General features: G+C 53.7%; 47 protein-coding genes and 1 pseudogene (2 of these 48 cut by a window edge). 12 read left to right on the top strand and 36 right to left on the bottom strand.

All coding sequences use genetic code 11. The features are described 5' to 3' along the window. The 8 genes from CJP46_RS16555 to nirB all read right to left on the bottom strand — a co-directional run. Nucleotides 1-1,356, bottom strand: the 5' portion of a protein-coding gene (locus CJP46_RS16555; RefSeq protein ID WP_094596684.1) for an extracellular solute-binding protein. It extends 69 nt beyond the left edge of the window; only the first 1,356 of its 1,425 coding nucleotides appear in the window; it begins with the start codon at nucleotides 1,354-1,356; its stop codon lies off the left edge, out of view. Nucleotides 1,357-1,521: 165 nt separating this feature from the next. Then, the gene (locus CJP46_RS16550; RefSeq protein ID WP_094596683.1) at nucleotides 1,522-2,544 is read right to left on the bottom strand and encodes a LacI family DNA-binding transcriptional regulator; all 1,023 of its coding nucleotides are present in this window, start codon (nucleotides 2,542-2,544) and stop codon (nucleotides 1,522-1,524) included. A 260-nt stretch (nucleotides 2,545-2,804) separates the two neighbouring features. Further along, nucleotides 2,805-3,119, bottom strand: coding sequence for a DMT family transporter (locus tag CJP46_RS16545; protein ID WP_094596682.1), 315 nt, complete (start codon nucleotides 3,117-3,119; stop codon nucleotides 2,805-2,807). Then, complete coding sequence (locus CJP46_RS16540; RefSeq protein WP_256992378.1) at nucleotides 3,119-3,499, bottom strand: DMT family transporter; 381 nt, start codon at nucleotides 3,497-3,499, stop codon at nucleotides 3,119-3,121. Before CJP46_RS16540 ends, CJP46_RS16545 begins: the two co-directional genes overlap by 1 nt. Then, nucleotides 3,492-4,310, bottom strand: a complete 819-nt coding sequence (locus CJP46_RS16535) for a MerR family transcriptional regulator (protein ID WP_179281186.1) — start codon at nucleotides 4,308-4,310, stop codon at nucleotides 3,492-3,494. Before CJP46_RS16535 ends, CJP46_RS16540 begins: the two co-directional genes overlap by 8 nt. A gap of 162 nt (nucleotides 4,311-4,472) precedes the next feature. Further along, nucleotides 4,473-5,327, bottom strand: a complete 855-nt coding sequence (locus tag CJP46_RS16530) for an NAD-dependent epimerase/dehydratase family protein (protein ID WP_094596679.1) — start codon at nucleotides 5,325-5,327, stop codon at nucleotides 4,473-4,475. A 141-nt stretch (nucleotides 5,328-5,468) separates the two neighbouring features. Beyond that, on the bottom strand, nucleotides 5,469-7,598 hold the full coding sequence (nasC, locus tag CJP46_RS16525; protein ID WP_256992377.1) for an assimilatory nitrate reductase catalytic subunit NasC: 2,130 nt from the start codon (nucleotides 7,596-7,598) through the stop codon (nucleotides 5,469-5,471). Then, nucleotides 7,595-9,721, bottom strand: coding sequence for a nitrite reductase large subunit NirB (gene nirB / locus CJP46_RS16520; protein WP_094596678.1), 2,127 nt, complete (start codon nucleotides 9,719-9,721; stop codon nucleotides 7,595-7,597). Before nirB ends, nasC begins: the two co-directional genes overlap by 4 nt. 409 nt (nucleotides 9,722-10,130) lie before the next feature. Between nirB and CJP46_RS16515 the strand changes: the two genes are divergently transcribed. Continuing rightward, entirely contained in the window at nucleotides 10,131-11,375 is a 1,245-nt protein-coding gene (locus CJP46_RS16515) for a nitrate/nitrite transporter (protein WP_094596677.1), read from the top strand. Between the two features lie 188 nt (nucleotides 11,376-11,563). Here the strand turns inward: CJP46_RS16515 and CJP46_RS16510 are convergent, their stop codons facing one another. Further along, the gene (locus tag CJP46_RS16510) at nucleotides 11,564-12,097 is read right to left on the bottom strand and encodes a dihydrofolate reductase family protein (protein ID WP_094596676.1); all 534 of its coding nucleotides are present in this window, start codon (nucleotides 12,095-12,097) and stop codon (nucleotides 11,564-11,566) included. Nucleotides 12,098-12,170: 73 nt separating this feature from the next. On the opposite strand from CJP46_RS16510, the gene CJP46_RS16505 reads away from it, so the two are divergent. Continuing rightward, nucleotides 12,171-13,076, top strand: coding sequence for a helix-turn-helix transcriptional regulator (locus CJP46_RS16505; RefSeq protein WP_094596675.1), 906 nt, complete (start codon nucleotides 12,171-12,173; stop codon nucleotides 13,074-13,076). 29 nt (nucleotides 13,077-13,105) lie between these two features. On the opposite strand, the gene CJP46_RS16500 is transcribed toward CJP46_RS16505, so the two are convergent. The 5 genes from CJP46_RS16500 to CJP46_RS16480 form a co-directional block, all read right to left on the bottom strand. After that, nucleotides 13,106-13,900: a GNAT family N-acetyltransferase gene (locus CJP46_RS16500; RefSeq protein ID WP_143812984.1), complete on the bottom strand. Its 795-nt coding sequence runs from the start codon at nucleotides 13,898-13,900 to the stop codon at nucleotides 13,106-13,108. Nucleotides 13,901-13,915: 15 nt separating this feature from the next. Further along, nucleotides 13,916-14,440, bottom strand: a complete 525-nt coding sequence (locus tag CJP46_RS16495) for a helix-hairpin-helix domain-containing protein (RefSeq protein ID WP_256992376.1) — start codon at nucleotides 14,438-14,440, stop codon at nucleotides 13,916-13,918. A 142-nt stretch (nucleotides 14,441-14,582) separates the two neighbouring features. Continuing rightward, nucleotides 14,583-15,998 carry a DHA2 family efflux MFS transporter permease subunit gene (locus CJP46_RS16490; protein ID WP_094596911.1) on the bottom strand — a complete coding sequence of 472 codons (1,416 nt, stop codon included), beginning with the start codon at nucleotides 15,996-15,998 and terminating at the stop codon, nucleotides 14,583-14,585. Between the two features lie 133 nt (nucleotides 15,999-16,131). Then, nucleotides 16,132-16,746 (bottom strand): TetR/AcrR family transcriptional regulator, encoded by a 615-nt coding sequence (locus tag CJP46_RS16485; protein WP_094596673.1) that lies wholly within the window; start codon nucleotides 16,744-16,746, stop codon nucleotides 16,132-16,134. Nucleotides 16,747-16,926: 180 nt separating this feature from the next. Further along, nucleotides 16,927-17,550, bottom strand: a complete 624-nt coding sequence (locus CJP46_RS16480) for an FMN-dependent NADH-azoreductase (protein WP_094596672.1) — start codon at nucleotides 17,548-17,550, stop codon at nucleotides 16,927-16,929. Nucleotides 17,551-18,004: 454 nt separating this feature from the next. On the opposite strand from CJP46_RS16480, the pseudogene CJP46_RS16475 reads away from it, so the two are divergent. After that, nucleotides 18,005-19,367 (top strand): annotated as a pseudogene (locus tag CJP46_RS16475) (lytic polysaccharide monooxygenase). Nucleotides 19,368-19,444: 77 nt separating this feature from the next. Here the strand turns inward: CJP46_RS16475 and CJP46_RS16470 are convergent. The 7 genes from CJP46_RS16470 to CJP46_RS16440 form a co-directional block, all read right to left on the bottom strand. Next, nucleotides 19,445-19,768 (bottom strand): 2Fe-2S iron-sulfur cluster-binding protein, encoded by a 324-nt coding sequence (locus CJP46_RS16470; RefSeq protein WP_094596671.1) that lies wholly within the window; start codon nucleotides 19,766-19,768, stop codon nucleotides 19,445-19,447. A gap of 51 nt (nucleotides 19,769-19,819) precedes the next feature. Then, nucleotides 19,820-21,112: a sulfatase-like hydrolase/transferase gene (locus CJP46_RS16465; RefSeq protein WP_256992375.1), complete on the bottom strand. Its 1,293-nt coding sequence runs from the start codon at nucleotides 21,110-21,112 to the stop codon at nucleotides 19,820-19,822. Between the two features lie 22 nt (nucleotides 21,113-21,134). Further along, nucleotides 21,135-22,733: an extracellular solute-binding protein gene (locus CJP46_RS16460; RefSeq protein ID WP_094596669.1), complete on the bottom strand. Its 1,599-nt coding sequence runs from the start codon at nucleotides 22,731-22,733 to the stop codon at nucleotides 21,135-21,137. Between the two features lie 58 nt (nucleotides 22,734-22,791). Beyond that, complete coding sequence (locus CJP46_RS16455; RefSeq protein WP_094596668.1) at nucleotides 22,792-23,685, bottom strand: carbohydrate ABC transporter permease; 894 nt, start codon at nucleotides 23,683-23,685, stop codon at nucleotides 22,792-22,794. A gap of 19 nt (nucleotides 23,686-23,704) precedes the next feature. Beyond that, complete coding sequence (locus tag CJP46_RS16450; RefSeq protein ID WP_094596667.1) at nucleotides 23,705-24,673, bottom strand: ABC transporter permease; 969 nt, start codon at nucleotides 24,671-24,673, stop codon at nucleotides 23,705-23,707. A gap of 345 nt (nucleotides 24,674-25,018) precedes the next feature. After that, nucleotides 25,019-27,271, bottom strand: a complete 2,253-nt coding sequence (locus CJP46_RS16445) for a helix-turn-helix domain-containing protein (protein WP_094596666.1) — start codon at nucleotides 27,269-27,271, stop codon at nucleotides 25,019-25,021. A 296-nt stretch (nucleotides 27,272-27,567) separates the two neighbouring features. Further along, a complete protein-coding gene (locus CJP46_RS16440; protein WP_094596665.1) occupies nucleotides 27,568-30,132 on the bottom strand; it encodes an Ig-like domain-containing protein in 2,565 nt (854 codons plus the stop codon). Between the two features lie 417 nt (nucleotides 30,133-30,549). Here CJP46_RS16440 and CJP46_RS16435 point away from each other — a divergent pair, with 417 nt between their 5' ends. After that, nucleotides 30,550-31,404 (top strand): SDR family oxidoreductase, encoded by an 855-nt coding sequence (locus CJP46_RS16435; RefSeq protein WP_094596664.1) that lies wholly within the window; start codon nucleotides 30,550-30,552, stop codon nucleotides 31,402-31,404. A 71-nt stretch (nucleotides 31,405-31,475) separates the two neighbouring features. On the opposite strand, the gene CJP46_RS16430 is transcribed toward CJP46_RS16435, so the two are convergent. From CJP46_RS16430 to CJP46_RS16400, 7 genes are all read right to left on the bottom strand, one after another. Beyond that, complete coding sequence (locus tag CJP46_RS16430; RefSeq protein WP_094596663.1) at nucleotides 31,476-31,805, bottom strand: SCP2 sterol-binding domain-containing protein; 330 nt, start codon at nucleotides 31,803-31,805, stop codon at nucleotides 31,476-31,478. Continuing rightward, complete coding sequence (locus CJP46_RS16425; RefSeq protein ID WP_256992374.1) at nucleotides 31,783-32,280, bottom strand: PaaI family thioesterase; 498 nt, start codon at nucleotides 32,278-32,280, stop codon at nucleotides 31,783-31,785. The genes CJP46_RS16430 and CJP46_RS16425 overlap by 23 nt, the downstream gene beginning before the upstream one ends. Before the next feature lie 44 nt (nucleotides 32,281-32,324). After that, on the bottom strand, nucleotides 32,325-34,019 hold the full coding sequence (locus CJP46_RS16420) for an AMP-binding protein (RefSeq protein ID WP_094596662.1): 1,695 nt from the start codon (nucleotides 34,017-34,019) through the stop codon (nucleotides 32,325-32,327). 25 nt (nucleotides 34,020-34,044) lie between these two features. Then, nucleotides 34,045-35,826, bottom strand: a complete 1,782-nt coding sequence (locus CJP46_RS16415) for an acyl-CoA dehydrogenase family protein (RefSeq protein ID WP_094596661.1) — start codon at nucleotides 35,824-35,826, stop codon at nucleotides 34,045-34,047. 76 nt (nucleotides 35,827-35,902) lie between these two features. Continuing rightward, nucleotides 35,903-37,084, bottom strand: coding sequence for an acetyl-CoA C-acetyltransferase (locus CJP46_RS16410; RefSeq protein ID WP_094596660.1), 1,182 nt, complete (start codon nucleotides 37,082-37,084; stop codon nucleotides 35,903-35,905). A gap of 22 nt (nucleotides 37,085-37,106) precedes the next feature. Further along, a complete protein-coding gene (locus CJP46_RS16405) occupies nucleotides 37,107-39,509 on the bottom strand; it encodes a 3-hydroxyacyl-CoA dehydrogenase/enoyl-CoA hydratase family protein (protein WP_094596659.1) in 2,403 nt (800 codons plus the stop codon). Next, a complete protein-coding gene (locus tag CJP46_RS16400; RefSeq protein WP_179281185.1) occupies nucleotides 39,506-41,686 on the bottom strand; it encodes a (Fe-S)-binding protein in 2,181 nt (726 codons plus the stop codon). The genes CJP46_RS16405 and CJP46_RS16400 overlap by 4 nt, the downstream gene beginning before the upstream one ends. Before the next feature lie 189 nt (nucleotides 41,687-41,875). On the opposite strand from CJP46_RS16400, the gene CJP46_RS16395 reads away from it, so the two are divergent. From CJP46_RS16395 to CJP46_RS16385, 3 genes are all read left to right on the top strand, one after another. Next, nucleotides 41,876-42,457 (top strand): fatty acid metabolism transcriptional regulator FadR, encoded by a 582-nt coding sequence (locus tag CJP46_RS16395; protein ID WP_094596658.1) that lies wholly within the window; start codon nucleotides 41,876-41,878, stop codon nucleotides 42,455-42,457. Between the two features lie 26 nt (nucleotides 42,458-42,483). Next, a complete protein-coding gene (locus tag CJP46_RS16390) occupies nucleotides 42,484-43,251 on the top strand; it encodes an electron transfer flavoprotein subunit beta/FixA family protein (RefSeq protein ID WP_094596657.1) in 768 nt (255 codons plus the stop codon). A 311-nt stretch (nucleotides 43,252-43,562) separates the two neighbouring features. Then, entirely contained in the window at nucleotides 43,563-44,537 is a 975-nt protein-coding gene (locus CJP46_RS16385; protein ID WP_094596656.1) for an electron transfer flavoprotein subunit alpha/FixB family protein, read from the top strand. 214 nt (nucleotides 44,538-44,751) lie between these two features. Here CJP46_RS16385 and CJP46_RS16380 read toward each other — a convergent pair whose 3' ends face one another. Both CJP46_RS16380 and CJP46_RS16375 read right to left on the bottom strand, forming a co-directional pair. Beyond that, nucleotides 44,752-46,425 carry a DUF4091 domain-containing protein gene (locus CJP46_RS16380; protein ID WP_094596655.1) on the bottom strand — a complete coding sequence of 558 codons (1,674 nt, stop codon included), beginning with the start codon at nucleotides 46,423-46,425 and terminating at the stop codon, nucleotides 44,752-44,754. Nucleotides 46,426-46,519: 94 nt separating this feature from the next. Next, nucleotides 46,520-47,272 carry an MBL fold metallo-hydrolase gene (locus tag CJP46_RS16375; RefSeq protein WP_094596654.1) on the bottom strand — a complete coding sequence of 251 codons (753 nt, stop codon included), beginning with the start codon at nucleotides 47,270-47,272 and terminating at the stop codon, nucleotides 46,520-46,522. A gap of 136 nt (nucleotides 47,273-47,408) precedes the next feature. Here CJP46_RS16375 and CJP46_RS16370 point away from each other — a divergent pair, with 136 nt between their 5' ends. Beyond that, entirely contained in the window at nucleotides 47,409-47,837 is a 429-nt protein-coding gene (locus CJP46_RS16370) for an Lrp/AsnC family transcriptional regulator (RefSeq protein WP_094596908.1), read from the top strand. A 114-nt stretch (nucleotides 47,838-47,951) separates the two neighbouring features. On the opposite strand, the gene CJP46_RS16365 is transcribed toward CJP46_RS16370, so the two are convergent. The 3 genes from CJP46_RS16365 to CJP46_RS16355 form a co-directional block, all read right to left on the bottom strand. Beyond that, nucleotides 47,952-48,494 (bottom strand): HXXEE domain-containing protein, encoded by a 543-nt coding sequence (locus CJP46_RS16365; RefSeq protein ID WP_094596653.1) that lies wholly within the window; start codon nucleotides 48,492-48,494, stop codon nucleotides 47,952-47,954. Between the two features lie 229 nt (nucleotides 48,495-48,723). Continuing rightward, nucleotides 48,724-50,118, bottom strand: a complete 1,395-nt coding sequence (locus CJP46_RS16360) for a protoporphyrinogen oxidase (protein WP_094596652.1) — start codon at nucleotides 50,116-50,118, stop codon at nucleotides 48,724-48,726. Nucleotides 50,119-50,267: 149 nt separating this feature from the next. Continuing rightward, nucleotides 50,268-50,651 carry a potassium channel family protein gene (locus CJP46_RS16355; RefSeq protein WP_094596651.1) on the bottom strand — a complete coding sequence of 128 codons (384 nt, stop codon included), beginning with the start codon at nucleotides 50,649-50,651 and terminating at the stop codon, nucleotides 50,268-50,270. 234 nt (nucleotides 50,652-50,885) lie between these two features. Here CJP46_RS16355 and CJP46_RS16350 point away from each other — a divergent pair, with 234 nt between their 5' ends. Beyond that, nucleotides 50,886-51,455, top strand: coding sequence for an LOG family protein (locus CJP46_RS16350; RefSeq protein WP_094596650.1), 570 nt, complete (start codon nucleotides 50,886-50,888; stop codon nucleotides 51,453-51,455). A 102-nt stretch (nucleotides 51,456-51,557) separates the two neighbouring features. Here the strand turns inward: CJP46_RS16350 and CJP46_RS16345 are convergent, their stop codons facing one another. Further along, entirely contained in the window at nucleotides 51,558-53,954 is a 2,397-nt protein-coding gene (locus CJP46_RS16345; RefSeq protein ID WP_094596649.1) for a YcdB/YcdC domain-containing protein, read from the bottom strand. 224 nt (nucleotides 53,955-54,178) lie between these two features. Here CJP46_RS16345 and CJP46_RS16340 point away from each other — a divergent pair, with 224 nt between their 5' ends. Next, on the top strand, nucleotides 54,179-54,379 hold the full coding sequence (locus CJP46_RS16340) for a hypothetical protein (protein ID WP_094596648.1): 201 nt from the start codon (nucleotides 54,179-54,181) through the stop codon (nucleotides 54,377-54,379). A gap of 33 nt (nucleotides 54,380-54,412) precedes the next feature. Here the strand turns inward: CJP46_RS16340 and CJP46_RS16335 are convergent, their stop codons facing one another. After that, complete coding sequence (locus CJP46_RS16335; RefSeq protein WP_094596647.1) at nucleotides 54,413-55,177, bottom strand: SDR family oxidoreductase; 765 nt, start codon at nucleotides 55,175-55,177, stop codon at nucleotides 54,413-54,415. Between the two features lie 146 nt (nucleotides 55,178-55,323). On the opposite strand from CJP46_RS16335, the gene CJP46_RS16330 reads away from it, so the two are divergent. Then, a complete protein-coding gene (locus CJP46_RS16330; RefSeq protein ID WP_094596646.1) occupies nucleotides 55,324-55,872 on the top strand; it encodes a TetR/AcrR family transcriptional regulator in 549 nt (182 codons plus the stop codon). A gap of 368 nt (nucleotides 55,873-56,240) precedes the next feature. Continuing rightward, complete coding sequence (locus CJP46_RS16325; protein WP_094596645.1) at nucleotides 56,241-57,422, top strand: MGDG synthase family glycosyltransferase; 1,182 nt, start codon at nucleotides 56,241-56,243, stop codon at nucleotides 57,420-57,422. Nucleotides 57,423-57,537: 115 nt separating this feature from the next. Here the strand turns inward: CJP46_RS16325 and mnmH are convergent, their stop codons facing one another. Then, nucleotides 57,538-57,671 carry the end of a tRNA 2-selenouridine(34) synthase MnmH gene (mnmH, locus tag CJP46_RS16320; protein WP_094596644.1) on the bottom strand. 955 nt of this gene lie beyond the right edge of the window, so the window shows 134 of its 1,089 coding nt (coding positions 956-1,089); its start codon lies beyond the right edge, outside the window; it ends in the stop codon at nucleotides 57,538-57,540.

Here is a 57,671-nt window from a genome sequence, read left to right as displayed (position 1 = left end):
TTCTCCGGACATCGCCTTCAGCGCATAATTTTGCACGATTTTTTCCGCATCCGGCCAGCCTGGAAGGGCAAGTTCCAGCGTCGCATTCTGTTTGACCAGTTCTTGGGCTGCCTCGACGCCAGGCAATTTGTCAAACGGGGATTTGACGTTTTCGTTGTACCAGAACGGCACGCCATGGTCCATATTGTGCTCCTTACCCTCCGCCGTCAGCGTGTACTGGCCATTGCTCTCGGAGTAATCGATGTCCTTGATACCGAGGCTGCCGAGGGTGATACCCTCCTGGGAGTTCCAGAACTCCAGGAATTTCTCAGCGGCATCCACATGCGGCGCGTTTTGCGGCACGATCCAGAAGTCGGGATCGCCCCGGCGCATCAGCATTTTGCCGTCCGGACCGGCGGCGCTGGCAATGCCTTCAGCCTGGAACGTGGTATTCGGATCCTGCTCTTTACGCAGGTTGTTGAACATGCCGACCCAGGCATCCCAGTACGTCACCATACCAACCCGGTCGGTCAGGAACAAATTGCGCATTTTACCCGTATCGTTCGTTACAAAGTTCGGATCCATGATGCCTTCCTTCACCAGCTTGGCAAACCATTCGTACATCGGGATCGCTTCGTCGGAAGCATACGGGATCGTCCGTTTACCGTCCTTCATCACGTAGCGATACTTTAATCCGGCCGCGCTCATAAATCCCTGGATGTCATACAATCCCGATGTGCTCAAGCCGTAGGTGTCGTTTTTGCCGTTGCCATCCGGATCCTGCTCTTTAAAAGCTTTCAGCACCTGATAGTATTCGTCCAGCGTTTTTGGCTCCTGCAGGTGCAGCTTATCGAGCCAGTCCTTGCGGACGATCGGCATCGTGCCACCCTGGAATTTCGTGAAGACGGCATGGATTTTGCCATCCTTGTCTTTCAGCTGATCCCATTCGGCGGAAGGAATCACCTTCGGATCAGAGAGCGCGCTCGATCCCTTAACAAAATCGCTTAGGTCCGTCACCGCTCCCTGGCCGACAAATTGATCCAGCTTGCCCAGGTCGCTGAGCTCGATCAGATCGTATTTCTCGCCCGACCCCAGCACGGTCAGCACTTTCTGATCGTAATCGCTTGCCGGTTTTTCGATCGTCACGTCGATGCCGGTTAACCGCTTAATCTCAGCCTCGAACTGTTTCATCTCATCCGGCGTTTTCCCGCCGACGTTGGCGGATAGAATGCGAAGCTTCATTTCCGGCTGTTTCCCGGAATCCGTTCCCCCATCCGCCGTCTTACCCGTGTCACTCCCGCCGCTGCTGCTGCACGCCGAGAGGAGGAGTGAACCTGCCAGCATGGTTACCATCAAAATGCCTGATTTTCTTTTCATTCAGAAAACCTCCAATAATGATTTTTTAGATTATAGAATGATAAATTTTCAGCGGAGCTGAACGATTCTATAATCGCAAGAAAAACTTCCACTGGACGCGGTCTGTCTTCTTTGTAGGTACGTCGATAGACGTTTTTCTTATATGGTTAGCAATGTGTAAACGGTTTAATGGGTGCTTGCGCAGGAACCGCGCTCCACCAATTCGGATGGAATGAGTATCCGCTTAACCCCAGCCGCTCCGGCTGTCACCTGCTCGATCAGCAGGCGGGCGGCTTCCATACCGATCGTTCTTGCATCCAGCCTCATCCCGGTTAACGGCGGATGCATCGTGGGCGGGAAGTGCCCGCCGCCGCTGAACGCGATGACCGAAAGATCACCGGGAACGTTGAGTCCAATCTCTTCCGCCGCTTGGTAAACGCCCATGGCCATGGAATCGTTGTCCGCCAGGACGGCGGTCAAGCCGGAGTGCTCGCGTAGCATTTGCAGGGTCGTCTCGTATCCGAAGCGGATCGAAGTTCCGTCGTCGTCCGGCTTATTCAGGATCAGACCTGCCGCCGGATCCAAACCGGCTTCGCGGTGGGCCAAATAGTAACCCAGCTCCCGATCCTCCGCCACGGTCCGGTCCTTTGCCGAGTTGAGAAACAAAATCCGCCGGTGCCCTTGCGACAGGAGAAGCCTGACCGCTTTGGCGGACGCCGCGATGTTGTCGTTATCAACGGAGCATACCTGCCCGGCACTTTCTCCCGAAGGGCGTCCAACCACCACGACCGGTACGTCCCGCTTCAACCGATCTTCAATCCTGGGATCATCGTGAATCGGATCGAGCAAAATTTCTCCGTCCACCGGATCCGAGGCGATACGTTCCACCTGCTTCAGCAGAGAAGGCTGCAAAATGTTGATTAATATCCGGTATCCGTGTTCATAACAAACTTCCATCATGCCGTCGAGCAGGTCGTGCTGAAATGCGTCAAGCGGAAGCTTCTCGCTTCGCATGTTCAACCCGATAATATTGGTCTTCCGGTTAACGAGGCTTCTTGCCCAGTAATTCGGCCTGTAATTCAATTCCTCCGCCGCCTTAAGCACACGCTCCGTGACCTCTTTGCTGATGGGACGTTTCTTGCTGAACACGCTGGATACCGTCCCTTTCGAAACCCCCGCAGCTTTTGCTACATCAGCAATCGTAACCACGTTCGCATAATCCTCTCCTTCATGTCTTGGCTTGGAATTTTCCCTTAAGTACAAGTCCTACATTAAACCGGTTTTGTTAAAAACATTCCATGTTCATGAAATATGTATGTAAAACCTGAACATTCGATGATCAATTCCGTCATTAAACCGTTTTTTCTTGTCCAGCGGTCTGGCACATCCCGCCCCGCGCATCGGATTTCAGCACAAAAAACCCCACAAAGCGGGGTTTTCATCGATGCCTTATTCAGATATGTTGCGGTTTACTCGACAAGCCGAAGCCCAATCACACATCCGATGACGCCCATGATGCAAAACAGGCGAACCGGCGTTTTCGATTCCTTGAAAAACATCATGCCTACAACGGCCGCTCCAACCGAACCGATCCCGGTCCAGACCGCGTATGCCGTCGACAGAGGGATCGACTCGACCGCTCTGACCAGCAATGAAAAGCTTGCGAGGAAACCGCCGATAAGTATGAGGTTATTGGTCCAGTTATTATGTACCGATACCCTTTTGATTCCGACAACTCCAACGATTTCGAGCAATCCGGCAACGACAAGCAGCATCCAGGCCATTAGCCGTGTTCCTCCCCGCTGGTTCGTTTTAAACCGATGATAAACAGCAGTAAGAGCAAAATAATGCCGACTTTCAGCAGGCCGATACCTCCGGAATAAACAGCCTCCACGACGACGGTTCCGATCGTGCCGATCCCGGCAAAAACGGCGTAGGTTGTCCCGACCGGCAGAACCTTTGCTGCACGGATCACCAGTTCAAAGCTCGTCAGCAGGGCGATCAGCACGATGATGGAGGGAATCTCCACATATTTGAAGCCTGAAGCCCAGACGATTTCGAGGAGCCCCCCGATCGCCACATAAGCCCACGCCTGGTTTTTGCTTAACGGTTTGCGCGGTTTCACTGGTTTCGCGGGTGTCGCGGTTTTTGCCTGCTCATTCAATTCGATCCCTTCCTTTCGTATCATCCGTTTGCAGCTCTTGCTCGTGGCGTAGATATTCATCGACGATGCGGTCGATGTAGTCCACTGTATCCTCATCCAAGCCGAGGACTTTTTCGCTCCCCCCGTCTTCCGGACGAATCCACTCCCAATACTTCTCCAGCACGTCCTCCCGGCCATCAAACCAACCCTCTCCGAGGGTCAGCAATCGCTCCGCCAAGCGTCTGGATGCCGGTGAATCCGGCGGCTCATCGAGGTGACGATGAATGTCGCGCAGCAGGCCGATCCATTCATCCGACCGCGGATCGTCCTCATCAATCTTCGGCAGCTTTTCGATAATCGGGAGCTCGTCGGGAGCAAACTTCCTGACTCTGTTGCTCCGCTGGATGAATTTCGCTGCCGAGTCGGCTTCTCTTGAATGGAGCATTTGAATGAACAGGACCAGCTCTTCTACCGGCACGTCATCCCGGAGCTCTATCGTTCGCAGCGTCGTCAGCAGCCTGCGTTCGAGCAGCTCGAGGCGATGCTTTTCATCCTGGAGCAAATCGAGCTGCATCCGAATCGCGTCCGTCCATCTTTCGGCATGAGATCCTCCGGCTTCCGTCTCCAATACGTCTCGAATTTGTCCCAGCGTAAACCCGAGCTGCTTCAATGTCGTAATATGGTGCAGCTTCATGATGTCGTCTTCGTTGTAGTACCGGTATCCGGCATCTGACACGAAGGAGGGGATTAGGATACCCATTTCATCGTAATATCGCAGCGTGCGGATGGAGATACCGGCCTCCTTGGCCAATTGTCCGATTTTATACATCATCTTGAGCACCTCCCATATCCATACTAAACCCTCACGCATAGGTGAGAGTCAAGAAGAAATAACGCGGGTTTCCCGGCAAAAAAAGCACCCCTTAACAAGCATCGGATCAACCCAGGGCTGTCCAATGTTTAATAAGGGGTGCTTTCGTATATTCATTTAACTTTAATATTTCCCTCCAAAACCGGTCCTCCACGTCGGATATAGCGGTTTCCATCCCAGCCCGCGCGCTTTGGCATTCGTTGCGCCCCGCTCCCACGGCTGCCCCTCTCCTGCAGCCGTTTGCGGCGTCGTGGCACCGACCGACTCCGCAAAGCCCGGAAGCCATTCCGTTCCACGAGCCGGTTCGTCGTCCACAATATTATAAGCACCGGACGGCCAATCCAGCGCCTGGCATGCCGCAAGGGCGGCGTCTTCAACATGAACAAATGAGGAAAATCCATCGTTTCCGGACAATCGTCCCTCCAGCGCCTCTTCAGCCATGTACCCACCGCTCGTATACCACGTCCCGGGACCATAAAACAAGCCATAGCGAAGAATGACATGCTCCGGAATTTCCGCCGCCGTATTCTCAAGCGCAGCAACAGCATCCACGGTACGCTTACGGGAAGGGTTCGCCGATTCGACATCCAGAGGTACATTCTCGGTCGCCGGACCATCCCCCGGCTGATAGGCCCAAGCAATGCTCTGAACAATGATCCGTTTCACGCCGGCTTCGCGAGCGGCATCGACCAAATGACGGGTGCCTTCCACCCGAATCCGGGAATTTTCCGAGAACGCCCGACTACCCAGGGACGTCAACTGGTGGATAACGACTTCCGGCCTGGATTCGCGGACTGCCGCAAAAGTAGCTTCCCGGTCGAACACATCCGCGATGAGGGCTTTAGCTCCCATCGATTCAATGATTTGCTTGTTTTCCGGACGATGAGTCGTACCTTTCACCGTATGGCCGCCTTGGACCAGCCGCGGCACCAGCAAGCGACCGACAGCTCCCGATGCGCCTGCGATCATAATATTCATGCGCCCTCTCCCCTTTCATACATCGTTAATTCCATGACACGGCTATTGTAGCATGTGTCATTGGCGGGGATAAGGGCCAATCCGAAGTGATTTGGAGCAGTCCAATTTGAAGATGTAATCCAAAGCTCGCTGCAGGCTTGCTCATGTATTTTTTTGAAAGAAATCCCCCTCATCCTCCAGCCATTCTTCGGCAAGCGGCCGAACCCGGACGGCACTGACCTTGAAATCCGGCATTTTGCAGTACGGGTCAAGCTCGGGGTTGGTAGCCAAATTCACGTTCTGAACGTCTCCCCAGTGCATCGGAATAAACACGGTATCCTCACGTATTTTGTCAGAATAGCGGCTGCGTACCGTAACCGTCCCCCGTTTGGAGCTGACGCGAACGAGGGCACCGTCTTCAATCCGGTACTTGCGGGCTGTCAGCGGGTGAATTTCCATGAAGCTCTCCACAAACTTTGCGGCGAGCACGGGACTGCGCCGGGTTTGAACGCCTGTCAAATAATGCGGCAGCACCCTTCCGTTGGTCATGATCAGCGGATAATCGCCATCCGTTTCTTCGCCACGGGATGCAACAGGTACCGTCTGAAACCGGGCGAGCCCGTCCGCGTGCGCGAAGGAGCGTTCGAACAGCCGCCCTGTCCCCGGGTGATCTGTTGACGGGCACGGCCAGTATATGCCTTCTTCCCGCCGCAGGCGCTCGTAAGTGATTCCGTAGTAGTCGGCAATTCCGCCCCGGCTGGCTTTTCGCAGCTCGTCAAAGATTGCTTCCGCATCTGTAAACGGAAAATAAGCCCCTCTTCCGAGCTTTCCCGCAACCGAGCACAGAATCTGCCAATCATGGCGCGTTTCGCCCGGCGCCGGTCTGGCTGCTTCCCGCAAGAGCACACGGCCTTCCAGATTCGTCATGGTCCCATCGTTTTCCATATATGAAGTGACAGGCAGGACTACGTCCGCGTATCTTGCAGTTTCCGACAGGAACATATCGGCGACGACCAGAAAATCGAGCTTCCGGATGCCCTCCTCCACCAGCGAAGCATGGGGATTCGAAACGACCGGATTCGAGCCCATGACGAATAACGCCTTGATCTGTTCCTCATTAACGAGCTCCATCATTTCATAGGCGGATACCCCTTTTCCCGGAAGCTCTTCAGGCTGAATTCCCCATACCTCCGCCACAAACGCGCGGTCGTTTTCGTTTTCAATCGAACGGTAGCCGGGCAGCTGATCGGCCTTCTGTCCATGCTCTCTGCCGCCCTGCCCGTTTCCCTGACCGGTAACGGCACCGTATCCGCAGCCTTCCTTGCCAATTTTCCCGGTTGCCAGAACCATATTCAGAAAATTCCGGACCGCCATATGCCCGTCGGCATGCTGTTCCACGCCGCGCGCAGTAAACACCATGCCGGTGCCCGCCTTGGCGTAAGTCACGGCAGCGGTTCTTATCTGCTGGAGGGGTACGCCTGTAAGCTCGACGATCTTTTCCAAGTCAACCTGAAGCAAATCAGCCTTCAGGTTGTCAAAATCCTTCGTCCGGCTTTGAATAAACGCCGAATCGATCAAATCTTCATCCACGATGACCTTCAGCATGCCGCTCACCAAAGCGCTGTCGGTCCCGGGCTTCACCTGGAGATGAAGATCCGCCAGCTCCGCCGTCGCCGTTGCCCGGGGATCAATGACGATGATGAATGACCCATTTTCTTCCGCCCGGATAAAATAAGGCATGAGCGTCGGCTGGCATTCCGCGATGTTCGTGCCGGCCAGGATAATGCACTCGGCCAGCGGAATTTCCGACAGCTGATTGGTCAGCCCCCGGTCGATGCCGAACGTCCGCACCCCGGCGGATGCCGCCGCCGACATGCAGAATCTTCCGTTGTAATCGATATAACGGCTCCGGAGGGCCACCCTCGCAAATTTGCCGAGTGCATACGCCGTTTCATTCGTTAAAGAACCGCCTCCATACACGCCGACCGCATCCCGGCCGTGCGTCTCTTGAATGGCCAAGATACGGGAGGCGACGGCGTCCAATGCCTCTTCCCAAGACGCACGGACCAATTCCCCGTCTTTTCTTAGCAGCGGATACAGGAGCCGTTCCCGGCTTGAGGCATGCTGGTGCGCATTCATCCCTTTCACGCAGAGCCGCCCCTCGGACGCAGCATTGGGGACTCCCGTAGCCTGAAAACCCGATCGCTGCCTGGCCTCCCCTGGTGCAATCTTTACGGTCATTTTGCACTGCACGCTGCAAAAAGGGCACTGCGTATTCATCGTCAGCGTCATATACCCACCGTCCTTTCTTCGGAATGTGTATCAGAGTTTGCGTCGATTTCCGCCGATCGCGCCATGTCCATCGTTTCAAGCACCGAATCGCGCTCATCGGGATCGAGCAGCTTCTCCCGTAAACGCTGTAGCCCGTATCGTTCCAGCCACTCCCACACCGGTTCCCGGTAGTAAGCAGAATCCCGGTACAGCGCAAGGCAGCTTAGAGCCATGTCGATGATGTCCCCAGCATCGGGCAGTGCACCGACCAGTTGACCTTCCTTGACCGGATGCTCCATATGTCCGCCCGCGTACAATTCCCATCCGGCTGGAGATGCACCAATGCCGAGATCATGCACAAGGACACCCGCCGGGTCGCGCGGACCCGCAGACACCGCGATGCGTATCTGTCCCGGCATGATCCATCCCGTACTTCTGCGCTTCAGTTCGAGTGCGATCCGCCCTGTCTCCGGATGAAGGCCGCCCGGTGAAGCGGAGGGGCTTGAAGACACGCGGATCATGGGTTCTCCGCCGCCTCCCGGCCGATGAATGCCAAGGTAATAAGCGGAGGTCGATCGGCACACCGGGCAGCCTTCGGGACGCTTCCAGCCCAGCCGGAGCATGGCCGCCTGGACGCTCGCATCGCTGCCCCGGCTCAGCGCGGCCCGGATCGCGGCACGGTCCAGCTCCGTACAGCCGCAGATCGGCACCGGAGCCGCGGCCGGCGCTGGCTTCATCGCTCCCAAGGACGTTGCCAGCTCAAGGATCGCGGCCACCATCGGCCTGCAGCCGCCGCAGGAACCGGATGCCTTGGTCCGCTCCCGTATTTGCTCCACCGTCCGCGCCCCGTCCTGCCAGACGGTTTCCATAATGGCAGCTTTTGTGACACTGTTGCAATTGCAGACCGTCTCCTGATCCCCCATGGCTTCGGCCGTCTTGGCCATTGAAGAACATCCTCCGGTAGGCTGAGCCTTCAAAGCCGACACCGGCGCCTGCCTTTTCAAATAGCCCAGCAGCTCCGTTCCTTCCGAACTGTCCCCAAAGAGCACGGCACCGGCAATCCTGCCGTTTTTCATCGTTACCTTCTTATAGGTCCCCTTCACGCCGTCGTAATGCTGCAGCGCCGTCTCGCATTCTCCCCCCTGGATCAATCCGGCGGAGAATACCTCCACGCCCGACACCTTCAGCTGTGCATAAGGGACGGAACCCGGGTAAGGCTCCGTGTTCTGGCCGCATAAATGCATGGCGAGGACGCGCGCCTGCTCATATAATGGAGCCACCAGGCCGTAGACAATGCCGCGGTGCTCCGCGCATTCCCCAACGGCATAAATCCGATCGACGCCCGTCTGCATATAGTCGTCAACGATGATCGCCCGGTTCGTGGGGATTCCGCTGGCTTCCGCCACGGAAATATTCGGCCTTATCCCTACGGCCAGAACGATCAGATCGGCCCCGAGCCGTCTGCCGTCAGAGAACTGCAAGCCTTCCGCGCGCTTTCTGCCGAATATTCGCTCCGTACGTTTTTCAACCAGAAAACGCATCCCCTGCTGGGTCAGCTCCCGCTTCAGCATCTCCGCTGCGGCGGTATCCAGCTGCCGGTTCATCAGATACGACGCGTTGTGAATGACATCTACCTCCATGCCGAGGTTCAGCAGCCCCCTCGCCGCTTCCAGCCCGAGCAGTCCGCCGCCGATGACGGCCGCATGCTTATACGTCCGCGAAGCTTCCATCATCCGCTCACAGTCGGCGATATTACGGAATGCAGTAACTCCCGGCTTGTGAATGCCGGGGATTTTGGGTAGAAAGGCCGCGGAGCCGGTCGCGATAATCAGCCGGTCATACGGCTTCACATGGCCGGATGCCGTATAAATCCGCTGTTGACCGGGATCGGCCCGAAGCACGGTTTCCCCGGTGTGCAGAGAGATCCCCCGTTCTTTGTACCAATTCCAATCATGAATCGTAATGTCATCAACGCTCGTTCCGCCTTGAAGCACTTTCGACAGCATGATCCGGTTATAATTCGGATGGGGCTCATTTCCGAACACGGTGATCTCATACATATCGGGCGCCAAATCGCAAATATGCTCCACGCATCTCATTCCTGCCATCCCATTGCCGACTACGACAAGCCTCGGCTTCCCCATAGCAGTCACCTCCGTCTCGAACTGTGTAGGCCAGGCCTAAAAATGAAAAACCCGCCCCTTGGAAATCAAGGGAACGGGCGTCATTGCCAGTTAGTCACAGGTACACCGTTGTACCGGAAAATGGATTTGAACTGAGCATAATGGAATTCCAATTCTATGTCAATATATATTACATTCATTTCTGAATATTCACCAAAATCGCCACCTTGATTGTCCGAAATTAAAATTTATGTATAGTTTATTGACATGTATTTTACATTCCACTATAATTCATTTCGAAATCACAAAGACGTGATCTTTCATCCGGGAGGAATACTTCCCATGGCAATGAGGCCGCTGGTTGTCCGATTAAGGGCAAACTGCGGCTTTTTGTTTTGTATGCGATAAAAAGGATATGGAGGAGATGGAGATGAAAGAAAGCACGACATTTTGGAAAAGTGGGCATAAACCGTCTTTATTCAGTGCATTTTTCTATTTTGACATCAGCTTCATGATTTGGGTTCTCCTCGGCCCGCTGAGCGTCATTATGATGGATGATTATCCGATGACCGCATCCCAAAAGGCGAACCTGGTCGCGCTGCCGGTGCTCGGCGGCTCCGTGCTGAGGCTGGTCCTCGGCTTCCTGACCGATTATGTCGGTCCGAAGCGCACCGGACAGCTCGGGATGCTGCTGACGATGGTGCCGCTGGTCTGGGGCTGGCGTTTCGTGGACTCGCTCGGCGAGCTGCACGTCATCGCCCTGCTGCTCGGTATTGCGGGGGCATCGTTCTCGGCTGCGCTTCCGCTCGCCAGCCGCTGGTACCCGCCGCAGTATCAAGGCCTGGCGATGGGCATCGCCGGAGCCGGCAACAGCGGCACGGTGCTGAGCACGCTGTTTGCGAACCGGCTAGCGCAGCATTTCGGAGGATGGGAAGCCGTATTCGGCATCGCCTTGATTCCGATCATCATCGTATTTATCCTGTTCAGCATCTTTGCCAAGGACAGCCCCAACCAGCCCGCTCCTAAAAAATTTTCCGAATACGGCTCGGTGTTAAAGCAAAAGGATACCTGGCTCTTCTGCTGGCTGTATTGCGTTACGTTCGGCGGATTTGTCGGTCTGACCAATTACCTGACGATCTTTTTTCATACGCAGTACAACCTTTCCGCCGTGCATGCCGCCGATTTTACGACCGTGTGCGTCATCGCGGGCAGTCTCTTCCGTCCGGTGGGCGGATATTTGTCCGATCGAATCGGGGGCGTCCGCATGCTGCTCATCCTGTATGCCGGAGCAGCCGTCATGCTCGCTTGCGTATCCACTCTCCCGTCCTTGTATATGATCTCCATCCTCCTTTTTGCCGGCATGATGTGCCTGGGTGCCGGGAACGGCTCCGTCTTCCAGATCGTGCCGCAGCGGTTTCGGGATGAGATCGGTATCGTCACCGGCATTGTCGGTGCTGCTGGCGGTTTCGGCGGTTACCTGCTGCCGCTTGTGCTCGGCGGATTGTACCAGTCCACCGGGTCGTACACACCCGGATTCCTGATCCTAAGCGGCGTGGCTGCGGCCAGTTTGCTGGTGGTGTGGGTGGCGAAAGGCCAATGGAAGAAAACCTGGTTTACCGCGGCTCCCCCAAAGAAGCTCATTCCTGAACCGGTGAATGCCGAATTCAAATCGTAATTCACGATCGCTGGCGTAAAACAAAACGTCTTCTTGTATGGCTACGCCACCCGGCTAATTTGTTTAGCCGGGTGGCGTCTTTTACTGCAGTTAGCCCTATACCTCAATTAATCACCGCAGCTTCTCCTTTACTGCAACTTGCCCGATGGCAGGGCCACTTCCAACCGCTAGTTAGTTGATGTCAGCCATCATCTTTTCAACACTTCATACGCCAGAGATACCATCTGACCCATCGGTTCGGCTGAGACCAGCTTCAGCCGGGTGGAATCCATTCCTTCCGGAAACAGCGGGATTCCCTCGCCGAGAATTTTAGGAATGACCGTCATTTCAATTCGGTCCAGCAGTCCTTTTTCCAGGAAAGCCTTCGTCAACTGCCCGCCTCCAACCATCCATACGTCCCCGATTGCCTCTGCTTTGACCTTCGGAACCAGAGATGCCAAGTCTTCGGCCGTAAACGTCACATCGGGGGAAGGAGGCTGCTCGGACCGGGTCACCACATAGCAAGGCTTCCCCTTGTAAGGAAATTCATCCGACAGCTTGAGCACTTCGTCGTAAGTAAGCCTGCCCATAATCAGTGCACCGATGCGCCCGTAAAACTTCGCATATCCGTTGTCTCCGCCATCGCCTTCAACGTCAAACAGCCAATCCACCGATCCGTCCGAACGCGCAATATATCCGTCCAGACTAACCGCGAGATACAGCACTACTTTCGAGTTTTCCATGTTTTTATCGCTCCCTTCTGTTCATATGTTACAATGTAACTGCGACATAACTTGACGTAATTAGGAGGATATCATGAATGAGCGGAGATTAGCGATGATGCGGATCATCGACTCCCGGAAGAAGTTTACGGCCCGCGAATTGGCGGAGCGTTTCAATGTCTCGGTTCGGACCATCCAGCGCGACTTGGATTACCTGCAGCAAATCGGTTTTCCGCTGTACAGCGAACAAGGGGCTCATGGCGGATACCGCGCGCTGGAGAACCGTATCCTGCCGCCGCTGCAGCTGACCCGGACCGAGGCGCTCGGTTTGTTTCTGATGCTCGAAATGCTGGAGAAGGTGCCCGATTTCCCGTTTGACGCGATCCGCTCCCACTTGGCCGTGCAATATTACGGATCCCTGCCTTCCGACGTACAGACGAACATCGATCAGATGCGAAGTCATATTTCCTTCCGAATGATGCAGCTGCATGAGCCTGCACCCTGGACGACGGAAATTTTGGAGGCGGCGATCGCCAAGCAGGAAATCCGGGTCGCCTATAAGTCTGCCAACGGGGAAAAGGATCATATCGTGTACCCCTTCGGCATCTATTTTGAAAACGGCTATTGGTATATGCCCGCACGCAATCCGGAGAAGACGCTCCTCTTTCGCGTGGATCGGATCCGAAGCGTGGAGCGGACCGGCGCTGCCGATCCGGTAGTGCCGTCCCTCGCCGAGTGGATGCAGTCAACCGATAACCGTGAAAAAGCCGAGGTGGTGCTGCGGTTTACCCCTTTTGGTATGCGCCTCGCCAAGGACGATCCGATTTTTCAGAGCGTCGCGGACGGTCAATGGAGCGGCCCCGTTCCGTTGGAGGAGTTTCCGTTTACAGCCCGGAGGCTGCTCCGCTTCGGTCCGGATGTGCAGGTCATGTCCCCGCCGCGTTTGAGGGACTTAGTGCTTCAGCTTCTGCGGGACAACATCGACCAGTATACGGAATAGTAAAAAACACTCCCCGGACGGGAGTGTTTTTACCGTTCTCTTACCCAAAATGAATTGGTAAACACGTGGCTGAACCCTTGGACCAGCATATTGTCATGACTTGGAGAGCCGAACTCCACATCCGTGTACACCTTCGACAGGCCTGTCCGCTTCGCCTCCGACAACCGATGGCAGATCAGCGCCGTCTGGCAACCCCTGCCTCTATACGCGGGCAGCGTATAATCATTAGCCAAATAACCGTTTCCCTTATAGATAAACATCGATCCGATCCCAGCCAACTGACCGTTCGCATAGGCGAGATAATTCCTGAAAACCGGGAAGGTAAAGTATCGTTTTTTCCTCGCCAAAACCTCGGCTGGCACACCGCCCATCAAGTCACTGACGATCCCCAGCAACACGTCGACATTGCCTTCGTGTACCGGGTCAACGCTGATATCCGGATGCACTGCCTCCTTCTCCACCGGAGCTGCCTCCAAAAATGCCAGCTGATCCATGGGAAGAAATCCCCTGCCGTGCAGTGCCAGCGCAACCTGTTCGTTCAGCCGGTTTGGCGCCATATCAAAACAAGGTCGGGCATTCCTTCGCTCATATTCGCTGATGATGTCGTCCAAATGCTCCAGGTCCGCGATACCAAATCCTTTGACCCGATTGTAGTAGAGAGAATCCGGACCGGTTACTTCGATAAGCAGTTTGGTACCGCCGATTCGTATCTCTTCAAGGCGCTTATCCGGAGACGAAAGCGCACGCCCTGCGTTGAACCGGGTCAATTCCAGCTCCGTTTCCTCTATATCGTTTACTTTCTGATGAACCTTGTGCCGAATCAAATGCTCCATTCCTCCTTACTTGAGCTTGGATGCCTCACCCTCCCGGTGCTCATACCAGGCGGGTACAGGTCTTGATGCCGGATATCCGTACTGCTCCCGGTATTTCTTCCTCTCTTCGGTAAAATCAGGCCAGATCCGCTCGCTGCCCGGATGGTTGGCATGGTGCACCAGACAGCGAAGAGCATCTTCCAGACAGGGATCCTCCCAGTATCCAAAGTGCGCCTCCATCCTGTCTATGAAATCAGCACCGTCGATGTCCTTAATTTCATCCAGCGAATAGTATCCCATGTCAACCACCCTTGCGGCCACCTTAGGACCGATCGAGGGTACGGATTGAAACATGGCCAGACCCCTCAGCATGTTGGCGCGCTCGTGCGTAATTTCCAGCATGTCCGACAGCTGTGCGGCATTGAGGGTGCATATATCCTTCAGCTTCACTTTAAAAGCTCTTAAATGGGCCCGTTCCTCCGGGGTAAGCGGGAGCTTAGGCGGTGTTTGCTTCAACTGCATCACCTCGTTCATGACTTTCGAATCAGGCATGTTCGCCATTGAATCCCCATTATAAACCAGTACGCCTATGGCATCAATTTTACCAGATGGTAATCCCCTACTGACGTTGTTCCCGTTTGCAAATACAAAACAAAGCCCGGTATCAACCGATACCGGGCTTTGTTCGCTAATGTCATTTCTGTTGTTTAACGGGAACGCGCTTAATGAACAGCGCAATAACAAATCCGATGATTGCGATAATCATGCCGAACATAAACGCATTTGAAACACCTGAAGTCAAAGCATCAAGCGGATTACCGCCGGGATGCGCCTCGGCGTAATGCTTCTGGCCCGCCGACATTACGCTGACGGCAAGCGCTGTGCCGATGGCGCCCGCTACCTGCTGCAGCGTATTCATGATGGCTGTGCCGTCTGGGTAGTACTCACGCGGCAGCTGATTCAGCCCGTTCGTCTGCGCCGGCATCATGATCATCGAAATGCCGATCATCAGGCACGTGTGAAGCACGATCACGAGAAACGCCGCTGATACGGCCGTTACGCCCGAGAAGAACCATAGCGCTGCGGCAGCCACCAGAAATCCGGGGAACACGAGCCATTTCGGGCCGTATTTGTCGAACAGACGTCCCATCACTGGCGACATGATTCCGTTGATGATCCCCCCCGGAAGCATGAGCAGGCCGGCATAGAAGGCCGATTTGCCAAAACCGCCCTGAAGGAACAGTGGCAGCACGAGCATCGACGACAGAATAATCATCATGCTGATAAAGATCAAAACCACGCCAACCGAAAACATCGGGTATTTAAACGCACGCAGGTTAATCATCGGCTGCTTCATCGACAATTGGCGCCATCCGAACAGCAGCAGGCCGACCACGCCGATGACCAGCGACACAATCACTTTGGTGCTCGTCCATCCCCCGCTGCCTTCACCCGCGCTGCTGAAGCCGAATACGATGCCTCCGAATCCGATCGTGGACAGCGCGATGGACAACAGGTCAATCTTCGGCTTGGTGATGCTGGACACATTTTGCATAAATGCAATTCCGAACACCAGAGCCAAAATCAAAAACGGCAGCGACAGCCAGAAAATCCAGTGCCAGCTGAGGTTTTCGATCAACAGACCCGCGATCGTAGGTCCGATCGCCGGCGCAAACATGATGACCAGCCCGATGATTCCCATCGCGCCTCCCCGTTTCTCCGGCGGAAAAATGACCAAAATCGTATTAAACATCAGCGGCAGCATGATGCCGGTACCAATCGCCTGCACGACGCGGGCCACCATCAGAAACTCAAACGATGGCGCAAGCGCCGCAATCAGGGTCCCGACAATCGAAAAGCTGAGCGCGGCCACAAACAGCTGCCTCGTGGTAAACCACTGCAGCAGCAATCCCGACACAGGGACCAGAATGCCCAAGGTCAGCAGGTATCCAGTCGTGAGCCATTGCGCCGTAGCAGGAGTGATATGCATCACCTGCATCAAATCGCTTAGCGCGATATTCAGCGCGGTTTCACTGAACATGCCGATAAAACCGGCAATGAGCAGCGAAATCATGATCGGTAAAACTTTAAAATTTTTCTCCGTTTGCATTTGAGCTTGCGTATGCTGCACGGCTGCTTCCACAATCCCATCCTCCTGTCATATGTCCAATGTCTCTCTTATCTCTCTCTAAATGTCCCTATATATTCTCTCTAATTTCTGTAATCTCTCTATAAAATCTATCTTATTTTTCTTTATGAACTTCATCCGGTGTATTTTTGGACAAAAGGCGGTCCAGCAATATGCCGACGTATTTGGATGCAAGGAACATCGGTACCGTATCCTTGTTCGTCTGGGCGATCAGCAGCGATCCCTCCAGCAAAGACAGGATGACTGTGGCGGCTTCACGTGAACGGGACTCCTCCAGCCCGGCATCCTGAAGCCGTGTAGTCAAGACTCTCTCCCATTCATGGAGCACGCCTTGACAGGCTTCCCTCAGATTGTTGCTGATGCAGGAGGTTTCCACCGCATTCCAGAAGCTGAGCGGGATAAACCCATCGAAATCGGTGGCCTTGGCATCGGCCGCGATCACATCAATACAATGCTGGATGGCTTGGGACGGATCGTCAAACCGGTCAAAAGCCTCTTCCCACTTGTCGGATACCGCACTTTTAATGCGTAAAATGCATTCTTGTGCAAGCTCTTCCTTACCCTCTGGAAAATAATAGTACAGTGAGCCTTTCGGGCAATGGCTTTCCTTTATAATTTGGTTTAACCCCGTTCCGTGATAGCCCTGTTTAGCAAAAAGCCGTGTTGCCGTCTCCACAATGGATTCACGGGAATTGGGCTTTTCCGTCATTGCGAACATGACCTCCTTTCTAAATTATAACGAACGGTCTACATATTATAGTCGATGAAATGCGCTTTCTGTCAACTCATTTTTTTATGAAAAATGTGGTTTGCATCGTCTTTGCTGAAGACAATACACAAAAAAAGCATTCCGGCTGCCATACAGCCGAAATGCTTTTTTGTACCTGTTTTAAAAAGTCGCAGCATACTTTGCCGTTTGATCCAGTCCCTTTTGAATGATGTTCTTGGCTTCGGCCGGCATCTGGTTATGTCCCTCAATAATGATTTCTTCCGGCGTGATCCCCCACAGCATCAAGTTGGATTTCACGAACCGGATCGCTCCTTCAAACGGAGCCATGTCCTCGTTGGAGTAGATTCCGCCGCGGGCGTTCAGCAGGACCACTTTCCGTCCCCCGGCAAGTCCGACGGGACCCTCAGGCGTATACCGGAACATCGTGCCGGCTTGGGCCAAATAGGACATATACGTGATCAGCGGTGCCGGCGCTGCATAGTTCCACAGCGGGAACGCGATCACCACCTTGTTGGAGGCAAGGAACTGATCGATATGAACGCGGACCAAATCGGCAATATTCGTCTCTTCTGGCGTCAGTTCCTGTCCCTGGCCGCGCTTGTACAGAGCAGTAAGTGCTGTGTTGCCGTAATTCGGCAGGTTCAAGGCGAACAAATCCAGCTCGGTAACCACATCGCCCGGGTGGGTATCCCGGTACGTTTTAACGAAAGCTTCATACATCTGGACGGTAACCGATTGCTCTAACGGACGGTCATTCGCCTTAATCATTAACACATTGGACATGTTGTTGTGTGCCCTCCCATTGCATAATAGGTTTCTTATAAAACACGCATAAGTTCGGTGATGGATGCATTCCAGACTCTTGATTTAGGTTTCCGCATTCCGCAATTTTTTATGAATGAACGGTAACGATTCACTCAAACACCACCTAAATCGTTGTTTTTTATTATTGAGGGGGAGGGCCTATTGGTTTATCGTTGTGTTAACGATACTAATTATTACTAAATATTGATTTTTTATGTATTTTTCGGATTAAAAATCGAGTTCTTGATCCGATATAAACTCGCCTGCCGAGTTTATATATAACAACATCCCAGAAGCTGACTGATAACAAGGTCGGCGTTCGTGAAGCGAATCGATTGCCAATTTTTATAAAGGGGGGTGTCACAGCCTTAACAACCTTCGCAGCCAGAATGTCACATATCGTTCCATATTCGGATTAGAGGAGGAAATTCGGATGACAACGATTCGGTTACGACAGCATGGAATGCTAAAATGGCTGTTCGCTGGCAGTTTGGCTTTGATCACGCTGCTGTGCACGATGATGATCGTGGAGCGTGCTTCCGCGCATGGTTATGTCCAGTCCCCCGGCAGCCGCGCTTATTTATGCAAAACGGGTGCCAATACGAACTGCGGCCCGATCGTCTACGAGCCTCAAAGCTTGGAAGCTCCGAAGGGCTTCCCGGCCGCCGGTCCGGCAGACGGTAAAATCGCCAGCGCCAACGGTGCTTTCCCCACGCTGGACGAACAATCTTCGACCCGCTGGAGCAAAGTCAACCTCACTCCCGGCACCAATACGTTCAGCTGGACCCTTGACGGCCAGACACGCCACGACCAGCTGGAAATATTACATCACGAAGCAGAACTGGAACCCCAATGCGCCGCTCACAAGAGATTCCTTCGATCTGACCCCGTTTTGTTCGGAAAATTATAACGGCGTGCAGCCTGGCGCAACCTATACCAGCACCTGTAATGTGCCAAGCCGTACGGGATATCAGGTCATCCTCGCCGTGTGGGAAATCGCGGATACCGCCAACGCCTTCTACAATGTGATTGATGTGGACTTCGGCGGGGGCAGCGGAACTCCGGATACCACGGCTCCTTCGGCCCCTTCCAACCTGAAGGCAACCGGCATTACGTCAACAGGGGCAACGCTGACCTGGGGCGCCTCGAGCGATAATGTCGGCGTGACCGGCTACAAGGTCTATAACGGAAGCACGCTTGTCACTACGACGGGAAGTTCTACCCTCAGTTATCAGGTCACCGGACTTTCGCCAAACACTTCCTATACGTTTACTGTTCGTGCCGTAGACGCTGCGGGCAATACTTCGGATGCCAGCAGCGCCGTTACGTTCACGACATCCGGCTCGACGAATCCGCCGGCTGACACCCAGGCACCTTCGGCTCCAGCCGGTCTGCAGGTTGACGGTACGCCGACTTCCGATGCAGTAAAACTAAAATGGACGGCTTCGACGGATAACGTTGGCGTGACCGGTTACCGGATATACAACGGCAGCACGCTGGCAGGCACCGTATCCGGTACGACGCTGACCTACACGGCCAGCGGACTCGCGGCTAAGACGTCTTATACGTTTACCGTTCGCGCTGTGGATGCGGCGGGAAATGATTCGGCCGCCAGCAATCCGGTAACCGCAACGACGGCTTCATCCCCGTCCGCAGCGGCATGGGCACCAAATGTCGCCTATACACCCGGTACGCTCGTTACCTATAACGGATCGACCTACGAATGCCGCCAGGCCCATACCTCGCTGCCGGGTTGGGAACCGCCGAACGTTCCGGCGCTTTGGCTGTTAAAATAACGGAAAAACGGCTTTCTTCCCCGAAACCTGGCGGAAAGAAAGCCGCTTTATTTTGTGGCTGTTTAGACCTGATTACCTTAGTCCAATGGTCTTTTACCGGGATCCATTCCGGATTCCGATACCGTCATCACCGGCTTGACCGTCAGGTCCGTATGTACCCGAATTTGGCAGGACAGCCTGATATTCGGCTCGTGAATACCTTTGGTGCTAAGAATGGCTGCTTCGGCTTCCCCGACAGGACCCGCATCGCCTTCCAACACTTCCACCCGGCAGGTGGTGCATCTGGCATTTCCCCCGCAGCGGTGCAAAATATCCACCCCGTTGTCTTCTAGGGCCAGGACGAGCTTCTGTCCTTCCTCTGCTAGAATGGCCTCTCTGCCTTCCACTTGAATCGTTGGCATACGATCAACTCCTTTGATTGGATCTAACATGTATATTACCCTAAGGATAAACTATAGAAGCGCCGCATACCACTGCCGGACATCATTTTCCAGTCGCTGCGCGATTTCCGGGAACTCATCCTTCAGATTGACCCGTTCGCCCGGATCCGCCTCCAAATCCGATAAATGAACATCGTCGGGCTGGGTGCGGTCAAAGTCGAGCTTGCCGCCAAGGACCAGCTTCCATTTGCCCTCACGAATCGCGAGCTGGCTGCCGTACTCCCAGCATATTTGCTGATGCGGCGTTCCCGCCTTTTGCGTCAGCATCGGCACGATGCTGCTTCCGTCGATCTCTTCCGCCGCGGGCACGGGAAGACCGGCGAGATCCATCACGGTCGGAACGATATCGGCCATCATGCCGACGTCATCTTTCGTCTGTTCAGCAGCAATTTTGGATGGATAGACGAGGATGGCCGGTTCCCGAATCCCGCCTTCGAACAGGCTGCCTTTATGCCCGCGGAAGATTCCGGCGCTTCCGCCGTAGTACACGTCTTCCGTTCCGTCCAGGTAATTGCGCGACTCCGATGACGGCCCATTGTCGCTCGAGAAGAAAATAATGGTGTCTTCATACGCCCCCACACGTTTAAGCGCTGCCACAATATTGCCGACACCGTCATCAACGGCCGAGATCATGGCCGCCATCAGCTGGCGGTCCCTTGGGAGGTGACTGTAGCGATTCATATATTTTTCCGGCGCATGCATCGGGTAATGCGGCGCATTATAAGCGGCATACAGGAAAAACGGCTTGTCGGCAGCCCGGCTTGCCTCGATAAAATCGACGGATTTGTCGGTGATCAGATGCGTCAAATACTCACCGTCGCGCCACACCTCTTCGCCGTTGCTCCATAAATCGTGCACCGGATTCACGCTCGGCATTCCCCAATAAAAGATGTGGGAATAGTAGTCCACGCACCCGGCCTGGAAGCCGAAGTACTCATCAAATCCCTTGGCATTGGGCTTGGTCTCTTCTGCCGATCCAAGATGCCATTTGCCGAATAAAGCCGTTCTGTAGTCATGCTCTTTGAGCCGCTGCGCTAGGGTTTTGGCATCGTCCCTTAATCCGCCCGTCCCTCTCTTCCCGCCCAAGATATGGCTGACGCCTGTTTTGGCAGGATACTTCCCCGTAAGCAGCGCCGCCCGGGACGGTGAACATACCGGTGAGTTCGAGTACCAGTTGGTAAAACGTGCCCCATCTTGTGCAAGCGCATCCAAGTGCGGCGTACGAATCGCATCGGAGCCGTAGCAGCCCAAGTCACCGTAGCCCAAATCGTCGCAGTAAATTACAATCACATTCGGTTTAGTCAAAGTTGAATCACACCTTTTACGATTATTTCGACTGATTCCATCGATCATAAGCGTCCTGATAAATTTGCAGCATTTCCGTTAGACCCATTTTATCAATCGTCTTCACATATTCGTCCCATTTGCTTATCGGCTCTTGGCCGACCACGAATTTGGCCTCCATTTGATCCACATACGTTTTGATGTCCGTCTTGATGATGTTGAGGCGTTTTTGCTCGTCATTGCTGAAATACACATCCGGATATTCTTGTCTGGCGTAAGGATTCAGCTTATCGTCCACCATTTTGTTGTAGTCCGGCGCCTTTCCGTTATCCCGCTTCGAGTCAAACACCCGTTCCTTGATCAATGGAAGCTGTCCACCGACATCCGGGGTGAGTTTGGCACGGTATTCCTCAGGGTTGGTACCTTCCGGGGATACAAATTTCCACTTGGTTTTGGCATCGTCCAGCCATTCATAGCTGTCACCGAGGTATCCCAGGCGGCTTCCTTCATCCGAATACAAAATATCGACCCAGCGCATCGTCGCTTCCGGATACTTGTTCTCACTTGTAATCGCAAACGTCCCCCGGCGGATGTTGGAGGCTTTCTGGGCCAGTTTCTCCGGGTTCACCGGGCTCGTCAGCGGACCCAGCATCGGATGCTTCAAGTTATCTTCCGGCTTATCAACCTTCAAAACCAAGTCTGGAGAAGAGGTGACGAACGCACCCAACTGGTTCGCATTCCCCTTGGCCGACATTTGTTGCGAGGTCTGAACGAACAGCTCGTTGTCGAGCAGCTTATCGGAGAACAGTTTGTTCAGATACTCCAGATAGGCTTTATATTCGCTTTGAACAGGATTAAACCGGACCTTCCCGTCATTAACCTCCACTTCGCGGCCAAGCAGTCCGAAAGCCGGAAGCAGAACGCTTTGCAAACTGTCCAGCTTCACGCCGGATAAAGGAATCTCATCAGGTTGCCCGTTCCCGTTCGGATCTTCGTTCTTAAAACGTACCAACAGATCATACAGTTCATCCGTCGTCGCAGGCTCCCCGCTTACCCCGAGGTGCTTCAGCCAGTCTCCATTCAGCCACATCCGGTTGGGGACATAGGCGCGGGGCTGGTCAATGATGAGCGGCAGCGCATAGATGTGACCATCAACGGTGGTGATCGACTTTTTTATTTCGGGATTGTCGGTCATCAATTTGTTGAAATGCGGCGCGTATTTCTCGATGAGCCCTTCGAGCGGTATCAAATATCCTTGGCTGCCATAAGTCACTTCGTCGTCTGGCGTCAGCTGTGCGTTAAAGAACACATCCGGCAGCTGCCGGCTGGCGAACGCCAGATTTTTGGCTTCCTGATAGTTGGCTTGGGGCGGCGTGTCGAACTCGAAGTGGATGTTCGTTTTTTCCTCCATCTTTTTAAATAATACCATGTCCTCCCATGGCCCGTGAATGGCAGCTTTGGCGCCCATCATCGTCAAAGTGACGGTATCCTTTACGATCGGATAGCCGGTGGCATTGACATTGTCCATATTCGCCCCTGCGGGAGCTCCGGATGGATTCGCTGATTTTCCGGAACTGCAGCCGGTAACCAGCAGCGCACTCCCGATCATGCTCACCAATCCGCTTTTCAACCACTTGTTCATTGGCGTATTTCCCCTTCCTTCAATTCATGTATACGGTTTCAATGAAGTCCTTCATTTCTTAGCCTTTGACTGAACCAATCAGAACACCTTTCATAAAATACCGCTGCATGAACGGGTACACGGCGATCACCGGGAGGCTGGACACGATCATGACCGCATATTTGATCATGTCGGCGATTCGTGCCTGCTTCGCCATAGCTTCCATATCGTCGCCTGTCATCAGCATGGTATCGTTCATTTGATTCTGCACGAGGATTTCGCGCAAAATTAACTGCAGCGGATACAGACTGCGGTCCTTCAAATAAATAATAGCGTTAAAATAGCTGTTCCAATGCGTCACCCCGTAATATAGAGCCATCACCGCGATGATAGGCGCGGATAACGGAAGCACGATTTTGATAAACAGCCCGGTATTGGAACATCCGTCGATCTCGGCAGACTCCTGAAGCTCATGGGGAATGTTCGTCTGAAAAAAAGTCCGGCAAATGATCAGGTTGTACACCGATACCGCATTGGGTATGAGGAGCGCCCATACCGTATTGAGCATGCCGAGCCCGCTGACGAGCAGGAAGGTAGGAATCAGGCCTCCCCCGAAGAACATCGTAAAAACGATGAGCCCCATCATGGGGCCACGTCCCCTTAAATCCTTGCGTGAAAGGGCATAAGCTCCCGGAATCGTAAAAAGAAGGTTGATGCAGGTACCGCCGACCGTATACAAAATCGTGTTGCGGTAGCCGGTCCAAATCTCCGGATTTTGAAACACGCGCTGATAGCCTTCAAAGGTCAGCCCTCTTGGGAACAGCCACATCGTCCCCTGATTAACATAGACCGGATCACTGACCGAGGCACTGATGATGTACACAAGCGGATACAGAACAATCAAGAAAGTGAGGCAGAGAAAAACATAGTTCAACACGACAAATAAGCGATCGGACCGATGCGTTCGGCTCATGAGTTCTCTTCCCCCTTCCTCACCACAGGCTCGTCTCGTTTAATCGCTTGGCCAGGCGGTTAACGGTCAGCAGCAGAATGAAATTAATGACAGCGTTAAACAGGCCGATCGCGGCGGAAAAGCTGAACTGGCCCTGAACGAGTCCGATCCGGTACACGTATGTGGAGATGACATCGGACGCTTCCAGATTCAACGGATTTTGCAGCAGGAATACCTTTTCGAACCCGACCGACATGAAATTGCCGACGTTTAATATGAGCAGAATGACCATCGTCGGCATGATGCCGGGCAAATTGATATGCCATATTCTGCGGATCCGGCTTGCCCCGTCGATCATGGCGGCTTCATGCTGCTGCGGATCTATGCCCGCCAATGCGGCGAGATAAATAATCGTTCCCCAGCCCATGCTCTGCCAGACGCCGGACAATACGAAAACGGTCTTGAACCATCCGGGCTCTGTTAGAAAAGGAAGCGGTTCCCCTCCGAAAGCCTTCACGACCAAATTGATTAGTCCTGTGCCCGGTGCCAAAAAGGCAATGATCATCCCGCTCATTACGACGACGGAAATGAAGTGTGGGGCGTATGTCACCGTCTGCACCCACTTCTTAAAAACACCTCCGCGAAGCTCGTTTAAGGATAGAGCGATCAGGATCGGGATCGGAAAGCCGACGGCCAGCTCATATAGGCTGATTCCGAGCGTGTTGCGAATCAAGGCCCAAAAGTAATAGGAATCAAAAAAACGGCGCAAATGCTCCAGACCCACCCAAGGGCTGTTCCATATTCCCAAACTGGGCGAATAATCCCGGAACGCAATCTGCAGCCCATACAATGGCACATAGTGAAAGACGATAATATAGGCCATCGTAGGTAGAACAAACAGATATAGTTCCCAATTTCGCCACACGGATTTCCACCCTTTTCCGCGCAGTTGTGAACGCCTATGCGTGTGCCGGATCGGCCTGGCAGCGGCTGGTGTCTTCGCGGACATCAAGCAGCATCCCCTTTCTGTTATTTCTGAAATGTATTTGCCCGCCACCTCTTCGGGACATGGCTTGAGCTTCATGGTAATGCGGGGCTGCCTGATCGTAAATGGGTAGGAATTGATACGCGTTTGTCCTTTTTTACATGCCGTTAAACCTGACCAAACCTTGTAAATATGTTGTTTTTGCCGCGGTATGTTCATTTTTGACAATGCCGGTAAAATGGGGCGCTGCCAAGGTATTCGCTGCTGTCCAAGTGCGTGCAGCACAACAAAAACATCAAAAACGCATACTCCCGGGCCCTGGTCAGGAATCCGAAAATACGCGTCTTCCGCTTATTGCGAATGGAAATTTCAAGAATACAGTTTCCGGTACTGTCCCAACGTAATGCCCTCGATATTTTTGAATTTGCGCATAAAGTTGGAAACGTCCGCGTAGCCGACGCGGTTCACGATATCCTTGATCGGAAGGCTGCTGTGCCTTAGTAAGCGCTTTACTTCCTCCATGCGAAGATGTGTGATGTATTCGGTAAATGTGTAACCCGTCTGGTCCTTCATATACCGGCTGAAATAGGACACCGACATTTGGAAGTGGTCGGCGAGCTTTTCAAGGCTGAGATCATATTCCTTATAATGCTCCTCTATATAGCGGATAGTTTCTTTCCCTAAGGCGCTGTTTTTGCTCTCCTTGTTGTCATGTACATAGCGGCAAATCATGTCTATTAGGCCATTCATGCCGCCCTCCAGCTGGCGCAATGTCGTAAAATCGGTCAGCCGCTGGCGGTACGCCTGAGGGATTGCTAACTTTAAATCGTTCATGGTCCTTAAAAATGTATTGATCAAATCGAAGCTCATGCAGCGGAAGAAAAACATGGACACCTCTTTCCCCTCCAGATCGCGGACGATCTGGGACAGTGCCGATTTGGCCGCTTCGGCATTTCCTTGTTTGAGGCTCTGTACGAGGCGAATTTGCTCTTCCCGTGAAAACCACCCGCTGCCATCCTGCTGCTCAGACATGTCGGTAAAAAATAGGGTCTCACCGCTCCGGACACGAATGCTCTGATCAATTGCCGCACTTGCCTCAATATATGAGCGGTTAATTTGATGCAGCCCGGCTGCCTGGCTCCCGACGCCGATCGTCGGCCGGGTTCCGCAGCAGAGCTCAAAAATTCGTGAAACATGCGCCGCGGCTTCCGTTTGAATGGCCCGAAAATCTGCATCCCCTCCATCCGCACTGAACACGAGGGCGACCGCCGGTCCGGAAATCAGCTCGACGCCATAGCCCATCGCATGCGTCGTCGTAACTTCAGCCAGCATTCTCAGCAGATCCTCGCGCTGCCGAGGGGAAACCGGGACATCAGCGCTCATTTGTATGACGGCTGCAAAGCATCCCGATCCCCTTAAGACCACCTGTTCCCGCATGACAAAGTCATCGACTTCTTGCTCATCCCGAAGGGAGCCCATCAACAGCCGCGCCAAAAACTGCTCGCGGACGGCCGGGCGCTGTTCGTCAATTTTCTTCGACAGGTCGCTTGCCGCAAGCACCGTGTCCCGGATCAAGTCCAGTTCATGCGACCGGCTCTGACCCGGCGCTTTCCCGCTGATGGATCTGGCTTGGTTGGCAAGATTACGAATCGGACGGTACTGACGCATGGACAGCAGGACCGCAGCCCAAATTCCAAAGGCGACCACGGCACCGCAAACAAACAGCATAAAGCTCCGCATCTCCAAGACCCGTCCCAAAAATTGCTTCGTCGGCATGATGATGACGTAAGACCATCCCGTTAAACCGGATTTGGCCTGCATCATGGAATAATGCCCGCCGCCGAACCGGACGTCCTGAATTTCGCTCTCGTCGTTCTGGCGCACGATTTGCCGGGCGTCCGGTTCGGTCAAGGTTGTTTCGCGGCTTCTGGATGCCAGCATGCTCCCGCCGGAATCCAGGATGTAAATGCTGCCCCCGAAATCGCCAAGGATTGGGCCAACCAAATCGGTAAGTACCGATTCCCGGACAAAGAAGCTCACGGTAGCGTAAGGCGACTGGCTGTTCCTCGGAATCGGGAACATATACATGAGCACGTTTTGCCGCTGGTCGGTTCCCGGAACCTGTGCCTGAACCCGGCGGATTTGCGGACTTTTCAGCTCGCTCATTTCCTTGTTTAATTCGGTTCCTTCCAGACCGTTAAAACCGTATACCCGTTTGGTAAACGTATCAAAAGCGTTGATTCCCGAAGAAGTATACAGCCGATCATCCCCGTGAAAATAGAGCGCCGTCTCATCCACGATCGTACTGTTCGCCTTATATTTGCCAAGCTCGTCCACAGCTTCGATTTCGTTATAATTTCCGCTTTTGACCATAAACGGCGTCAGTTTGGCGTCGATGGAAATTCGTGAAGCGGTATTATCCAGTCCTTTGGCCAACACGTCAATCGTGTTTTTCACCTGATTCAGCTTATACAGGTTGGACGCCTCGATCTCGCCCTTAAACTTCACGACGGCGTTGTAGTATACGACGCTGCTGAGGATGATGAACGGAATGGCAAAGATCAGTACATGCGACAGCAAAAATTGATAATACAGGCGCGAATTCGTTCGTTTTCGCCTCATCGTTCTCCCCCGTTTGGACGGCCCTTAGCACGCCGGATCGGCGTCTGGCCACGTTTTTCTTTGCGTTCAAATATAGGTGTTATTTTAACCTTCGTCAATAAGCCCAGGCATCGACCTAAGCAGGGAACTTAAGCAAAAGTCCGCGCGGGCAAAGGCTTATGGCCCCTCATCGTACATTCATTCGAAATTTTTGATAGGTAATACAAAAACCCAATCAACCGGTACGATCCCGGTGATTGGGCTTTCGTAATGCCATACATTCCACTTAATGTCCATGATGGAATCTTCCTATGCCGTCACCCTCCCCACTCTGTGGACCGGCCGTCGGGAGAATCATAAGCTTGTGCCCAGTAATACCCTGGCGACAGGATTCTCCGGGCCGCAAAGCCGGCTTTTCCTGCGGCCGCATTGATCGCCTCGGATGGAGCGGTGTATGCACCGGTCACTGAAGTTGCGCCGCTGACGTATTTTCCGCCCATATACGTGAACCGGCCATAAACCGATGCTTTAAGCCCAGCTCCCGTCTCTTTGTCAATGACCTGCAAGGAAACGGTCGCCTTGGTCCCGTCGTAAGTGACCTGCATTTGCCCCACGATCATCGGCTTCAGATCCGTATGCCCTGTCGTGACGCTAAACGGATCGCTTGCAGGCCCTTCATTACCGGAGGAATCAACTGCCGTTACCTTATATACATACGTTGTATCCGGCAGCAGACCGACGTCGCGGAAGTTCAGTTTGTTGGATACGCCAGCCAAGTGGGCTGGATCCGGTTCAAACTGCACATCCGTGCCTCGATAAACGCGATACTCTTTCACGGTGGCATTGTCGGAGGCAGGCCCATAGGTGATATCGACCCGCTGATAATCAAAGGCTGTCGCCTGCGGCGTGCCCGTGACGGCTGATGGCGGTTCGCTGTCCTGCGGCGGCTGCCAGTATACTCCACCAGGTCCCCATGCGGACGGCAATATTCTCAAATTGCCGTAGTGGTGGAGTGCGATCCCCCCAAAGGCAGGATCTCCTTCAAAAGCGGCGTACACTTTGTTCAGCTCCGACTCCATGTACGTTCGGCCTTCCTCATAGAAGCTGATGGCTTCCGGATCGCCGCCATCGGCGACATCGATCGTTTCCACGCCAATGACGACCGAATTCGGCTTGCCGATCTGATCCGCATATTCGATTTCTCCCCGTGCTTGTTCAATGATTCCTGCACTTCCGTCGGCCTGATCCCGGTAGTCCATGATCGATATATAATCGAGCGTATCTTGAACGTGTTGGGACATCCATTTGACCGAACCGTTCCACGAGATGCTGCTGGCATCCACCGAAGTGTCGAACCAGCGCGGGATGGCGGCTCCGACCTGCAGATCCAGGCCGGAAGCCTGCTTGCGGTCCATCAGCGCCTTGAGCATATCAAGGTACTGTACTTGAACTGAAGGTTTGCCGCTCTTAAAATCACCGAGGCTGTAAGGCTCCGTATCAATGTTTACGCCATCGAATCTCTCCCTTGGATCCGAGGATAAGTTGTAATTCAGGATCCCTTCGAACTCGGCCACCGCCTGGGTGCGGTAACGGGCATAGGCTCCGAAATAGGGCGGCGTCGTTCCGCCGGCGATTAAAGCCTGCACCTGGTAACCCTTGTCATGAGCCCAGCCGATAAAATCCCTGACCTCTGGCCGCTTTTCCTCCAGCATACGCATGCCGAAATATTGCCCCACCGCCAAGTACAGCGTCCGGATCGGTCTTTGCCCGAACGTTGACGTGTCGGATGCCATGGCATCCAGAACATTGCGGGAGCCCGGGTTCATGATCAGGGGGTACGCTTCATTTTCCCAGATCCACATGGCTCGATCCTGGCTGTACACTTGCTGGGTAACGGTCGTTGGGCCGGATGCTGCTTCAACCTGCTCGGAACCAGGATCCGCATTCATCTGCATCCCCTCATCCGCGTTCACTTCGTCGACTGCTCGTTCCTGCGAGGGAGACGGAGCCAGCTCATCTTGTGCCGTATCCTGCGCCCCTGAGACATCTTGTGTAGTTGGGACATCCAGTTCCACTACCGCATTGTTGTTTGTCTGGTCGTTTTGATCGGATTGGGCATCCTGTCCTGCCCGGTCCTCTTGTTCCGGCTGGTCCTGCTGCAGCATGGACTGACTGAATGAGTTCGCGACTTTCACATATTTTGCGCTGCTGAATCCTGTATTTCCGTTCGAATCCACGGCTCTGGCTTCGAGGCTGTTAACCCGTCCGGCATAAGCCGCCGCCTTCCACTTGTATTGATATCCTGAACCTTTGGGTGACGCATCCTTCCAATCTCCGCCGTTAATCCGGATTTGCACTTTGGAAACCGGGTTTTTGCTCTCTGCTGTAATGAGGACGGTGACGCTCCCTTTCACAGCGTTTGCTTCACCGGGGCTCGTGATCGTAACTTGGGGAATCGCGGCGCCCGGATTATCCACATCCACCGACATAAAGGGAGACCAGGCCACATAGCGGGTCACGCTGTCTTTTCCCCTTGCCGCCAGCTCTACCGAACCGTCGTATTTGGAAAAGTCGACGTCGGCATACCAGCTTCCGCTGCCATCCGCTTCCGGATCGTCCATGTGGGCACTGACCAGCGTATCGCCGGCTACGGCGAGTTCAACATCATACACGTCTGAAAACGTTCCAGAAATTCGGGACACGCCCGGCCCCAAAGGTCCGCCCGCAGGCGGGTCGATCGTGATGAGAGGCGAGGCAAAGACAGGTAATGGAGGAATTCCAAACACCGAAAGAACGACCGTGAAAATGAGACAAATTCCGACGTTACGAAAAGCTCGCGGGTTTCGGGCACGTCTCTGGGCATGCCCCTGCTTAATTGCCATAAGTCTCTTCACTTCCTTTACATAATGTGTGAATGACCTTGACATCGCAACTGGAAAAAGGGCTGGGGGTAAGAGTACAAGCTGAGGAATGTTAGTTTGAAGCGTTTACTTCTTCTTATTATGGCGGACGTGCGCTTAGAACCAAATGTGACAAAAATGTGAACTAAAAAATGGGTTTCAGCAATTTTCCGCGGTTTTTCTACCCGAAATTTCATTGTCCCGCCGTGAATGTACTCGGACACCTTCAGTGAACAACCTCAAGGACTCCGTGTATGGCGCGAACCTTAATGCCACCCCGTTTCAACGCCAATTCTTCATAGAGCAAAAGGCCGCTCTATACACCGCTTTCCCGTTCCGATATAGTGGATGTAAGGCAATGATGAGTTCTTTTCCAGCACATATTTGGGAGGAATCGGGATGGAACCTTTTTCGCAGAACTTGTTACAAGACAAAGTGGTTTTGATTACCGGGGGAGCGACGGGTCTGGGCCGGGCCATGGGTGAAAGGTTCGTGCAGCTTGGAGCAAAACTTGCGATCGCGGGGCGCAGAGAAGATGTCCTGGAGCAGACGGCCAAAGATTTTCTTGATAGCGGTTACAAAATATTCTATGCACCTTGCGACGTTCGGGAACCGGCACAGATTGCGGAGCTTGCGAATGCGGTCGAGCGGCATTTCGGCCGGATTGATATTCTCGTCAACAATGCCGCAGGCAACTTCATCAGTCCTACTGAACGATTATCTCCTCGGGCAGTTGACGCGGTACTGGACATCGTTCTTCACGGCACGTTCTATGCATCCCTGGAAATCGGAAAACGCTGGATCGACCGCGGCCAGGGAGGCACTATGCTCAACATCGTGACGACCTACGCCTCAACCGGATCGGCCTTCGTCGTTCCTTCCGCTGCAGCTAAGGCCGGCGTGCTGGCACTGACCCGTTCCTTGGCGGTGGAGTGGGCGCGTTACGGGATTCGCCAGGTGGCGATCGCTCCCGGCCCCTTCCCGACCGAAGGCGCATGGTCCCGCCTTTCGCCAACGCCGGAACTGGAGCAGCAGATGATCGACCGCGTCCCCTTGCGCCGGGTCGGGAACAAGGAGGAGCTCGCGAACCTGGCCGCTTACCTGGTCTCCGATTACGCGGGATATATCAATGGGGAAGTGGTAACTATCGACGGCGGAGAATGGCTGCAAGGAGCGGGCGAATTTGGCGGCCTGCTGTCGGTCACCGAGGAACAATGGGATGCGCTCGCCCAATTGACGCGCAAAGGCAAATAAATAGCACAAATAGGCTGCTTTGCATTAGGCAGCCTATATTTTTTCATTCATCGGTGACATATGACAGGCGCTCAAGCCTGATACTGCTTCAGGATTTCCTGAAGCTTCAAAGCCAGACCAAGACGGCCGTCGATCCGGAGCGATCCGGTCATATATGCCATCGTCGTGTTCAGGTCGTTTCGGAGCAGTTTGCGAAGATGGCTCTCGGACATCGTCAGCGTGCAGTCGGCGTCGCCAGAAGCGTCCTCCACAACACGCACCGTTCCGTTATCAAAATACACCTGCAGATTTTTTCCCGTATCCTTAATATGAAAATGGTAAGAGGCATGCAGCCCGCCAAGCGGCCCTGGCTGTTCGTTCATTTTTCCGGCCATCGCTTCAAGTTCTTGTACCACGCTCATCGATCATCCCTCTTCCATTGTTTCCTGTTTGCGCTTCCGGCGCATGCTTCTCCAGTACCCGGAAGGTGCCTGTGCCGAAGGCGAGCAGATCCCCGTTCTCTTTGCGTGCATAGGCCTGGGCCGTAATCAGCTTGCGCGAGCTGTGGATCATCTCGGCCGTCACGATGACGCGCCCTTCTCCCGTAGAAGCGACGTAGTTCATGTTTAAATTCACCGTCACCACATTGGCTTCCGGCCTGGCAAGCATAACGAGTATGCCCATGGCGGAGTCGATGGCCGAAGCATGCATGCCGCCGTGCACGATCCCGATGAGATTGAGATGATGGGGCAAAATATCAAAGGCTACCACGACCTGATCACCTTTATGTTCAACCAGTTCGCATCCGATAAAATCCCAAAAGGTATGCTTCGCGGCGTGCTCCAGCTGCTTCAGCTTCAGGCTCATATTCAGGCTATCCGTCGTTCCCCGATCCATGTTCGTGCCCTCCCTCTCGTTCGACGTCACCGTTTGTCATATCCCTATAGATCGACCTTTGATTGATTGACCAGCTTCTCGTTCTCTTCCTCGATCAGTTTCCGGCGGAGCACCTTGCCCACCAGCGTTTTGGGCAGTGACTCACGAAACTCATATATTTTGGGCACTTTATATACGGCCAGCCGTTCCTTGCACCACTTCTTCAGCTCCTGCTCGGTGACGGACGAGCCCTTTCGGAGCACAATGTAAGCCTTTACATTTTCGCCGCGGTAAGGGTCGTTCACACCGGCCACGACGGCTTCCTCCACGTCCGGATGCTCGAACAGCACCTCTTCGATTTCCCGCGGGTAGATGTTGTATCCGCCGGCGATGATCAAGTCTTTGCGTCGGTCCAAAATGTAAAAAAATCCTTCTTCGTCCATCCTCGCCAGATCCCCGGTATACAGCCAGCCGTCCCGAAGCGTGCGCTCCGTATCTTCCGGGCGGTTCCAATACCCCTTCATGACCTGAGGGCCGCGCACGACCAGCTCGCCGATTTCGCCAAGCGGCAGCTCTTCACCCGTTTCGGGATGTACGACGCGGGCTTCCGTATCCGGTAAAGGGATGCCGATCGAGCCGTTTTTGCGTTTCTCCCAAATATTGTTGGCATGCGTAACCGGGGACGCTTCGGTTAATCCGTAACCCTCGATCAGCTTGCCGCCGGTGACCTGCTCGAACCGCTCCTGCACCTCCAGGGGCAGCGGAGCCGCTCCGCTGATACATATATTTATGGAGGAGAGGTCGTACTTGTGCACTTCCGGATGGTGAATCACCGCAATATACATGGTTGGCGCACCGGGAAACACCGTCGGCTTCCGGCGGTCAATGATTTTCAGTATCTGATTGATTTCAAAACGCGGAACCAAGATCAGCGTTCCGGCATTATACACCGCCTGGTGAAGCAGAACCGTAAGTCCGAATACATGAAAAAAAGGCAGCGCGGCCAAGTATTTTTCCTGGCCAATCCGTGCCCGGTAAAACCATAACTGGGATTGAATCGTATTGGCTACCAGATTCATATGCGTCAGCATGACGCCTTTGGCGAACCCGGTCGTACCTCCCGTATACTGGATGAGCGCCAGGTCCTTATCGGCATCGACGGCTACCTGAACCGGAGCGCTACTTGATTCTTTCATAAGACGGGTAAAGGATACGATACGGTCATCGTAGGTGACGGAGACGTGAGTACCGTCCTTTTTGGCGGCAAGAGGGTACAGCAAGTTTTTGGGAAAAGGCAAATAATCTTTGACCGACGTGACGATCAGCTTGCTGAGCGGCCTGTTGGACATGGCCTGCTCCACGCGCTGCACCAGCGCGTCCAGCGTCACGATGATCCGGACATCAGCATCGCATAACTGATGCTGGATTTCCCGCGGAACATACAGCGGGTTGGTCATAACCGCCACTCCGCCTACCAGGAGCGTACTGTAATAAGCAATGACCTCCTGCGGACAGTTGGGCAGCATGATGGCGATCCGGTCCCCTTTGCGGACACCCAGCCGAAGCAGGGCGTTCGCAAACCGGTTTACCGAATCCATAAGGGAACGGAACGTCATTCGCTTCCCCATGAAATCCAGAGCAATATGCTCTGGAAATCGGGAAGCGGAATCCACTAAAAATTGGGCAACGTTTTGCTTGGGATACTCGTAACTGTGCGGGACCTCACTAGGATACTGATTTAACCAAGGTTTACTCGACATCCAGGCCACCCCATCTCACGAATTGTTACAGCACGTATTTTTCCGCGTCAATGACCTTTTCGGCGATTTCGCGCTTCAATCCCAGCGTATTGACAGGCGATTTTTTCGTCAGCTTTTTCAGAACGGACAGCTGCGTCCGGAGCGTGTCGCCCGATTCCATTGCGGCGAGCACTTCTTTCGCCCACGTCTCGATTCTATTGAATTCATCATGAACGAATACGGTCGTCATCAGGATTGGCAGGCGGGCCTTGTCTTCGCCCGAGCGGTCAATGGTCTTCCGCGTGCGCAGCAGAGCGCTTTCCATCGCATAGACCGAAATCATCATATCGGACAGATGGCTCAGAATCTCCTGCTCATCTTCGAGTTTCAATTGATATTTCTGAACAGCCTGGGCGCCGGCCATCAGAAAAATTTTCTTCGCCATCTTGATCAGATGGGCTTCCTGATCGAGGGTGCCATCGAAGGTTTGCGGAGGAATCGGCTCCAGAAGCTCGGCCTGCAGCGCCACCGCTTTTTGCATCAGCGGCAGCTGGCCCTTCATGGCCCGCTTCACCAAAGTGCCTGGAATGAGCAGACGGTTGATTTCGTTCGTGCCTTCGAAAATGCGGTTGATCCGCGAATCGCGGTAGTTCCGTTCCACCCTATACTCTTGAATAAAGCCGTATCCGCCATGAATTTGCACGGCCTCGTCAACCATGAAATCCAGCGTCTCGGAGCCGAACACCTTGTTGATCGAGCATTCGAGCTGATATTCGGCGATCGCTTTGGCCGATTGATAACCGACCTCCGGGCTGCTGTGATCCACTTCCGCAAGGCCCACATCGAACAATCCTGCCGTGCGGTATACCATGCTCTCGAGTGCGTACGTTTTTGTGTTCATATCCGCCAGCTTCTTGCCGATCAGCGGGAAAGAGGAAATTTTCTGCTGGAATTGCGTGCGCTCGTTCGCGTACTTGGCAGCCAGCTCAATTGTATCCTTGGAAGCACCTACACAACCGGCGGCCAGTTTGAAGCGTCCGATATTCAGGATGTTGAAGGCGATCAAATGTCCCTTGCCTACTTCCCATAACAGATTCTCGACAGGCACTTTCACATCCTCCAGGATGAGCGGACAGGTGGACGATCCTTTAATTCCCATTTTCTTCTCTTCCGGTCCGATACTTACACCTTCCATCGTGCGTTCCACGATAAAGGTGCTGAAATCTTTGCCGTTCACTTTGGCATACACGATGAATACGTCAGCAAAACCGGCATTCGTGATGAACTGCTTGCTGCCGTTCAATACATAATATTCACCATCATCCGATAAGGTGGCTGTCGTTTTCGCTCCCAGCGCATCCGAACCCGAGGAAGGTTCCGTCAAGCAGTAGGCGGCGATTTTCTCGCCGGTGGCCAAGGCTGGCAAGTATTTCTGCTTTTGCTCCTCCGTACCGAAATAGACGATCGGCAGCGTGCCGATGCCGACATGGGCCCCGATGGACAAGGCGAATGCGGAAGCTTTGGTCAGCCGTTCGCTGATCAGCGTCGAGCTGACCTTATCCAGGCCAAGCCCGCCATATGCCTCTGGCACGTCGGCGCCGAGCAATCCAAGCTCACCGGCTTTGCGCATCTTCTCCACTGTGAGCTCATAATTCAGCTTCTCGATCGCTTCGTCATGGGGCACCACCTCACCGGCCACAAAATCCTCTGTCGTCTCAGCGATCATCCGGTGTTCTTCCGTAAAATCCTCGGGCGTCACAATCTGGTGAAAATCGGTGTCTTCTATGATATAACTTCCGCCAATCACCTTGTTCATCGTCTTACTCATCGTCCCCGTCTCCTTTGCGATATGATAATTCAAAACCGGATCCTATGTCTGTCTAGCGCACTGCCGGCAACTGTTCTTACGGATGAACCTCAAACACGCCCGCGGCGCCCATTCCGCCGCCGATGCACATCGACACTACGCCATAGCCCCCGCCGCGCCGCTTCAGCTCGCTGATCAGCGTCGTCGTCAGCTTCGTACCCGTACATCCAAGCGGATGCCCCAGCGCAATCGCGCCGCCGTTGACGTTTACTTTCTCCTCATCGATGCCCAGCTCCCGGATAATATGGACGCATTGGGAGGCGAACGCCTCGTTAATTTCAAACAGGTCCACATCGTCCAACGTAATTCCGGCCATCTGCAGCGCCTTCGGAATCGCCTTGACCGGACCGACGCCCATAAATTCCGGCTCGACGCCGCTGAGCGCAAAGGAACGGAACGTGGCAAGCGGCTGCAGGCCAAGTGCCTCGGCTTTGTCCCGGCTCATGACAACGACCGCCGCAGCTCCATCGCTGACCTGGGAGGCATTCCCCGCCGTGACCGATCCGTTCAGCTTGAACGCCGGCTTCAGCTTGCCCAGCACTTCCACCGTCGTGTCGCTTCTCACGCCTTCGTCCATACGGAATTCAAAGGTTTTCGTCTGTACTTTGCCCTTCTCATCCACGCCTTTTAGTTCAGCCTGAATCGGCACGATTTCGTCCTGGAACTTGCCTTCCGCGATCGCCTGCGCCGCCTTGGCATGGGATCTCGCAGCGAATCGGTCCTGATCCTCCCGGCTGATGCCGAAGCGGTCGGCCACTTCTTCCGCCGTATGCCCCATGGCGATGTAGACCTCCGGCATCTGCTCAACGATCTTCGGATTCGGCGACATCTTAAAGCCGGTCATCGGCACATGGCTCATGCTCTCCACACCCCCTGCGATCAGGATCTCGGCATGCCCCAGCATGATTCGCTCGGCCGCGAAGGCGATCGACTGGAGTCCCGAGGAACAGAACCGGTTGATCGTCAGCGCCGGCACCGTCACCGGGAATCCCGCGTACAGCGACATGATCCGGGCGAAATTGAGCCCCTGCTCGCCTTCCGGCATGGCGCAGCCGATGATGATGTCCTCTACGTTTTCTTTTTTAAGGCCCGGCGCGCGTTCCACTACAGCCTCCAGCACCACTTTCCCGAGATCGTCGGCCCGTGTCTGCGCCAGGCTGCCTTTCTTGGCACGGCCGACTGCGGTACGCGCCATCGATACAATGACTGCTTCTTTCATGGAATATCCCCTCCCGTGGATGTTAGTTGCGGAGCGCCTTGCCTTTGGTCAGCATGTGATGCATGCGCTGCTGCGTCTTCGGTTCGCCGCACAGGCTTAAGAAAGCCTCGCGCTCGAGGTCCAGCATATACTCCTCGCTGACAAGGGTTCCTGCCGGGACATCGCCGCCGGCGAGGACATGGGCCAATTTTCGGGCGATCAGGTAATCATGGTCGCTGATATAACCGCTTTGCTTCATACCGAGCGCACCAAGCTGCAGCACAGCCTTGCCCTCCGCCCCAACAACCCGGATCTTCTCCTGCGGGATCTGCTCATAGCCGCTGCGCGCAAGGCCGAGAACGGCCTGTTTCGCCTGATAAATCTGAAGATCCTGACTCACCGCCACCCGGTCGCTTGGCCGCAGGTATCCGAGACGCTTGGCATCGTGACCGCTCGTCGATACCGTCGCCGTCCCCACGGTTTGGAAAATGTGATTCATGTACGGCTGCAGATCTGCATCCGGAAGACCGGCCGTTTGGCTTGCCCGCAGCGCCAGTTCCTTGCAGCCCCCGCCGGCGGGGATCAGCCCGACGCCGACTTCGACAAGGCCGTAATACGTCTCCGGCGCAGCGATGACCAGGTCGGCCGGCATGCAGGACTCGACACCGCCGCCGAGGCACATCCGGTGCGGCGCGGCCACGACCGGCTTTTCAAATTGCTTCAGCGCGTACATCGTATACTGGAATTTGCGGATGATTTCGTTGATTTCGTCCCATTCTTCGTCCTGGGCTTCCATGAGAAGCAGCATAATATTGGCGCCCACGCAGTAATTGCGCGCCTGGTTTGCAATAACGAGTCCTCTGAAATTGCTGTGCACCTCGTCGATGCTCTGCGTAATCAAGGATAGGATATCTTCGCCGATCGCATTGTTGGGCGAATGGAATTCCAGGCAGGCGACGTCGTCCCCAAGGTCGATCAGGCTGGCGCCGCTGTTTCCTTTCACCACTTTGTTTTGCTCTTTCAGGCTGCGCAGATGGATGACTTCCTCAGGCTGCTCTACTTGACGGAATGTCCCAGAAGCCACGTGGATCGTATGCAGCCGGCCCTCCTCCTGCTTGTAAAAGGACTTGTGACCCGCAGCGATCCACTCTTTGACCCAGGCGGGGACGCTCAAGCCTTCGGCTTCCATCCGCTCAACGGACCGTGCCAGGCCGATGGCGTCCCAAGTCTCAAACGGTCCGAGGTCCCAGGAGAAACCCCATTTCATGGCGTCGTCGATTTCCTTGACCGAATCGGCGATCTCTCCGACCTTTTCGGCCGAATAGACCAACACCTGCTTCAGAATGTCCCAGGCCAGATCCGAGTACCGGTCCTTCGCCCCGAGGAGTGCCTTGGTCTTCTCGCCTGCTCCCTTGGCCGTCTTCGCCGCCTCCAATGATGCCGATTTCGGCTTGGACTGCGGCACGTATTCCAGCGTTTTCAGATCAAGCGATAAAATTTCGCTTCCGGCCGGCGTTTTCTTTTTCAGATAAAAGCCCTGCCCGCTCTTCTCCCCAAGCCAGCCGCGCGCCACCATGCCCGTCAGCACGTCCGGCGAAGTGAAAACCGCCTGCTCGCGCTCATCTTCGACGTTCACCCGGACGTTGTCCGCGACATGAACGAATGTGTCGAGCCCCACCAGGTCCAGCGTGCGGAAGGTGGCGCTCTTCGGACGCCCCAACGCCGGTCCGGTCACCGCATCGACCTCTTCCACCGTGAAGCCCTTCTCCGTCATTTCTTTCAGGGTCACCAGCAGGCCGTAAGTGCCGATCCGGTTCGCAATGAAGTTAGGCGTATCCTTTGCGATGACGACGCCTTTGCCGAGCACCCTTTCGCAAAAATCCTTCATATCCGCCACGAGCTCCGGCTCCGTATCTCGGCCCGGAATGATTTCGAGCAGCTTCATGTAACGGGGCGGATTAAAGAAGTGCGTGCCCAGGAAGTGTTTTCTGAACGCTTCGCCGCATTCGGCCGCCATCTCGTTAATCGAGATGCCCGACGTGTTCGAGCTGACCACCGTTCCCGGTTTCCAATGCTGCTCTACGCGTTTCAGGAGCTGCTTCTTCACTTCCAGATTCTCGACCACCACCTCGATGACCCAGTCGACGCCTGCAATCTGAGACAGATGATCCTCGAGGTTACCGGGCGTAATCCGGGAAGCAAACGCAGGATCATACAACGGAGCCGGCTTGGTCTTGCCGAGCCTCTCGATGGCCGATGACGCGAGACGACTGCGCACCGCCGGATGCTCCAGCGTCAGCCCCTTCTTCATCTCTTCCTCTGTCGGCTGTTTCGGAACGACGTCCAGCAGTAAGCACGGGATCCCGACGTTGGCCAGATGTGCAGCAATGCCGGAACCCATAATTCCCGAGCCGATGACGGCTGCCTTGCGAATGGATTTGTTCATTGTGTGCTTGCCTCCATTTCAAATCCTTTATTGTGAGCAGCGGAATCCCCGAACACGGACAGCTCCAAAATTTCGGCGATATCCTTTGCCTTCACACGCTCTTCCACTTCCTTCATCTTCGTCCCGTCCTCCATCATGGTCAGGCAGTAGGGACAGGCACTGCTGATGATGCTTGGATTCACTTCCAGCGCCTGCTCGGTGCGGGCAAGGTTCACCCGTTTGCCGGACGTCTCCTCCATCCACATCATGCCGCCGCCGGCGCCGCAGCACATCGCATTTTCCCGGGTGCGCTTCATTTCAACCAGCTCCACACCAGGAATAGCCCGGAGGACATTGCGCGGCGGGTCGTATACGTTGTTATAGCGTCCCAGATAACAAGAATCGTGATAGGTGATCCGCTCCTTCACCTCATACCTCGGCTGCAGCTTCCCTTCGCGAATGAGCTGATCCAGAAGCTGGGAGTGATGAAGCACCTCCACCCCTTCCAGTCCAAATTCAGGATATTCGTTTTTGAACGTGTTAAAGGTGTGCGGGCATGCGGTCACGATTTTTTGGACGCCGTATTTTTCGAAAAGCGCGATGTTCTCCATGCACAGCTGCTGAAAAAGCATCTCATTGCCCATCCGCCGGGGCGTATCTCCCGAATTTTTCTCCTCGTTGCCGAGGATGGCGAAATTGACGCCGGATTCGTTCAGCAAGCGGGCGAACGCCTTGGAAATTTTGCGGCTGCGCAGATCGTACGACCCCATCGATCCGACGAAGAACAAGTATTCAAACTGCGGATTGTCCTTGACGGTCGGCACCCGGATGCCTTCCACCTCGCCGGTCCAATTGGCCCGGTCGTTACGGTTCAATCCCCAGGGATTGCTTTGTCTTTCGATATTTTGCAGTGCACGCTGCCCCTCTGCGGGCATGCTTCCCTCCATCAGCACGAGATGGCGGCGCAAATCGATAATTTTATCGACATGCTCGTTGCCGACCGGGCACTGATCCTCGCAGTTTCGGCAGGTGGTGCAGGACCAGATCTCCTCCTCGGTCATGACGTCGCCGATCAAGCTCATGTCCTGCGGACTTGTGTCCTGATGGGTCCAGGTGGATTTCTGCCATGCCAGCGTAGGACGGATATCCGTCATGCCTTCGGCTGACGACCAATCGGGATGATCTTCGGCTGCGGTCAAAGCATGCGCTCCGCTGACTGCAAAAGCGTACTCGGGAACATAGGGCGATTTACCGGTCACGGCCGTTCCTTTTTCCGTCAAATGATCGCGCAGCTTGGTGATGAGATGCATCGGCGACAGCACCTTACCGGTATTGGATGCCGGACAGACGTTCGTGCAGCGTCCGCATTCCACACAAGCGTAGAAGTCGATCATCTGTTTTTGCGTAAAATCTTCGATCTTGCCGACGCCGAACGATTCGGCTTCTTCATCTTCGAGGTCAAGCTTGCTCAGCTTGCCGACAGGCTCGGAGCGGCCCAGCCAAATATTGACCGGTGCCGTAATAAGGTGGAAATGCTTCGATTGAGGAACATAGACGAGAAAAGATAGCAGAATAAGCAGATGTGCCCACCAGAAGATATAGAATAAAACGGATGCCGCCGTCCCGGACATGCCGGTGAAGATGGCCGCAATGGCAGAGGAGATGGGCGCGTAAGCGGATGGCCCGAGGTCAAACCGGACCCTTTCGAAGGTAAGCGACAGCAGGACGGACAGCATCAAGGAGAAGATGAAGAAAACGACAATGCTCGGCTTCCATCCTTTCTTCAGGCGCGCCAGCTTCTCTCCATATCGCCGGTACGCGGCATATCCCATCGCCACAAGGACCAGAAACACCGTGATCTCCTGCAGCAGACCGAAGACGTCGTACGCCGGAAGCGGCAGGTGTCCGCCGTCCGTGAGCCCCTTTATAATGAGATCCAGCGCACCGAACTGAAGGATGATGAAACCGTAAAAAATCACCACGTGCATGATGCCGCTCTTCCGGTCCTTCAGCAGCTTTTTCTGGCCGAACACCTGTCCCAGAAACTCGCCCCAACTGCCTTCACGCTGCTTCCTGAAATCCACGGGCTTGCCGAGTTTTACGTACAGGATTCTGTGATATACCGCTTTGTAGAACAAATAAATGCCATACCCGGTCACGGCGAGAAACAGCAGTAAATTGACGATTGGCCACACCATTTGTCATCCGTCCTTTCTTCATATTCGATAAAATAGGTGACGGCTTTCGTTTCGTAAGCGGTTACAAAGCTTGTTTAAAAATAAAATCTTACGTTGAAAACATTGACAATTGGCACGGTTTCCCATAAGATTAAGAAAAATGAATGAGGATTCATTCAGTTATCTGAATTCTAACACCGGGGTGGCCTGATGACAAGTAGAAAATTGGAAAAATATGAGTTGATTTTGGATGCAGCCTTAAAAGTAATCGCGGAGAACGGCTATCACGGCTCCCAGATTTCGAAGATCGCCAAGGAGGCAGGTGTCGCGGACGGCACGATTTATTTATATTTTAAAAACAAGGAAGATATCCTTATTTCTCTGTTTCAAGCCCGTCTCGGAAATTTGGTCTCCATGTTCAACAGCAGCGTGAAGGAAACGAATACCGCGGATGAAGCCCTCCGCAAAGTATGCGAAATTCATTTCACCGAACTCGAAAACAACATCAATCTGGCCTATGTGACACAAATCGAGCTGCGTCAGAGTTCCTTGGAGCTGCGCAAAGCCATCGGCCTTGTCGTCAAGCCCTACATTCAGCTGATTGAGCATATCATTGAACAGGGGATGGCGGAGAAATCGTTCCGCTCAGACCTCGACATCAAGCTGACGCGCCTGCTGATTTTTGGGGCCATGGATGAAGTGGTCACCTCCTGGCTTATCTCCGGCCGAAAGTATTCCCTTTCCGCACAGGTGGATAAGACAGTTGAGTTTTTCTTAAAAGGCCTAAAATAACGCGTTTGAGAGAGGAGCTTGTCCGCATGAATATCTACGTTATGCTGAAGCAAACCTTCGACACGGAGGAAAGGATCGTCATTTCGAATGGACAGATTTCCGATGACGGGGTCAAATACGTGATCAATCCGTACGACGAATATGCGGTTGAAGAAGCGTTATTGCAGCGGGATGCGCACGGCGGTACCGTAACCGTCGTCTCAGTGGGACCGGAACGCACGGCCGAGGCGCTGAGAACGGCACTCGCCATGGGTGCCGATGAGGCCGTGCTCATTGACGGCGACAGTATTCCCGGCGACGAATTCAGCATCGCCAAGGCGCTAGCGGCTTATTTCGGCCAGCAGTCCGTAGACCTCATTCTCGGCGGCAACTTCTCCGTGGACTCCGGCGGGGGCCAGGTAGCCGTACGGGTAGCCCACATGCTCGGCCTGCCTCATGCTTCCTCGATCACGAAGCTCGACATTGCCGGCGACAAAGCGACCGTGAGTCGGGACGCCGAAGGGGATACCGAATCGCTTGAGGTTTCGCTTCCCGCGGTATTCACCGCACAGCAGGGGCTTAACGAGCCGCGGTATCCGTCGCTGCCCGGCATTATGAAGGCGAAGAAGAAGCCGTTCCAGCGACTCGGACTCGGCGATCTCGGTCTAACCGACGCGGATGTGGCCGCCAAGACGAATCGGCTCTCCCTCACCCTGCCGCCGAAACGCAAAGCCGGACAATTGCTGAAGGGAGACCTGGCCCAGCAGGCTGCGGATCTTGTTCAGCTGCTGCGTACCGAAGCCAAGCTGATTTGATTGTACCCTCGCTTTTTCTCGTCTAGATAGAATGAACTAAAGAAATGAATGTTAATGGCCGTATCGGGCCGTTATAGCAAGAAGTTCAATACAAAACTTTAGTTCAATCTATATAGATAGAATGAACTAAAGAAATGAATGGTATTGGCCGTATCGGGCCTTTATAGCAAGGAAGTTCAATGCAAAACTTTAGTTCAATCTATATAGATAGAATGAACTAAAGAAATGAATGTTATTGGCCGTATCGGGCAGTTATAGCAGGAAGTTCAATGCAAACTTTAGTTCAATCTATATCAAAGGAGGAATTCCGTATGAGTAAAACGTTTGTGGTCGTTGCCGAGGTCCGCGGAGGCAGCCTGCGTCAGGTTTCCTTGGAAGCGCTTCAGGCGGCTTCCCTGGCCAAAACCGAAGAAGACACCGTCGCCGCGGTGCTGATCGGATCGCAAATCACGACCCTTGCCGCAGGGCTGGCAGGTTATGTGGAAGGCATGGTTTACGCTGTGGACCATCCCGATCTGGAGATCTACAACGCCGAAGCCTATTTTGATGTCGTGAAAAGCGTGTTCGAACAGGTAACACCGGACGTGGTCGTGCTTGGCCATACGGCACTGGGCCGGGATCTCGCGCCGAAAATCGCGGCCCATTTGGGAGCGGGACAAATTTCAGACGTGACGGCGATCGAGCAAAACGGCGGTGAAGCGGTCTATACCCGTCCGATTTACGCAGGCAAAGCATTCGAACAAAAGTCGTTCACCGGGGGGCCGCAAGTTGTGACGATCCGCCCGAACAATATTGCTCCCGCTCCGAGCGTAACTTCTTCTGGTGAGATCGTCGAGATCGATTACGCACCTTCCGGCTCCCTCCGCTCGCTCGTGAAAGACATCGTGCGCAAGACGTCAGGCAAGGTCGACCTGACCGAAGCGAAAATTATCGTTTCGGGAGGCCGCGGCGTCAAGAGCGCCGAGGGGTTCAAACCGCTCGAAGAGCTGGCGGACGTGCTGCACGGTGCGGTGGGCGCTTCCCGGGCGGCTTGCGATGCGGGATACTGCGACTACTCCATGCAGATCGGCCAGACCGGAAAAGTCGTAACGCCTGAGATTTATATCGCCTGCGGCATCAGCGGCGCGATCCAGCATTTGGCAGGAATGAGCCAGTCGCGCGTCATCATCGCGATCAATAAGGATCCCGAAGCTCCGATTTTCAAAATCGCGGATTACGGTATCGTCGGGGACCTGTTCGAGGTCGTACCCCTCCTAACCCGCGAGTTCCGCAAGGTGCTGGCTTAATGGCACATCGATCATGAGGCCCGATGTACATTCAAGGAAACAAGACCGCATTTGGCGGAAGTTTTTATTGCAATCATAGCAAGGCGAGTCTCCGAAGCGTATCCTTTCTTATATCTAAAAAAAGCATTCGGCAGCCGGTTCACCACCAGGCTGTCGAATGCTTTTTACTTGTCTAGTCATTTATGAAACGATATTCAATGGGACAAAAGCAAACTCAGACGCTTGCCGAAGCCAAAGCCTCTTTAATCTTCCGGTTCACCCATTCGCGCTTGGCGATCAGCCACTCCTCTTCCCGAGGGTAGCGGCTGAACGTGATCGGCTCGGCCAAGTCTTCCTCCAATGCCTTCAGCACGTTTTCCCTGCCGATTTTCGATTCGAGCAGCTGGAGCGCACGCAAATCCTGCAGCGCCTCATTCATCACCTCAAGCCGGATCGATTCAACCGGCACGCCGCCCGGCCCCGGATACACGATAAACGGATCGCCAGACGGAAATGCTTTGCCGGCATCGGTCGTCTCGTACGGGTCGATCTCGCCTTTGGAGTACTGCGAATAATAGAAGTTATAACCCCAATGCAAAAATCCGGCGGCGTCGAACTTGTACAGCTGGTAGCCGAGAATCCGGCTGCGGGCCGAAGGGAAACACATGAAGCGGTTAGCCACTTCTTTATACTGGGAACAGCAATAGTACGTCCATAGCGGTTTGACGTCATGCGCCAGAAACGGTTCGATATGGTTGCTGGCAGGAATAGGCGTCTTCACCAGACCATTCTCGAAGAAATCATAGTCCGAGAGGGCGTCGATGATCGGAAAGCCCTGCAGCAGATCGCCAAGCAGCATGCTCGCATACCCATACGACTCCAGATGTTCCGCCCCAGGCTCGTCGGAAATATGGAAAAAGCTTCGTTCCGACAGGTTATTGGCATGAATCCATTCGGTGAGTGACGGAACAAATTGCTCCAGGAACAGACGATACGTCTCACCGGTGGCATCGGTTTCCCAACCGAAAATTTTCTGGGGAGTACCGTCTACGGATGCGATAATTTTGGGCGCATGCTTCGCCCCCCACTGCGTGAACAAATGGGAAAATTCAAAATACCGGATCCCCTTCTCATCGCACAGCTCAACCCATCTTGCGAGCCGGTCAAATCCGAACGCGTATTGATTTTCTCCCGTGACCGTCACATCCACAAGCTGAACCGTCGGCCGTTCCCCGCCTACCTCGGTGTCCAGCGGCGGCGTAAAGACCGGCGTCAGAATCATGTTCATGCCATGCTTCACGGCGGTATCAATATATTGACCAATCACCTGCCAATGGTCTTCACTGAATACGTCCAGCTTGTAATATGTCGCCAGGCAGTCCGTATGGAACCATTCGGTATGTATCAGCTTTTGGGGAGGCAGCTCCTCCGGAATCGTCTCCAGCTGGAAAGTCTCCTCTCCGACAAGTTCCCCATCCCCGGATTCAAAGCGAACGGTAATCGGATTGCTTCCCGGCGGCGTCTGACCATCCGGCTGAAGCGTGATCCACACGCTCTGCCACTCTCCCGGCACAGCCGGAATTTCTTGCTCTTCGTCCAGCGGATACAGCGGATCCGGAAACAAGCCGGGCTCCGCACGGAGGACATGTTCATCGTGATCCGGGTATACGGGAAGACCGGATGGCACCAGGCCAACCCGTCGAACCGTAGCCGTCAGTGCGGCCGGAGCATCCACGAAGACCCGAAGTTGGTTCACCGGGCTGTCCGTCCGGTAAGCGGCTTGAAAAGCATACGTTTCGTTGCTGAGCATCGAGCCCCCGGTCACTGAATTTTCGGTTCCTTGTCCATCCGGGAATACTTTGGATAACGAGCTGAGAAGCCTGGTCTGAAATGCTTGATTCTGATTCATTGCGGCAGTGATCCCTCGCTTTCAAACGGTATGCTTTATCCTTCGCTGTCCGCCCCCGGCTTCCTCTTCGAAATCCCATAAAAAATATATTTTTTTATTCCGTAAAAACTTCCCCGTCTTTCGGAATCACAACGCGGCTGCTGTATTCCGCCTTCTCCACCGCATTTCGGAGATCATCCCTTGTTACAAAACAGTGATTGATCGCTTCCATATGAACTGCGGCTACACGGGTATCCGGTTGATGGCGCAAGACCGCGAGCACGTCCTTCTCATCCATAATGATCGGATCGCCCGTCACGAAACGGGCACCACCGGCGTTGACGATCGTCAGTTCCGGCTGGTAGGCATCGAGCGCCTCTTCAACATCCTGACACCATATCGTATCGCCCGCAATGTAGACCGTCGGCTCGCCTTCGGCTTGAAGGACATAGCCGCACACGGGCCCCATCTGTTTACCGATTTCTCCTGTTCCGTGCTGCCCTCCGGTCCGGGTCAAGGTGATTCCCCGGAACGTAACGCTGCGATCGACCGGCGTCGTGCTGGCAAACCCGGCTCCCCGGATCTCGCCTTCGTCCTCCGGCTGGCAGAATACCGCCGTCTCCTTGCTGATTTGCTTCTGAGCGGGCTCATCCCAATGATCCGGATGACGGTGGGTGACCAGCAGCGCGTCCGGCCGCAAGAGCTCTTCCACCTTAACCGGCAAAGGGACCAGCGGATTGCGCAGCTCGTTGGCGGTATTGAAAACCGGCGGATTGGCCCCCTTCTCGCTGAACATCGGATCGACGAGCAGGGTTGCTCCAGCATATTCAATATACAATGTAGCATTGCGGATCAATTGAATTTTCATTTCCATTCACTCCCGGTTTGGTTTATGATTCTGTTGTTCACAGTATCAGTATAGAACAGGAAAGTGTGTTCTTTACATAGCCTGGCGAAACGATATTGGAGGCTATATTTTCACGGTGAAAGGAATGAAGGACAAGATGAGCAAACAAGAAATCGACGAGATCGACCTTAAAATACTGCAGCTGCTGGTGGAAAACTCTCTCCAGTCCAACAAGGAGATCGGGGAAAAGGTGCATCTCACCGGTCAGGCGGTGGGTGCACGCATCCGAAAGCTCCAGGATCTGGAGGTTATCGAGGGGTATACGCTGCGGTGCAATCCGGGCAAGCTCGGACTCCAGGTAAGTGCCTTTATTACGGTCTTTATGAAATCCGCGGAAACGCATACTTCGTTTCAACATTACATTCAGCGTACCCAACCCATCGTGGAAGCCCACCGGATCAGCGGTGAAGGCTGCTATCTCCTTCGGGTGCAGGTGCCAACCCCCATGGACCTCAACGAGCTTCTTGGCGAGATGGTCCAGTTCGGCAATTATAAGGTCAATTTGTCCATCGGGCAGCTAAAATAGCAACAAAAAAGAGCTTCCTTCCAGTTTGAGCTGGAATGAGAGCTCTTCTTTTTTTGCTTGAGAGTTCCGTCCACGGCGACATGGCATCCGTTATCTGAGCGCTCTCCATCTCCCTTACCTGTTCGGCGCGATCCGGCGCGCACACTGATGACCGATCCATACGGCTGGCAGCACGGTAGCTGCACCGACAGGAATGCTCCATGCAAGGTCTGAGCCATGCACCAAGCCTGCATCCAGAAGGCGGTAAAATAAATACGCGGAATAAGGCAGCGTAACCAAAACCGCGGTCACCACTCCTGGAGTGTATCTTCGAAGATACAGGCTTTGCCCCACATGCGTGAATACATGGATGAGCATAATCGCATTAAACCCAGTGAATAGCAGCATTGCATTACGTTCGGCGGCTATATATGTAAAGGGAATAAACAAGATAAACTCGAAAAATACGGCTACGGCAAATTGGGAACCGGTGATGTCGGAGAAATCTTTAAGGAATCTACCCGCTCCGTTCGGGACGATCCGGCTGACCTGATCGTAATTTCGCCTCATCCACCCTTCCACCGTAATGATCTCTTCAAAGTCGTGAATCATAAATGCCGCGAGAAACAACCAAATCAGCGAATTGATACTCACTGCTTCGTCAATGGCTTCCAACATGCAAGCTTCTCCCCCGCTTCTGCCATAATCTTGCTATATATATTATCGGGTTAGACGGGAAAATGCTCAAGCGATCGTATTGATCGCTAGGTTACCAAATTGAACGGCAGCGCTTAAGCTGATTCAGGTCACCTTGTTGAGAACCGTAATCCTTGTCTGCACCAAAACAGCCGCCCCTTCGGGCGGCTGTTCGCGTATATCGCAGTATTCGCTTTTGAACATCTCGATCTTACAGCTTTGAAGCGATTTTATACGCCGTCTGCTCGCCGTTAGCGATACAATCCGGAATTCCGACGCCGTAATAGGAGCAGCCGGCCAGATAGATATCCGGGAACCGCTCGGTCATTTTCTGCTCCAGCTCTTTGACGATGCTGTGATGCTTGATATGGTAATTCGGCATGACATTATGCCACTTCGTGACCTCGTGTGTGACCGGTTCTCCGGTAATCCCCAGGCTTTTGCGGATATCTTCCAGCGCAACGTGCAGCAGCTCCCCCTCGCTCAACTGAACCAGCTCATCGTAACGCGGATTGCTGCTTTTATAGAAGAGTCTGACGAGCAGCTTACGTTCACGGGACGTATGCTCCCATTTCCGGCTTGTCCATGTGCAGGCATTGCATGTGATGTCGCTGCCGTCGGCCGTAATAAAGCCCGTGCCATCAGCAGGCAGCTCGGCATCCGGCAGATCGAAACCAACGTATACGCTGATCATGGAGCTGTTCTTCAGCTGGTCAAACTCCTGGTCCAATACCGGATCCGCAAGCAGCCGCTGCGCCGCGTTGTGCATCGTACCGAGCACGACAAAGTCAGCGTCAATCACACGTCCGTCAGCAAGCGTCACGCGGTAGCCGCTTCCGTCCTTCGCCACGGATTCGGCCCGAACGCCCTTCACGATATCCGTTCCGGTCAGATGCTGCTCCAAGGCGTCAATCAAGGCCGAAACGCCGTTTTGGAAGGACATGAATTTCTTTTCACCGCCGCTTTGAAATTTTGCGCGATTTTCAGACAGTCCTTTGATCAGGCTGCCGTATTCGTTTTTATAATCGATCAGATAAGGCAGCGTTGATGCGATTGTCAAGTCGCTCAGCTTGCCGGAATAAACGCCAGACAAAACCGGCGCGATCTGCTTCTCCACGAATTCCTTTCCGAGAAAAGCCTCCAGAAACGCACCGACCGAATCATTTTTCGTGAAATGCTCATTGGGAGTGTACAGATCCTTCAAGGCTCGCACTTTGCCCTCCGCGGATACCAGCTCGGTCGTGGCAAGCGATTCGACGCTGGTTGGAATTCCAAAGACAGCATCCTTCGGAATCTGCTTCAGCCTTCCGTCCGTATAAATATACGAAATTCCAGTTGCATTATATACGACCTGATCCTCCAGATTTAATTCCTGAACCAGCGGGGCCACATTCGTTTTTCGGGTCACGATCGAATCGGCGCCTGATTCCATCGAAAAACCGCCGTCGTATACGGTCCGCATTTTTCCGCCCAGCGTCTGTTCCGCTTCTACGAGGATGATGTTCGCCGGCTCCGTCTGGCCGCTGTATTGATTCAAAGTTCGGCGCAAGTAATATGCGGTGGACAACCCCGTTATTCCCCCGCCGATAATGACGACTGTTTTCAAGACGCTTCACTCCTGCTTCCAAGATGACTGCATGTTCAACCTTCTTGTAAATTATAACATAGTGCTTCATGCCCGGATTTGTTCAATCGTGACGTTAATCGTACAAAAAAACCGCGGAATCCCGCGGACCTTTTCGCCTGCTTTTGCAGTTATTTTTGCTTCTTGGACCTGCTTCTGTAACGGTCACGACCGGTATCGGTGTCGCCGCTCTTTTGATTGCTCTGAACAACGCCGTAAGCGACATAACTGAGCAGTCCCATAAAGATGCCCGTGCCTGCAACGATATACATCATCGTAAAAATTTTACCGAGTCCCGTCCTGGGCTTGAAATCCGGATGTCCTACCGTACTCAGCGTCGAGATACAAAAATAAAGAGCATCTATTACGCCTAGTCCTTCTTCTGTCACGTAAAAAATCGTACCCGAAACGAGCAGCAGGACAATCAAAATAAAGAGAACCTGGAATTCTTTCAGTTTAAACGCATGAAACAGGCCGGTCAGCAGCCGTTTCAGGGTCAGGACAAAGGATATCATGGATGACCCGCCTCGTTGTAGGTTTTGGTAAGCTTATGTACGTCCGAATGGTGATTCCCCCTTAATATTCCCCTTTTTTCCTGCAAAAAAACGTGGTCCAGACACCCACTTCGGTGAAGCGCTTTTTACGTTCCCTTTACCTAACGAAAGAGATATTTGCGACTATGGTCCCGAATTATCATTTATAATGAGAAAGAACGAATAGAGAAAAGCTTTTGCGAAGGGAGTTATGACATGAAGCATATGGCTGTATATTGCGGTTCAAGTTACGGAGCGTCGCCGGCATATCGGGAAGCGGCTGTCGAGCTGGGCAAAGAAATGGTTCGCCGCGGGTTAACCCTGGTCTACGGGGGATCCAGCGTAGGCATCATGGGCGTGCTGGCCGATACGGTCATCGCGGAAGGCGGACAGACGATCGGCGTCATTCCGCAGGTGCTGGTAGACCGGGAAATTTCGCATCAAGGATTGACCGAGCTTCACGTGGTAGGGACGATGCATGACCGGAAGTTTAAAATGGCGGAGCTCGCCGACGCATTCCTTGCGCTTCCGGGTGGACCGGGTACGATGGAGGAGTTTTTCGAGGCGTTCACGTGGGCGCAAATCGGGATTCACCGCAAACCCATTGGCATGCTGAACGTGAATCGTTATTACGATCCGATGATCTCCCTGTTTGAGCATATGGTACGTGAGCAGTTCATGCAGCCGCAGTACCAATCCATGGCCATTATTGAGCCTGATGTGTCTGTATTGCTGGACTTGATGAGTAAATATAAGGCCCCTGCCGTCAAAAGTTACGGTAAATAAGCCTATAAGTCTTCACACATAGACAGCCGCAGTCCGGAGACTGCGGCTGTTGCTCGTGAGAATACCCGGGTAACGGAAACCCCGAGGCACCGACACAAATAATTATCTTTGGTTCAGCGGGGTATCCACTTTGCCTTGAAGATGCGCCAAGCGGACCATAATGGTCGCTGCTTCAGCCTTGGTGACCGGCTTCGCCGGGTCGAATTTGCCCCCCGTGGCGTCCATCAGTCCGAGCTTCAGCACAAGCGCAACGGCGCCCTTGTCCTGGATCGCATTCGCATCGGAGAGGGACAATGCCTGCGCATCCTGCTGGAAGAACTTGGACAGGCGGTTGTAATGCAAAGCCGTGGTCAGGCTGGTAGCCACCGCTTCACGGGTCAGCTTCTGCTCCGGATGCAGCTCCGAGGATTTCACGTCTTTCAGCCAGCCTTTATCCGAGAACAGCTGTACCGCTTGCGCGATCGGACTGTCCGCCGGTACATCGGTAAAGATCGGTTGATACTGGCCGCCGTAATATCCTTGATCCGGATAAATCCCTTTCGCCATCATTTGGATCCAGTCACCCAAAGTCAGCTCCGCATCGGGATGAAGCAAGCCGTCCTCACCAGGCATCAACACGCGGTATTCGAGCAGCGTTGCCAAATCCTTGCTTGCCGCGTGGTTCGCCGCATCGCTTGGAAGCGCAGCGCTCTTGTCCTTGTTCGAAACGGGCAGCAGATTAGAAGCCTCTGTTTTGCCTGTAACCCCGTCGATATATCCTCCGTTCCGCTCTCCGTTCAGCGTTGGAACATACGCCAATCGAACGGTCGGTTCCACGTACGTGTTATCCACTGGGTAGCCGCCGCTGCTGATGTACCGCAGCTCCACGCTGAGATCGTCCAGCAGGCGCTGCTGTGCGTCTTTCGCATCAACTTTTGCTGTCAGGGCATCCAACGCTTTGATATCTTTATCCGACAGGTAGGTATCCGCATTGTAGCTCACCAGCTTGCCGCCGCCGTCGATGGAGACGTTCACCGTCATACCGTTAACAGGCAAGTCCTTGTAGAAACGCTGGAACACGAATTGATAAACCGTCTTCGATGCCGTATTCAACGTTTTGGCGTCTGAGAGTTTCAGAGCTTCGGCGGCATTCGGATAATGGGCCAGCACCAGCTCAATGGCTTTCGCTTGTGCCTGGGCTTCCGTCACGGACGAAGCGGTGGCTTTGGCCGGTTCGGCATTCGGATACTGGAATTCATTGTAGCTCAGCAGCTGCCCTGTGTCGGCGTCCACGTACGCGTACTTGCTGTCATCGCCGTATATCCCGGCAGTTCTTTTGTTCCAGTTCAAGCTCCAAGCCTGCTTACCGGTGCCGCCCCAATAATTGCCGAGATTTGATTGGAACTGGTAATCCGAGCCCGGGGCAATGCCTTGAAGCCGCTGCAGCACTTCGTCTGAAGTCAGCTGCCCGCCTTGGTTCGGGGTGAATACTTTACCGGAAGCCTTTAAAGCGGTATAGCTAGCCGCTTGGCTTGAGCCGTCCAGATCCTTACCAAAAATGGTATCGATCCGTTTCCCGGAATTGGCATCGATCGGCTCCAATGTCCGGTCTGGAACATAACCGATCTTCCATTCCCGGTTGGCGGACGTATCGTATAGCGAGGTGGACGGTATGTATGCTAGCGTTACGGACAAGCCCTGCTCAAGACTCTTCTCCGCATCTTCCTTGCTGAGGGTGGCTTTCGCCGCTGGATAATCCCCCTGGTTAGTATTGCGGTTAAAGCGGACGATATTTCCGTTGCCGTCCACGTCCAGGCTCACAGACTCATTGTCGGCAGGAATCCCATTGACGTCAACCGTGTAAGAAAATGAATACTGAACCGGTCCGAACAAAGCCTTGTTGGATGAATAGAGGTTCTGGTTTGACGGTTTCATCGTACCTGCTTTAATAGAAGGAGCCGCTTTGGGTATAAACGCCTCGGCGATTTTTTTAGCTTCCTGCTCGGAAACCGCCGGCGGGTAATAGGCCGTGTTGGAATCGTCTAACGGGTACATATATGGATAACTATAGCTGAGAATATCTCCTGTAATCGCATCCACTTGGGTACTGAAGCCAATCGAGTGGTTCCCCTGTTGAATCGTCCAGTTCTGCACCCATACCTTCTTCGTGTTGGATGGGTACACGTTCTGCTCACCATAGGTTACTCCATTCAGCTTTGCATCCTTCAATTCGGGAAACAAAGATCGAATACGCGATTCCGCTTGGGCCTTCGTAATTTTGGCGTCGGCCGGATTGAGTCCCTTGGAGGCTGCGGAGCCGCTGTCCTGGGACGCTGAAACGGCGGAATCCTTCGCGACCGTAGTCCCGCTGACAGTCTCCGCTGACGCAAACAAGGGCACCTGCAGCAGACTGAGCCCGAGCGTGCCTGCAAGCACTTTTTTCGCTACGGAAGCGTTTCTTATGCTCCTCTCCTTTGCTTGGTTTCTTGGCATGCCCGCGGCATGTTTTTGTTCGTCCATCCTTCTTCCTCCCTATTATTCCAATATAAACCATTTTGATTATAACATAGGAAGTTAGAGAATAGGCTCGCAAATTGGTTTTTCAGGAAAATACTAGTACTTCTTCATCTTGTGCAATGATGAATTTCCGTTTATTCTATAGTTAGTCGAACGAAGGGAGCCTTAATTGCCGTAAAGTCTGGCGCCGACGTTCCGACGAATGATAACCTTGGAGGAATCAACAGATGAAAAGAATGAAGACGATCGATTCCGGAAAGCCGCAAAAGGTTTCCAGCGATCCGGTTCTCGGGGGACGCAAATCCTGGAGCCGTAAGCCGATGACGCAGGTAGTCAACAATAAGAAAGCAGAACAGCGCCGATCGTGGTGCCGAAAAGGCACGGACGACGGCGCTTTTTTAATAGGAGATCAGAAAGTATGCATCTAGCGGATGGATCAAGCCATCCGGGACAGAGCGGTATTAATAAGCCGTCCAGCCGGCGTCCGCTGTAATGACCGTACCGTTCACAAAACTGGAATCGTCCGAGGCGAGGAACAAGGCGACCTTCGCGATTTCATCCGGCTTACCGGTTCTTGGATTCACGCCCATGCCGGCCATCGCTTGCTGCACGCCAAGCGCGTTCATATCCATATTAGGCGTATCGGACATAATGTTGGTTTCCACGCCGCCTGGAGCGATCGCGTTGCAGCGAATGCCGAGCTTCGCGTACTGGTATCCGACATTTTTGGTCAAACCAATAACGGCATGCTTGGAAGCCGTATAAGCAGCCCCTGCCCGGGAACCGAACAATCCGCCGACGGATGCCGTATTGACGATCACGCCTTTTCCCTGCTTGACCATAATCGGAAGTGCTTTGCGGATCGCCCGCATCGGACCCGTCGTATTTACGGCAAAGACACGCTCCCACAGTTCATCGGTCACTTCGGCCGCTGCAACCATTTTATCCATAATTCCCGCATTGTTGACCAGGACGTCCAGCGATCCGTACTGATTCACTGCGGTATCGATCATGTTCTGCACGTCTTCTTCCTTGGCAACATTCGCGATGACCCCAACCGCGGTACCGCCTTGCTGCTGAATTTCCGCAACGACTTGGTCAAGAGAGGCCTGGGAGATATCAGCAAGAACCAGTTTGGCGCCTTCCTTGGCGAATAAAAGAGCCATTTCCTTTCCCATTCCTGATCCGGCACCCGTAATAACCGTGACTTTGTCTTGTAGCTTCATGACCATCCTACCTCCAACCTTTAGTTTAGACAACACATTGTCTATAATCATTATAGCGCTCGTCCGATTTGGCGATCAAACGTCAATCTGGTCGAAAGTGTCTATTTTACAGCGTTTTCAACTTCGTCAGGAGGACTTAACCGATTATGAACAAACGGGTCACCTACACCCAGCATTATCTATCCGAGGCTTTAATCAGCCTTATGGCGGAAAAAGACTATGCATCGATCACCATCCGCAACATCGTGGAAAAAGCGGGCGTGAACCGTTCGACCTTCTATCTCCATTATTACGACAAGGATGATCTGCTGAACCAAACCGCATCCGGTATTCTTACGGCCCTTCGCAGTGCGATGCGCAATCCTTTCTATTCCCATGAGTCGGCCAAAAAAGATTATGAGGAGACCGGTAAACCGATTTCCTCGGCCGTCGCCCTGTTTGAACATATCCGTCAGCATGCCGCATTTTATAACGTAATGATGAATGTCAAGGATTTTCCTGTTCAGCTGGATCAGGTGATTAAGAGCGAACTGCTTGCTTTCACCACGGATGCGCTTCAGGCTTCCTTCTCCTCCGGAGGGATGATGGGGCTCATCTACTATTGGCTGAACCATCAAATGCAAGAGACGGCCGAAGAAATGGCATTATGGCTTACCCGTGCTGCGCTGTATCCACTGGATCGGCCGGAGGTATAATCCGCCGAACCGTCCATTTTCCCCTTCTGCCACCCTTACGAAGGACAGCTTGCCGAACTTGATCACGAACCTTTGAATCCAGTTTCTATAATCATTTTGCAGGGTATCCAAGACAATCCGGCGTCTAACTAAAATGAGATCGCCGGTCAACGGAAACCAAATGGAACGTAAGCAGGGGTCCCCGACTTAAGTCCAGCTTTAGACTGGTCCACGGGCCGTTTTGTTTGAACGCTTGAAAGCATACACTGTTACTATAACAGGTTCATTACATAAGCTTACCCATTTATACCATACGCAACCTTTTTATAGAAACGGCCATCCGCTTTCACGCGGAGCCAGAAATCAATCAAAGTAGAAGGTGAACAATCGTGCAAAAGAAGCGTGTACTCATATTATCTGAGGGATTCGGCAGCGGTCATACCCAGGCGGGATATGCGCTGGCCGCTGGCATGAAGGAAATTCAACCGAATGTGCATACCAAGGTCATCGAGCTGGGATCTTTTCTGAACCCGACCGTAGCGCCATGGATTTTGTCGGCCTACCGTCTGACGGTAAGCACCAATCCGGCACTCGTCGGGATGCTCTATCGAAAACAGCATGACAAGCCGCTGAAGCGACTAACCGCTTTGGCACTCCATAAATTGTTCTACAATCATACGGCCGATGTGATCCGTCAGCTGAGACCCGACCTCATCGTCTGCACCCATCCGATCCCGAGCGCGATCATCGGCCGGTTGAAAGCATCCGGGCTTGACGTTCCGCTCTGCACGGTCATTACCGATTACGACGCCCACGGCTCCTGGATGAATCGCCAGGTGGATCAGTTCCTCGTATCTACGGAATCCGTACGCCGGATTTTATTGAAACGCGGGGTTCATCCAAACAGCGTAAACGTGACCGGCATTCCGGTCCACCCGACGTTCTGGACGAAGGAAGAGAAAGCGTCGGTAAGACGGAAGCTGAAGCTGAAAAACATGCCCACGGTCTTCATCATGGGCGGCGGCTGGGGATTGGTTGCTAACAAAGAATTGTTCACCCAGCTTGCCGAGTGGAAAGACCGCGTACAGCTCGTGTTCTGCGTCGGAAACAACCAGAAGCTATTATCTAAATTAAAAAGCTCACCTGCATTCTCGCATCCGAATATCGTGGTGATCGGCCAGACGAAGGAAGTCAGCAAATGGATGGATGCCTCCGACCTGCTTATCACGAAGCCAGGCGGGATGACTTGCACCGAAGCCATGGCTAAAGGACTGCCCATGCTGTTCTGCGAATCCATTCCGGGCCAAGAAGAGAAAAACTGCGAATATTTTGTGAGCGGCGGCTATGGGGAAGTGCTGAGCCCGCTTGTTCTGAACCGGTGGCTGCAAGCTATCAGCTCAGGCGGCACGGCATTCGCCCCCCAAGGCTTCCGTATGAGCCCGTACTACTCCGCTCCCCGTGAGGTTTACCGTCCGGAACGATGTGCGCAAGAACTCGTTGAACTGCTTAACGCCCGTACGGCGGGCGTAAGACCTGCGGAGCTGCGGCGCAGTCTGTGGGCCAGCATGTAACGGTAATCCTTGGTTATGTTGATAAACAAAAGAAGGAATGCGCTCGCCAGCGCATTCCTTCTTTTTTATATGATCTGGGTGAACAGCCCGACCTTGGGTCCCTCCGTTCTTCCATTTATACGGATTGGGGCTTTTTTCCGCGGACAGCTTCCGCCGATGTCTGGGCCTGGTCTTCCCGAACCCGTTCCTCGATCAGCTGTACCGCTTGCTCAACCGACTCCATCGCAAGTACCTGTTCCTGCTGGAAAG

Source organism: Paenibacillus sp. XY044 (assembly GCF_002257645.1).
In the GTDB taxonomy this organism is placed as follows: domain Bacteria; phylum Bacillota; class Bacilli; order Paenibacillales; family Paenibacillaceae; genus Paenibacillus_AQ.
Note: the sequence above shows the minus strand (reverse complement) of the source record. Positions and strands in the feature narration are given on the sequence as shown.

Excerpts from the sequence above, each read along its gene's own strand:
- CJP46_RS16545 (WP_094596682.1), bottom strand. The coding sequence starts at position 3,119 with ATGGCCTGGATGCTGCTTGTCGTTGCCGGATTGCTCGAAATCGTTGGA.
- CJP46_RS16535 (WP_179281186.1), bottom strand. The coding sequence starts at position 4,310 with ATGATGTATAAAATCGGACAATTGGCCAAGGAGGCCGGTATCTCCATC.
- CJP46_RS16530 (WP_094596679.1), bottom strand. The coding sequence starts at position 5,327 with ATGAATATTATGATCGCAGGCGCATCGGGAGCTGTCGGTCGCTTGCTG.
- nasC (WP_256992377.1), bottom strand. The coding sequence starts at position 7,598 with ATGACGCTGACGATGAATACGCAGTGCCCTTTTTGCAGCGTGCAGTGC.
- nirB (WP_094596678.1), bottom strand. The coding sequence starts at position 9,721 with ATGGGGAAGCCGAGGCTTGTCGTAGTCGGCAATGGGATGGCAGGAATG.
- CJP46_RS16515 (WP_094596677.1), top strand. The coding sequence starts at position 10,131 with ATGAAAGAAAGCACGACATTTTGGAAAAGTGGGCATAAACCGTCTTTA.
- CJP46_RS16510 (WP_094596676.1), bottom strand. The coding sequence starts at position 12,097 with ATGGAAAACTCGAAAGTAGTGCTGTATCTCGCGGTTAGTCTGGACGGA.
- CJP46_RS16505 (WP_094596675.1), top strand. The coding sequence starts at position 12,171 with ATGAATGAGCGGAGATTAGCGATGATGCGGATCATCGACTCCCGGAAG.
- CJP46_RS16495 (WP_256992376.1), bottom strand. The coding sequence starts at position 14,440 with ATGCCTGATTCGAAAGTCATGAACGAGGTGATGCAGTTGAAGCAAACA.
- CJP46_RS16490 (WP_094596911.1), bottom strand. The coding sequence starts at position 15,998 with ATGCAAACGGAGAAAAATTTTAAAGTTTTACCGATCATGATTTCGCTG.
- CJP46_RS16485 (WP_094596673.1), bottom strand. The coding sequence starts at position 16,746 with ATGACGGAAAAGCCCAATTCCCGTGAATCCATTGTGGAGACGGCAACA.
- CJP46_RS16480 (WP_094596672.1), bottom strand. The coding sequence starts at position 17,550 with ATGTCCAATGTGTTAATGATTAAGGCGAATGACCGTCCGTTAGAGCAA.
- CJP46_RS16470 (WP_094596671.1), bottom strand. The coding sequence starts at position 19,768 with ATGCCAACGATTCAAGTGGAAGGCAGAGAGGCCATTCTAGCAGAGGAA.
- CJP46_RS16460 (WP_094596669.1), bottom strand. The coding sequence starts at position 22,733 with ATGAACAAGTGGTTGAAAAGCGGATTGGTGAGCATGATCGGGAGTGCG.
- CJP46_RS16455 (WP_094596668.1), bottom strand. The coding sequence starts at position 23,685 with ATGAGCCGAACGCATCGGTCCGATCGCTTATTTGTCGTGTTGAACTAT.
- CJP46_RS16450 (WP_094596667.1), bottom strand. The coding sequence starts at position 24,673 with ATGTCCGCGAAGACACCAGCCGCTGCCAGGCCGATCCGGCACACGCAT.
- CJP46_RS16445 (WP_094596666.1), bottom strand. The coding sequence starts at position 27,271 with ATGAGGCGAAAACGAACGAATTCGCGCCTGTATTATCAATTTTTGCTG.
- CJP46_RS16440 (WP_094596665.1), bottom strand. The coding sequence starts at position 30,132 with ATGGCAATTAAGCAGGGGCATGCCCAGAGACGTGCCCGAAACCCGCGA.
- CJP46_RS16435 (WP_094596664.1), top strand. The coding sequence starts at position 30,550 with ATGGAACCTTTTTCGCAGAACTTGTTACAAGACAAAGTGGTTTTGATT.
- CJP46_RS16430 (WP_094596663.1), bottom strand. The coding sequence starts at position 31,805 with ATGAGCGTGGTACAAGAACTTGAAGCGATGGCCGGAAAAATGAACGAA.
- CJP46_RS16425 (WP_256992374.1), bottom strand. The coding sequence starts at position 32,280 with ATGGATCGGGGAACGACGGATAGCCTGAATATGAGCCTGAAGCTGAAG.
- CJP46_RS16420 (WP_094596662.1), bottom strand. The coding sequence starts at position 34,019 with ATGTCGAGTAAACCTTGGTTAAATCAGTATCCTAGTGAGGTCCCGCAC.
- CJP46_RS16415 (WP_094596661.1), bottom strand. The coding sequence starts at position 35,826 with ATGAGTAAGACGATGAACAAGGTGATTGGCGGAAGTTATATCATAGAA.
- CJP46_RS16410 (WP_094596660.1), bottom strand. The coding sequence starts at position 37,084 with ATGAAAGAAGCAGTCATTGTATCGATGGCGCGTACCGCAGTCGGCCGT.
- CJP46_RS16405 (WP_094596659.1), bottom strand. The coding sequence starts at position 39,509 with ATGAACAAATCCATTCGCAAGGCAGCCGTCATCGGCTCGGGAATTATG.
- CJP46_RS16400 (WP_179281185.1), bottom strand. The coding sequence starts at position 41,686 with ATGGTGTGGCCAATCGTCAATTTACTGCTGTTTCTCGCCGTGACCGGG.
- CJP46_RS16395 (WP_094596658.1), top strand. The coding sequence starts at position 41,876 with ATGACAAGTAGAAAATTGGAAAAATATGAGTTGATTTTGGATGCAGCC.
- CJP46_RS16390 (WP_094596657.1), top strand. The coding sequence starts at position 42,484 with ATGAATATCTACGTTATGCTGAAGCAAACCTTCGACACGGAGGAAAGG.
- CJP46_RS16385 (WP_094596656.1), top strand. The coding sequence starts at position 43,563 with ATGAGTAAAACGTTTGTGGTCGTTGCCGAGGTCCGCGGAGGCAGCCTG.
- CJP46_RS16380 (WP_094596655.1), bottom strand. The coding sequence starts at position 46,425 with ATGAATCAGAATCAAGCATTTCAGACCAGGCTTCTCAGCTCGTTATCC.
- CJP46_RS16375 (WP_094596654.1), bottom strand. The coding sequence starts at position 47,272 with ATGAAAATTCAATTGATCCGCAATGCTACATTGTATATTGAATATGCT.
- CJP46_RS16370 (WP_094596908.1), top strand. The coding sequence starts at position 47,409 with ATGAGCAAACAAGAAATCGACGAGATCGACCTTAAAATACTGCAGCTG.
- CJP46_RS16365 (WP_094596653.1), bottom strand. The coding sequence starts at position 48,494 with ATGTTGGAAGCCATTGACGAAGCAGTGAGTATCAATTCGCTGATTTGG.
- CJP46_RS16355 (WP_094596651.1), bottom strand. The coding sequence starts at position 50,651 with ATGATATCCTTTGTCCTGACCCTGAAACGGCTGCTGACCGGCCTGTTT.
- CJP46_RS16350 (WP_094596650.1), top strand. The coding sequence starts at position 50,886 with ATGAAGCATATGGCTGTATATTGCGGTTCAAGTTACGGAGCGTCGCCG.
- CJP46_RS16345 (WP_094596649.1), bottom strand. The coding sequence starts at position 53,954 with ATGGACGAACAAAAACATGCCGCGGGCATGCCAAGAAACCAAGCAAAG.
- CJP46_RS16340 (WP_094596648.1), top strand. The coding sequence starts at position 54,179 with ATGAAAAGAATGAAGACGATCGATTCCGGAAAGCCGCAAAAGGTTTCC.
- CJP46_RS16335 (WP_094596647.1), bottom strand. The coding sequence starts at position 55,177 with ATGAAGCTACAAGACAAAGTCACGGTTATTACGGGTGCCGGATCAGGA.
- CJP46_RS16330 (WP_094596646.1), top strand. The coding sequence starts at position 55,324 with ATGAACAAACGGGTCACCTACACCCAGCATTATCTATCCGAGGCTTTA.